The organism is Nitrospirota bacterium, from assembly GCA_004296885.1.
GTDB lineage: Bacteria > Nitrospirota > Nitrospiria > Nitrospirales > Nitrospiraceae > SYGV01.
In genome coordinates this window covers 279602-337272 of record SCVN01000016.1, presented here as the reverse complement: position 1 = coordinate 337272, position 57671 = coordinate 279602, and the positions used below count along the sequence as shown (strand labels likewise).

Annotated in this window: 50 protein-coding genes and 1 pseudogene (2 of these 51 running past the window's edge); 18 read left to right on the top strand and 33 right to left on the bottom strand. The window is 61.9% G+C overall.

From position 1 onward, the window contains the following. Together EPO61_10665 and EPO61_10660 are read left to right on the top strand one after the other, a co-directional pair. Positions 1 to 277, top strand: the 3' portion of a protein-coding gene (locus tag EPO61_10665; protein ID TAJ08542.1) for a hypothetical protein. It extends 491 nt beyond the left edge of the window; only the last 277 of its 768 coding nucleotides appear in the window; the start codon falls outside the window, past its left edge; the stop codon is at positions 275 to 277. A 98-nt stretch (positions 278 to 375) separates the two neighbouring features. Next, on the top strand, positions 376 to 1131 hold the full coding sequence (locus tag EPO61_10660) for a hypothetical protein (GenBank protein TAJ08541.1): 756 nt from the start codon (positions 376 to 378) through the stop codon (positions 1129 to 1131). A gap of 24 nt (positions 1132 to 1155) precedes the next feature. Here EPO61_10660 and EPO61_10655 read toward each other — a convergent pair whose 3' ends face one another. From EPO61_10655 to EPO61_10645, 3 genes are all read right to left on the bottom strand, one after another. Next, positions 1156 to 1941: a nucleotidyltransferase family protein gene (locus EPO61_10655; GenBank protein ID TAJ08540.1), complete on the bottom strand. Its 786-nt coding sequence runs from the start codon at positions 1939 to 1941 to the stop codon at positions 1156 to 1158. Positions 1942 to 1995: 54 nt separating this feature from the next. Beyond that, a complete protein-coding gene (locus EPO61_10650) occupies positions 1996 to 3096 on the bottom strand; it encodes an aminoglycoside phosphotransferase (GenBank protein ID TAJ08539.1) in 1101 nt (366 codons plus the stop codon). Positions 3097 to 3160: 64 nt separating this feature from the next. Next, positions 3161 to 3574 (bottom strand): hypothetical protein, encoded by a 414-nt coding sequence (locus EPO61_10645; GenBank protein TAJ08538.1) that lies wholly within the window; start codon positions 3572 to 3574, stop codon positions 3161 to 3163. Between the two features lie 114 nt (positions 3575 to 3688). Between EPO61_10645 and EPO61_10640 the strand changes: the two genes are divergently transcribed. The 11 genes from EPO61_10640 (at position 3689) to ilvD (ending at position 14038) form a co-directional block, all read left to right on the top strand. Further along, positions 3689 to 5875 (top strand): glycoside hydrolase, encoded by a 2187-nt coding sequence (locus EPO61_10640; GenBank protein ID TAJ08537.1) that lies wholly within the window; start codon positions 3689 to 3691, stop codon positions 5873 to 5875. Between the two features lie 102 nt (positions 5876 to 5977). Next, a complete protein-coding gene (gene galT, locus EPO61_10635; protein TAJ08536.1) occupies positions 5978 to 6982 on the top strand; it encodes a galactose-1-phosphate uridylyltransferase in 1005 nt (334 codons plus the stop codon). Positions 6983 to 7080: 98 nt separating this feature from the next. Further along, positions 7081 to 7278 (top strand): thiamine biosynthesis protein ThiS, encoded by a 198-nt coding sequence (locus EPO61_10630; GenBank protein ID TAJ08535.1) that lies wholly within the window; start codon positions 7081 to 7083, stop codon positions 7276 to 7278. 75 nt (positions 7279 to 7353) lie between these two features. After that, on the top strand, positions 7354 to 8316 hold the full coding sequence (locus tag EPO61_10625) for an adenine nucleotide alpha hydrolase family protein (protein ID TAJ08534.1): 963 nt from the start codon (positions 7354 to 7356) through the stop codon (positions 8314 to 8316). Between the two features lie 109 nt (positions 8317 to 8425). Beyond that, a complete protein-coding gene (locus tag EPO61_10620; protein ID TAJ08533.1) occupies positions 8426 to 9463 on the top strand; it encodes a J domain-containing protein in 1038 nt (345 codons plus the stop codon). A 34-nt stretch (positions 9464 to 9497) separates the two neighbouring features. After that, positions 9498 to 10133, top strand: a complete 636-nt coding sequence (locus EPO61_10615) for an NAAT family transporter (GenBank protein TAJ08594.1) — start codon at positions 9498 to 9500, stop codon at positions 10131 to 10133. A 33-nt stretch (positions 10134 to 10166) separates the two neighbouring features. After that, complete coding sequence (locus tag EPO61_10610; protein ID TAJ08593.1) at positions 10167 to 10388, top strand: DUF2892 domain-containing protein; 222 nt, start codon at positions 10167 to 10169, stop codon at positions 10386 to 10388. A gap of 25 nt (positions 10389 to 10413) precedes the next feature. Further along, positions 10414 to 11025 carry a hypothetical protein gene (locus tag EPO61_10605; protein ID TAJ08532.1) on the top strand — a complete coding sequence of 204 codons (612 nt, stop codon included), beginning with the start codon at positions 10414 to 10416 and terminating at the stop codon, positions 11023 to 11025. Beyond that, entirely contained in the window at positions 10970 to 11461 is a 492-nt protein-coding gene (locus tag EPO61_10600) for a hypothetical protein (protein ID TAJ08531.1), read from the top strand. Before EPO61_10605 ends, EPO61_10600 begins: the two co-directional genes overlap by 56 nt. 28 nt (positions 11462 to 11489) lie before the next feature. Further along, entirely contained in the window at positions 11490 to 12260 is a 771-nt protein-coding gene (locus tag EPO61_10595; protein ID TAJ08530.1) for a hypothetical protein, read from the top strand. Positions 12261 to 12367: 107 nt separating this feature from the next. Then, complete coding sequence (gene ilvD, locus EPO61_10590) at positions 12368 to 14038, top strand: dihydroxy-acid dehydratase (protein TAJ08529.1); 1671 nt, start codon at positions 12368 to 12370, stop codon at positions 14036 to 14038. A gap of 361 nt (positions 14039 to 14399) precedes the next feature. On the opposite strand, the gene EPO61_10585 is transcribed toward ilvD, so the two are convergent. Next, the gene (locus EPO61_10585; GenBank protein TAJ08528.1) at positions 14400 to 15320 is read right to left on the bottom strand and encodes a hypothetical protein; all 921 of its coding nucleotides are present in this window, start codon (positions 15318 to 15320) and stop codon (positions 14400 to 14402) included. A 697-nt stretch (positions 15321 to 16017) separates the two neighbouring features. On the opposite strand from EPO61_10585, the gene EPO61_10580 reads away from it, so the two are divergent. Further along, positions 16018 to 16443 (top strand): PIN domain-containing protein, encoded by a 426-nt coding sequence (locus EPO61_10580; GenBank protein TAJ08527.1) that lies wholly within the window; start codon positions 16018 to 16020, stop codon positions 16441 to 16443. A 271-nt stretch (positions 16444 to 16714) separates the two neighbouring features. Continuing rightward, positions 16715 to 17011 (top strand): hypothetical protein, encoded by a 297-nt coding sequence (locus EPO61_10575; protein ID TAJ08526.1) that lies wholly within the window; start codon positions 16715 to 16717, stop codon positions 17009 to 17011. A gap of 121 nt (positions 17012 to 17132) precedes the next feature. On the opposite strand, the gene EPO61_10570 is transcribed toward EPO61_10575, so the two are convergent. From EPO61_10570 to EPO61_10435, 28 genes and pseudogenes are all read right to left on the bottom strand, one after another. Then, positions 17133 to 17588: a DoxX family protein gene (locus EPO61_10570; protein TAJ08525.1), complete on the bottom strand. Its 456-nt coding sequence runs from the start codon at positions 17586 to 17588 to the stop codon at positions 17133 to 17135. Positions 17589 to 17743: 155 nt separating this feature from the next. Then, positions 17744 to 18862: a DegT/DnrJ/EryC1/StrS family aminotransferase gene (locus EPO61_10565; protein TAJ08524.1), complete on the bottom strand. Its 1119-nt coding sequence runs from the start codon at positions 18860 to 18862 to the stop codon at positions 17744 to 17746. A 110-nt stretch (positions 18863 to 18972) separates the two neighbouring features. Next, the gene (locus tag EPO61_10560; protein TAJ08523.1) at positions 18973 to 20178 is read right to left on the bottom strand and encodes a glycosyltransferase family 1 protein; all 1206 of its coding nucleotides are present in this window, start codon (positions 20176 to 20178) and stop codon (positions 18973 to 18975) included. Beyond that, the gene (locus EPO61_10555) at positions 20175 to 21530 is read right to left on the bottom strand and encodes a protoporphyrinogen oxidase (GenBank protein ID TAJ08522.1); all 1356 of its coding nucleotides are present in this window, start codon (positions 21528 to 21530) and stop codon (positions 20175 to 20177) included. The genes EPO61_10560 and EPO61_10555 overlap by 4 nt, the downstream gene beginning before the upstream one ends. Beyond that, positions 21527 to 22597, bottom strand: coding sequence for an undecaprenyl/decaprenyl-phosphate alpha-N-acetylglucosaminyl 1-phosphate transferase (locus EPO61_10550; GenBank protein TAJ08521.1), 1071 nt, complete (start codon positions 22595 to 22597; stop codon positions 21527 to 21529). The genes EPO61_10555 and EPO61_10550 overlap by 4 nt, the downstream gene beginning before the upstream one ends. A 4-nt stretch (positions 22598 to 22601) precedes the next feature. Further along, positions 22602 to 23843, bottom strand: coding sequence for a glycosyltransferase (locus EPO61_10545; protein TAJ08520.1), 1242 nt, complete (start codon positions 23841 to 23843; stop codon positions 22602 to 22604). Beyond that, on the bottom strand, positions 23819 to 25744 hold the full coding sequence (gene asnB, locus EPO61_10540) for an asparagine synthase (glutamine-hydrolyzing) (GenBank protein TAJ08519.1): 1926 nt from the start codon (positions 25742 to 25744) through the stop codon (positions 23819 to 23821). Before asnB (EPO61_10540) ends, EPO61_10545 begins: the two co-directional genes overlap by 25 nt. Next, positions 25714 to 26913, bottom strand: a complete 1200-nt coding sequence (locus tag EPO61_10535; protein ID TAJ08518.1) for a glycosyltransferase family 1 protein — start codon at positions 26911 to 26913, stop codon at positions 25714 to 25716. Before EPO61_10535 ends, asnB (EPO61_10540) begins: the two co-directional genes overlap by 31 nt. Further along, positions 26910 to 28163, bottom strand: a complete 1254-nt coding sequence (locus tag EPO61_10530) for a glycosyltransferase (protein ID TAJ08517.1) — start codon at positions 28161 to 28163, stop codon at positions 26910 to 26912. Before EPO61_10530 ends, EPO61_10535 begins: the two co-directional genes overlap by 4 nt. Beyond that, positions 28160 to 30043 carry an asparagine synthase (glutamine-hydrolyzing) gene (asnB, locus tag EPO61_10525; GenBank protein TAJ08516.1) on the bottom strand — a complete coding sequence of 628 codons (1884 nt, stop codon included), beginning with the start codon at positions 30041 to 30043 and terminating at the stop codon, positions 28160 to 28162. The genes EPO61_10530 and asnB (EPO61_10525) overlap by 4 nt, the downstream gene beginning before the upstream one ends. A gap of 34 nt (positions 30044 to 30077) precedes the next feature. Continuing rightward, on the bottom strand, positions 30078 to 30839 hold the full coding sequence (locus tag EPO61_10520) for a methyltransferase domain-containing protein (protein ID TAJ08515.1): 762 nt from the start codon (positions 30837 to 30839) through the stop codon (positions 30078 to 30080). Between the two features lie 14 nt (positions 30840 to 30853). Continuing rightward, on the bottom strand, positions 30854 to 31693 hold the full coding sequence (locus EPO61_10515; protein TAJ08514.1) for a class I SAM-dependent methyltransferase: 840 nt from the start codon (positions 31691 to 31693) through the stop codon (positions 30854 to 30856). After that, positions 31686 to 32999 (bottom strand): ATP-binding cassette domain-containing protein, encoded by a 1314-nt coding sequence (locus tag EPO61_10510; GenBank protein ID TAJ08513.1) that lies wholly within the window; start codon positions 32997 to 32999, stop codon positions 31686 to 31688. Before EPO61_10510 ends, EPO61_10515 begins: the two co-directional genes overlap by 8 nt. Before the next feature lie 5 nt (positions 33000 to 33004). Continuing rightward, positions 33005 to 33967 carry a hypothetical protein gene (locus EPO61_10505; GenBank protein TAJ08512.1) on the bottom strand — a complete coding sequence of 321 codons (963 nt, stop codon included), beginning with the start codon at positions 33965 to 33967 and terminating at the stop codon, positions 33005 to 33007. Next, the gene (locus EPO61_10500; GenBank protein ID TAJ08511.1) at positions 33922 to 35421 is read right to left on the bottom strand and encodes a glycosyltransferase; all 1500 of its coding nucleotides are present in this window, start codon (positions 35419 to 35421) and stop codon (positions 33922 to 33924) included. The genes EPO61_10505 and EPO61_10500 overlap by 46 nt, the downstream gene beginning before the upstream one ends. Then, a complete protein-coding gene (locus tag EPO61_10495; protein ID TAJ08510.1) occupies positions 35422 to 37515 on the bottom strand; it encodes a hypothetical protein in 2094 nt (697 codons plus the stop codon). It lies immediately after the preceding gene. Positions 37516 to 37609: 94 nt separating this feature from the next. Next, positions 37610 to 38911, bottom strand: a complete 1302-nt coding sequence (locus EPO61_10490) for a nucleotide sugar dehydrogenase (protein ID TAJ08509.1) — start codon at positions 38909 to 38911, stop codon at positions 37610 to 37612. A gap of 19 nt (positions 38912 to 38930) precedes the next feature. Beyond that, positions 38931 to 39695, bottom strand: a complete 765-nt coding sequence (locus tag EPO61_10485; GenBank protein TAJ08508.1) for an ABC transporter permease — start codon at positions 39693 to 39695, stop codon at positions 38931 to 38933. 2 nt (positions 39696 to 39697) lie between these two features. Then, on the bottom strand, positions 39698 to 40606 hold the full coding sequence (locus EPO61_10480; protein ID TAJ08592.1) for an ABC transporter ATP-binding protein: 909 nt from the start codon (positions 40604 to 40606) through the stop codon (positions 39698 to 39700). A 159-nt stretch (positions 40607 to 40765) separates the two neighbouring features. Next, positions 40766 to 41656: a hypothetical protein gene (locus tag EPO61_10475; protein TAJ08507.1), complete on the bottom strand. Its 891-nt coding sequence runs from the start codon at positions 41654 to 41656 to the stop codon at positions 40766 to 40768. Next, entirely contained in the window at positions 41653 to 43602 is a 1950-nt protein-coding gene (locus EPO61_10470) for a hypothetical protein (GenBank protein TAJ08506.1), read from the bottom strand. The genes EPO61_10475 and EPO61_10470 overlap by 4 nt, the downstream gene beginning before the upstream one ends. A 654-nt stretch (positions 43603 to 44256) precedes the next feature. After that, a pseudogene (locus EPO61_10465) lies at positions 44257 to 44391 on the bottom strand (prepilin-type N-terminal cleavage/methylation domain-containing protein). Positions 44392 to 44671: 280 nt separating this feature from the next. Further along, the gene (locus tag EPO61_10460) at positions 44672 to 45262 is read right to left on the bottom strand and encodes a prepilin-type N-terminal cleavage/methylation domain-containing protein (protein TAJ08505.1); all 591 of its coding nucleotides are present in this window, start codon (positions 45260 to 45262) and stop codon (positions 44672 to 44674) included. A gap of 44 nt (positions 45263 to 45306) precedes the next feature. Continuing rightward, entirely contained in the window at positions 45307 to 46986 is a 1680-nt protein-coding gene (locus EPO61_10455; protein ID TAJ08504.1) for a tetratricopeptide repeat protein, read from the bottom strand. Between the two features lie 286 nt (positions 46987 to 47272). Next, on the bottom strand, positions 47273 to 48622 hold the full coding sequence (gene dnaB, locus EPO61_10450; protein TAJ08503.1) for a replicative DNA helicase: 1350 nt from the start codon (positions 48620 to 48622) through the stop codon (positions 47273 to 47275). Positions 48623 to 48667: 45 nt separating this feature from the next. Further along, positions 48668 to 50047 carry an ATP phosphoribosyltransferase regulatory subunit gene (gene hisZ / locus EPO61_10445; GenBank protein ID TAJ08502.1) on the bottom strand — a complete coding sequence of 460 codons (1380 nt, stop codon included), beginning with the start codon at positions 50045 to 50047 and terminating at the stop codon, positions 48668 to 48670. A gap of 16 nt (positions 50048 to 50063) precedes the next feature. Beyond that, on the bottom strand, positions 50064 to 51656 hold the full coding sequence (locus EPO61_10440; GenBank protein ID TAJ08591.1) for a phosphoglycerate dehydrogenase: 1593 nt from the start codon (positions 51654 to 51656) through the stop codon (positions 50064 to 50066). A gap of 40 nt (positions 51657 to 51696) precedes the next feature. Next, entirely contained in the window at positions 51697 to 52839 is a 1143-nt protein-coding gene (locus tag EPO61_10435; GenBank protein ID TAJ08501.1) for an alanine--glyoxylate aminotransferase family protein, read from the bottom strand. Positions 52840 to 53159: 320 nt separating this feature from the next. Here EPO61_10435 and EPO61_10430 point away from each other — a divergent pair, with 320 nt between their 5' ends. Beyond that, positions 53160 to 54638 (top strand): LysM peptidoglycan-binding domain-containing protein, encoded by a 1479-nt coding sequence (locus EPO61_10430; GenBank protein TAJ08500.1) that lies wholly within the window; start codon positions 53160 to 53162, stop codon positions 54636 to 54638. A gap of 63 nt (positions 54639 to 54701) precedes the next feature. Here EPO61_10430 and EPO61_10425 read toward each other — a convergent pair whose 3' ends face one another. Further along, positions 54702 to 55478: a tetratricopeptide repeat protein gene (locus tag EPO61_10425; GenBank protein TAJ08499.1), complete on the bottom strand. Its 777-nt coding sequence runs from the start codon at positions 55476 to 55478 to the stop codon at positions 54702 to 54704. Between the two features lie 177 nt (positions 55479 to 55655). Here EPO61_10425 and bioF point away from each other — a divergent pair, with 177 nt between their 5' ends. Both bioF and EPO61_10415 read left to right on the top strand, forming a co-directional pair. Continuing rightward, positions 55656 to 56816, top strand: a complete 1161-nt coding sequence (bioF, locus tag EPO61_10420) for an 8-amino-7-oxononanoate synthase (GenBank protein ID TAJ08498.1) — start codon at positions 55656 to 55658, stop codon at positions 56814 to 56816. A 76-nt stretch (positions 56817 to 56892) separates the two neighbouring features. After that, a protein-coding gene (locus tag EPO61_10415) for a type IV pilus twitching motility protein PilT (protein ID TAJ08497.1) crosses the window boundary here: on the top strand, positions 56893 to 57671 show its 5' portion. Its footprint extends 286 nt past the window's final position; the window shows 779 of its 1065 coding nt (coding positions 1-779); the start codon lies at positions 56893 to 56895; its stop codon lies off the right edge, out of view.

Sequence of the window (57671 nt, the reverse complement as noted above, 5' to 3'; positions counted from 1 at the left end):
CGAAGAAAAGCCCCACCCCGACGTGGCCATTTTCAAATATCAGTATGTGATCGCCAACGCCAAGACGGACCGGGATCTCGCCTTCGTGATCCCCGCGTACCTGCGCCTGACGGACCTGCTCGAGCAACATGGCCGCTACAAGGATGCATTGGAGTGCATCGACCGGTTCGAGCAAGCCTATGCCCCAGGAAAACTGGCGGGGCACTTTTCCCCCACACCGGCCCAGCGTGGCGTCGTCGCCGACCGGAAAACCCGTCTACGGACCGTCGGCGCCTAGCTCCGCGCGCCGCCAAAATCCGCGTTTTGCTTTGTTTGCGCCGGACCCTGTGGTACAGGAAGGAACAGATTCGGACCACTGTACAAGGGGCGCTCCGCATGCCGCACGTCACGCTGCCGGATGTCTTTCCTTACCTGCTGGCCATCCTAGGGCTCCTGCTGCTCTGGCAACTGCACGATATCCAGGTCCGCGCGGGTCGCATCAAAGTCGCCAGCGCGATGGATCGCTCCGGCATCCGGTGGTTCTTACACGTCACCCCGATGGACACCCACGCCTGTGTGGCCTGCCGGACGGCCAACGGCATGGCGTTCCTCCCGAGCATCGTCGCGACGAAGAAATTTCGGCCCTCCGCTCAAACGTGCACGAACGCGGCCGGATGCCGATGTTTGTTGGTGGGACTCTCCGGAAGCTGGCCGGAGGCGGAACGGGTGCTGGCTCAACTGAAAGCGGGCGGGGGCAGAGTCCGGCTCTCACCGGAGCAGATACAGAAACTCCTCGCGGAAGCCCAGGCCAAAGGCGCCGGCATCGCCGCCGATCAGGTATCGGTCGGCATGCTGTTCGCGCTGCAGGCCGAAGGCCGTCAACCTCAAGCGGCGATCGACGCCTACCGCCAGGTCCTGGACCAGGCCAAAAAAGAACGGGACGTACCGCTACTCGTCCCCACCTACCTCCGCCTGGCGGATCTGTTGGAGCGGACGGGACAACAGGCCGACGCCCTCGAGGTCACGGACCGCTTTTTGAGCGCCTACAGCGGCAAGCCGGGCGTGCCCCAACCGGCTCACGCGCCGACGGAAGACCAGCGCACCTTCATGTCGCTCCGCAAGACCCGCCTGATGGCCGTCGCCAGGCGCTAGGCTGAGCGCCACGTCCCATCCCCCTCAGCCGGCCCCAGGTCCATACCGAGCCGCCAAGGAGATGGCGCCTGTTTCCACGTCCCGCTGGGCCTGCGCATACCGTTCCGGCGTGCCGACATCCGACCAATAGCCGGTCATGCGGTAGCCCAGGATGCGCTCGCCCCCAGCGATCGCCCGGACATAGGCCTCGATGATGGATGAGTCGCGGCCCACCGGCACCTCGCGCAACAGGCGGGGATGCATGACATGCACACCCGCAAACATCAGCCTCTGTGTCAGACCATGTCCCTTTCGGCCCCGCCCGTTGATCGACAGAACCTGCTGGGCCTGATCCACTTCCACTGGCCCCCACCGCTCCGCCTCCGGGTCTTCGCGCAGCACCATGGTCGCCAGAGCGCCCCGTTCGCGATGTGTCGCCATCAGCGCGCCCAGGTCCAGTTCCAACAACGTATCCCCGTTCAGCACCAGGAAGGATTGGCCTTCGAAGAAGGGCTCCGCCTGCTTGATGCCGCCGCCGGTGCCGAGGATGACCGGCTCACGCGAATAAGTCAGGCTGAGCCCGTATGCCGCCCCGCTTCCCAACGCCTGCTCGATGAGATGCCCCAAATGGTGCAGATTGATGAGCACCTCGGTCACGCCGTACCGGCGCAGCAGCAGCAAGTTCCAAACGATTAAAGGGGTGCCGGCGACCGGCAGGAGCGGCTTGGGCCGGGTATCGGTCAGCGGCCGCAGACGCGTCCCGAGCCCGGCCGCGAGGATCATCGCGCGCATTGTGAATCGTGAATGGTAAATGCTTGAAGCCCGGATCATGATGTCGGTTGTGTGGCCGCTACCTTTCACTGTTCGCGATTCACATTTCACAGGTCACTGTAATTCGGGGACATAGGCGGCTAGTCTCTTGCGGAGCGACGCCGTTTCCGGATACTTGGCCAAGTTGCGGCGCACGTAGCCGAGCGTGCGGGGAATGTCGGCGAGGAATTTCGGATTGCCTTTCACTTGATCGATGTAGACAAAACGACCGGCGGCTTTGAGGTTACGCTGGATGCTGGTCAGGTCGAACAGGCGCATGAACGTCAGCCGGTCCAGCGGGGCGCCGGCCTTGGCCCGTCCTTCCAAATACCGGATCACCAGTTCCGCGATCAGCTCCTCGTCCAAAGCCACGTAGGAGTCGCGTAACAGCGACGCCAAGTCGTAGGTGGCCGGCCCCATGAGCGCATCCTGGAAATCGATCACCCGGAGACGCCCCTCCCGCACCATCAAGTTCCGGCTGTGGTAATCCCGATGCGTGAAGACCTGCGGCAAGCCGGCCAATAGCCCGGCCACCTTCTGCATGTCGTTGCGGATCGCCTGGCGATCGGCTTCGGGAATGAGCCGCCCGTTCCGTTTTTCAATCCCATATTCGATGAAATGGTCGAACTCCCACATGAGCAAGGGCACATCGAAGGCGCGCCCGAACGCCACACAGGCAGGCTCCGGGGGAAAGGTCGCCTTGAGATGCAGGTTTACCAGCACGTCCACCGCATAACGGTAGAACCCCGGCGTCTGGTCGCCGGCTCCGTTCTCGCAGGCCTGCGCCAGGGTGACATCGCCCAAGTCCTCCAGGTACAGAAGCCCGGCTTCCTGATCGTAATGGTAGAGCTGGGGCACAGGCACCTGGGCCTGGATCAAATGCCGGTGCACGTTCACAAACGGCAGTTCGGTCGGGGGCGCAGCGCCGCCGCTCACGGCCTCCTCCGATTGCTTGAACGCCTCCGGCTCGGCCAGTTGCATCAGGACCAGAGAGGGAAAGGTCCCGGCGCCGAGCTGGATGCGGAAATACCGCCGGTTCGAGGCGTCGCCGGCCAGCGGTGCCAGCGCCTTGAACTGGGCGTGAAAGGGCAATCGGGTGCGAACGGTTTCGGCAACTACGGCTTCGTCCGGCGGAGCCTGCGGCGGCTTGGGTACGGAAGGATCAGCGGCGGTCATGGCGGCGCATTATACCGAGGCGGGGAAAGCTTGTCACGGAGGACCGTCGGGCGGAACAACGCGGCTACGGCTCGACGAATCGGCGCCACAGCGACGAGACGACCGATGCGCCGGCCCCGTCGGCCAGGACGTCCCAGGGGCTGGGCTCGCGGAGCGGCACGAAGGCCTGGTGGATTTCGTCCGTGATCCCATAACCGGTGGAGGCGAGGATCGCCAGGAACAGCGCGAACCGGGCCGCACGCGGGCCTGAACCGAAGCGGAAGGCGCGATAACAGAACAGACCCAAGAGGCCGAACTCGGCGGCATGGACCGCCTTGTCCCCCAAGAATTCCAGCCACCACATGGCCGGCCCGGGCGGGCTGGACTGGGCGGAGAGATAGAAAATGAGCCCCGCATAGGCCGCCACAGGAACCCAATACCGGGAGATCCAACCGGCGTGGTTCGCGGCTTCCGGGGAAACAGCCTCCTGATCTGCCATGCACACTCCTTGCGCCGGGTCACGCTTCTTATAGCCGATCCATGCCTATCCCGTCATCATGGTCCCTTAGTTGCAACCCCCTCCCCCCTGTGACATACTTTGCGGCTCATCACCATGAAAACCATCCAGCTCTGCTTTCTCTGGCACATGCACCAACCGTATTACACGGACCCGGTGGCGGGCTCCGCCTCCATGCCCTGGGTCCGGCTCCACGCGATCAAAGCCTATTTCGACATGGCCTACCTGATCGAGCAGTTCCCGAACCTCAGGGCCACGTTCAACTTCACCCCTTCGCTCCTGGCCCAATTGCAGGAGCTGACGTCGGGCACCGTCCGGGACCTGTTTCTGGACTATGCTCAGAAGCCGGCGGCGGACCTCACCCCGGCGGAACGGGCCTTTCTCGTGCGCCACTTCTTCGCCGCCAACTGGGCCACCATGGTCCGGCCCTTTCCCCGCTACCACGAATTGCTGGTCAAGCGCGGCACCCACATCCAGGGACAGGACCTCACCGGCCTGGCCCGGCAGTTCTCGATCCAAGAGCTGCGCGACCTGCAAGTCTGGCACAATCTGGCCTGGTTCGGATACGGCACGGTGCGGCGCCACCCACGCCTGGCGGCCTTGCGCAAAAAGGACCGTGGCTTCACCGAAGAGGAGAAGCAGGAGGTGCTGGGCCTCCAGTTGCAGACCGTCGCCGAGATCATCCCTCTGTATAGGAAGCTGGCCTTGTCCGGTCAGATCGAGCTCACCACGAGCCCCTTCTACCATCCCATCCTACCGTTGCTGATCGACACGGACCAGGCCAGGCGCGGGAGGCCCGACACGGCCCTGCCGCAGCGGCTCCAGGCCCCAGCCGACGCCGAAGCCCAGGTCCAGCAAGCCGTGGCGCTGCATCGGGACCTGTTCGGATCGGCTCCGGCCGGCCTCTGGCCGTCCGAAGGTTCGGTCTGCCCGGAACTGATTCCGATCCTGCGACGGGCCGGCTTGCAATGGACCGCGACGGACGAAGGCATCCTGGCCCGCTCGCTGGGCGACTGGGATCGGGGCCGGGACTTGTACCAGTCTTACCTGGCGGGAGAGCCGGGAAACGAACTGGCGCTCGTCTTCCGGGACCGGGAGATTTCGGATGCCTTCGGCTTCATCTACTCCAAGGCCGCGCCGGAGGCAGCCGTGGAAGACGTGGTGCGCCGGATCAGCAGCATCGCCGAACAGGCTCCCGGCAATCACCTGCTGCTGCCGATCATCCTGGACGGTGAAAATCCCTGGGAACATTATTACGACGGCGGGGAACAGTTCCTGTCCGGTCTCTACCGGGCGCTGGACAAGGGGACCATCGGCCAGGCACTCGTGACGACCGACACGATCAGCAACGCCCTCGCCAGACAGCGCCCGACCAGGCGGCTCGAGCATCTGCACTCCGGCTCCTGGATCAACGCCGACTTCGGCATCTGGCTGGGGCACCAGGAGGACAACCGGGGCTGGGACCTGATCAAGGAGACCCGCCAGCGACTGGTTGAGGTCGCCGACTCCCTCGCGCCGGACGCCGCGCGCGGCGCCTGGAGTGAGCTCTATGCCGCGGAAGGCAGCGATTGGTTCTGGTGGTACGGCGACGACTTCGAAACCGACTATAAGGCCGAGTTCGACCGGCTGTTTCGGACCCATCTGCGCAACGTGTTTCTCCGTGCCGGGCTCCCCGCGCCGGACTATTTAAACCACCCCCTCTTCGGACTGCCCGAACCCCATCCCTCGCATGATCCGGTGTGCCTCCTGGAGCCGACGATCGACGGGCTGGTCACGAATTTTTTTGAATGGCGCGGGGCCGGCTCCATCGACCCGGCGCCGCCGCTGGGCGCCATGTGGAAGTCCAGCCGGCTGTTTGCCTACCTTGGATTCGGCTTCAGCCTGGACCGGCTCTTCCTCCGGTTGGATCAGAACGACGAGGCCATGGACAAGCTACACGACGCGGCCATCGAGGCGCATGTCCTGACCAGACTCACCGCCTACAAGCTGGTCTTTCCCCTGGGCCTGCCTGCCGCCACGGCCTGCACGCTCTGGTCGTCAGGCCAGTCCGGCGGACCGGGGATGGGATTCTCGGATCAAGGCCCCTGCGGCACGGCCTGCCGGCGCACCATCATTGAGTTGGCCGTCCCGCTGAAAGCCCTGGAACTCCAGGCAGGCGACCAGTTTCGAATGAGCCTGGTCGTCACGCAAGGAGGGCTCGAAATAGACCGGTATCCCCGGCACCACCCCCTGACCCTGACCGTTCCGGACGCGGACTATGAGGCCCGCATGTGGAAGGTCTGACCCGCCATGGCAATTCGCTTCTAGCGCTTCGCCAAAGACAGAGGTACAATGAGCGTCCGGCTTCGGCCATCCGCTATCGGCCATATACTCTTGTGAGGAACCATGCCTGACCTACGCCGTGATTCCATCGTCGGGCGCTGGGTAATCATCTCGACCGACCGGGCCGGGCGGCCCCGCGACTTCGTCCACCACGAGCCGGTGCGGCCGGTCTCGACGGGCCTCTGTCCCTTCTGTCCAGGCCAGGAGCGACTCACGCCCAAGGAAATCCTCGCCTACCGGCCCCAGGGCGGCGAGCCCAACATGCCGGGCTGGACCGTGCGGGTTGTGCCGAACAAATTTCCCGCCCTGCAGGTGGAAGGCGAGATGGGCCGGGAAGGCGTCGGCATGTACGACCGCATGAACGGCATCGGCGCCCACGAAGTCATCATCGAGACCCCGGACCACAAGGACATGCTGGCGGACTTGGCGCCCAAGCGGATCGAGGACGTGCTCTGGGCCTATCGCGACCGGATCGTGGACCTCAAGCGGGATCAGCGGTTCCGGTACATCCTGGTGTTCAAAAACCACGGACCGGCGGCCGGGGCCACGCTGGAACATACCCATTCGCAACTGATCGCGCTGCCGGTCACCCCCACCAGCGTGTTGGCGGAGATCGACGGCTGCCGCACCCACTACCAGCAGAAAGAACGGTGTATCTACTGCGACATCATCCGGCAGGAACTCTCCGACGCGGAGCGGATCGTGGCGGACAACCAGGAATTCATCTGCATCACGCCCTTCGCGCCCCGGTTTCCCTTCGAAATGTGGATCCTGCCCAAACGGCACGCCGCCTATTTCGAAGAAAGCCAGAAGACCCAATTCGAGCTGCTCGCGCGCATCCTGTCGGAAGCCTTGCGGCGCATGGACAAGGTCCTCTCGCACCCGGCGTACAATTTCGTGCTGCACACCTCTCCGCTGCACGAGAAAACCGGCGAGTTCTATCACTGGCACATCGAGCTGATTCCCAAGCTGACCCAGGTGGCCGGTTTCGAATGGGGCACCGGCTTCTACATCAACCCGGTCACGCCGGAGGAAGCAGCCAAGTTCCTGCGGGAGGCAGAGATCTAGGGTGGTGAACCGTGAAAGGTGATACGTGAATGGTATAGAATGGCCATTGATCCGGATTGCGCCTTTCACTATTCACCATTCGCTATTTACCATTCACCATGATCGTGAAACTCAGCCATCCAGAGCGCCAGGTGGAGATCAAAGGCCCCAAGCGCGTCAAGGACTTGCTGCGCGACCTGAATCTGGTCGTGGAAGCCCATCTGGTGATCCGCGGGGACGATCTGGTCACGGAAGACGAATTACTGAAAGACGAGGATCAGGTGGAGATTCGCCCGGTGATTTCAGGAGGCAGTTAGAAAGTCGAAAAGTCATAAAGTCTTCTCCTCAAGCCGACTTTCGGACTTGCTGACTTTCAGACTTTGATACAGATCATGAACTGCAAAAAATGCAAAGTCAAAGCGGTGATCGGGCTGCCCCGCCACAATGCCGCCTTCTGCAAAGCCTGCTTCAACGAGTTCGTCCTGGAGCAAGTCATCCGCGCGATCAAAGGGGAGCGGATGTTCGGCCGCGACGATCGCATCCTGGTGGCCGTGTCCGGAGGCAAGGATAGTCTCGCCCTCTGGGACATCCTGCTCAAGCTGGGCTACAAGGCCGATGCCCTCTACGTGGACCTGGGCATTCCCGGCTACTCGACCACGTCGCGCGAGAAGGTGCAACAGTTCGCCGACGGCGTCGCCCGCACGCACGAGGCGAAACTGCTGATCCACAAGGTCGAGGAGGAGGAAGGGGCCGGCATCCGCGAACTGGCCGACCTGATCCACCGTCCCACCTGCTCGACCTGCGGCACGATCAAACGCTACCAGTTCAATCGGGCCGCGGTGGAGCAGGACTATGACGTCATGGCGACCGGCCACAACCTGGACGACGAGGCCTCCCGCCTGCTGGGCAACGTCCTGCACTGGCAGGAGGAATATCTGGACAAGCAAGGGCCCAGCCTCCCCGCCTCGGTCGAGGGGTTCGCCAAAAAGGTCAAGCCGCTGTACCGGCTCTCCGAACGGGAGGTCGCGGCTTACTCGGTCCTGAACCGGATCGACTACATCGTGGATGAATGTCCCATGGCCAAGGGCTCCAAGATGCTCCTGTACAAGGAAGTGCTGAATCGCCTGGAAACGGAATCGCCGGGCACCAAGCAGGCCTTCTACTGCGGTTTCCTCGAAAAACAGGCCAGAGCCCTTCAACAGGGCTCAGGACAGGCCCAGCCGGCCCCCGCGTCGATGGCCGAGAAAGATCGGGCGACCCTCCACCCCTGCGCGACCTGCAGCCAGCCCACCACCGCCGAGATCTGCTCCTATTGCAAGATGATGGCACGGGCCAAGGCCGGTTCGACCCGGTAGCATCCTGTTCGCTCCGGCCCCCTGCGCGCATTTCGCCGCCCACCCTTGAAAAGCCCCGCACAAGGACTTAAGCTGCAAGGCAGGTGCGACGGCATGAGAAAGGTCCTTCATGGCGACTACTGAACGTGATTATTATGAGATCCTGGGCGTCGCTCGAACCGCGACTCAGGACGACATCAAGAAAGCCTACCGCAAGCTGGCCCGCCAGTATCATCCGGACCTGCACGGGGGCGCGCGGAAGGCCGAGATGGAGAAAAAGTTCAAGGAGCTGAACGGGGCCCACGAGGTCCTGGGAGACCCGGAGACCAGAAAAAAATACGACCGGTACGGACATCGCTGGCAGGAAGCGGAGGCCTACGAGAAGGCCAGGCAACAGGCCGGCGCCGGCGCAGGAATGGGCGGCCGGCCCGGCTCGACGGAGGGCGGGCAGGACTTCGGCGACATTTTCGAGTCCCTCTTCGGCCGCCGGTCGCAGCCTCGCGGCGGGTCGGGTTTCCGCGGATTCGCGGTCCAGGGCGAGGACTTGGAAACGGATGTTCACCTGACCTTGCGCGAAGTGCTGACGGGCATGACCAGACGCCTGAATCTCACGGAGCCGATCCCCTGCGCCACATGCAGCGGCACGGGCCGGCAAAAAGGCCGCCCCTGCCAGACCTGCGGAGGAACCGGGAGCCGCACCGAGACCAAAACCATCGAGGTGCGCATCCCCGCCGGCGTCCAGGACGGCACCCGTGTCCGGGTCGCGGGCAAGGGACAGCAGGGCATGAACGGAGGCAAGCCCGGCGACCTCTATCTGCGCGTGATCGTCGAGTCGGACCGGGTCTTTCGCCGCCAGGGCAGCGACGTGCATGTGATCCTTCCCGTCTGGCCCTGGGAGGCGGCCCTGGGCGCTGAGGTCCTGGCTCCGACGCTCACGGACCCGGTGCGCGTCAAAGTCCCGGCCGGCAGCAAGGCGGAGGGCAAGCTCCGCCTCAAGGGCAAGGGGCTTCCGGCCGCATCGGGAGGGCATGGAGACTTGTTTTTCACGCTCCAGATCGTGATGCCCGGTTCGATTGCTGAGGAGGACCTCAAACTCTACGAGCAACTTGGACGCAGTCCCCACCAGGACCCGCGCGCCGATCTCCTGCGTCAGACAAACCGGGGGTGAGACGGAAGGCCGAGAGGATGGAATTCAAGCCGTGCTGAAGCTCATGGAATATGCCCTCTTCGCCTTCGGGTCGCTGTTCGTGATCGTCGACCCGATCGCCGCGGTACCGGCGTTCCTGGCCATGACCGCACGGGATTCGGTGTCCCAGCGGCTGCACATCGCGCAAGTGGCCTGCCTGGCCGCGGTGGGATTTCTGGGCACCTTCGCGCTGATCGGGCAGACCCTGTTCAAAGTCATGGGCATCACCCTGCCGGCCTTGCAGATCGCCGGCGCTCTGATCCTGCTGCTGATCGCGCTAGACATGTTGCGCGCCCAGCGGTCCGCCGTGCAGGAAACCGCCGAGGAGACCGCCGCCGGCGCCGACAAAGCCGACGTGGCCATCACGCCGCTGGCCATGCCGATGCTGGCCGGCCCGGGGGCCATTTCGACGATCATCCTGTTGGACGCCCAAACCCACGGCTTGGGCCAGCGGATGGTGTTGTTGGCTTGCCTCGTCGCCGTCGGGCTGGCAAGCTATATCACCTTCGCCCTGGCCAGCCACGGGGCCAGATGGCTCAGCCCCATCGCGGAAAAGATCATCACCCGCTTCATGGGCCTGTTGCTGGCGGCCTTGGCCGTGCAGTTCATGATCAACGCCCTCAAGGCGGACGGCGGACTCTTGGGCCGCTGACCTCGTTGGAACCCAACACAAGGAGGTGTCATGATGACATGCAATCTGGGCCTCACCGAGCGGACAATCCGGGTTATAGTGGGGGGGACCCTGGTGACCATCGGCTATCTGGCCGATATCTCCGCAGGCGCCGTGATTGCCATCTACCTGGTGGGCGCCATCGCCCTGGTAAGCGGGATCACCGGATTCTGTCCGGCTTGGAAACTGCTGGGCATCAACACTTGCGCGACCAAGGAAGCAGCGAACAATCCATGACCGATTGCAACCGAAGGAGGAGACGATGCTGATCAGAATACTGGGCAAGACGGTGCTTATCGCAGCTCTGCTGGGGCTCGGCCTGCAGCCGGCCTGGGCGGACGGCGGCTACGGCCACGGCAAGGAGAGCGGCGGAAAACATGGCTGCTGTGGAGAGCACGGGCACGGCTACGGTATGGGCGGACACCATGCCAGCACGGGACACCTGCTCCGTGGCCTCTTGCAGTCCCAGAAAGAGATGGGGCTGACGGACGAGCAAGTCGCCAAGCTGAAAGCCATTCAGCTCGACTTGGATAAGACCCGCATCAAGGCCGAAGCCGACATCATGGTCGCAGAACGGGAACTGCAAGCCTTGACCGAAGACGACAAGACGGAGCTGTCCGTCATCGAGGACAAGATGAAGCAGGCTGAGTTGCAGGAAGTGGCCCTCCGCATCGCGGCGATCAAAGCCCGGCGAGATGCGATGGCCCTGCTGACACCGGAACAGAGCCAGCGGGTCAAGGCGGTCCATGAGGCGATGATGAAGAAATACAAGGACGGACCCAAAGAAGGGCACAAGGACGGCGGCATGATGAAAGGGCATGGAGCCGCGCAGGGAGAGAAGAAGGACGCGGAAAAAACGGAGCCCAAACACTAAACACTGGACGAGGAGCAGAAGCCTGCTCCCGCCCGATGACGAAGGAGGCAGGATCATGACAGCAACGGGAAAATTGACGACCGGCTTGGCCCTGTTGGTCGGATCATTGTTGGTGTTCGGCGGACCGGCCTGGAGCGGCAGCAAGGACAAGAAAGAAAAGGACGAAACCAAGGAAGCGGTGGAGATGTCCAAGACCGCCAAGGTCACGGTCGAGCAGGCGATCAAGACGGCCCAGGAAAAAGTGGCCGGCAAGGTCATCGAAGCCGAGCTGGAGCGCAAGCACGACAAGACCGTCTGGGAAGTGGAGATCGCCGGCGCCGACGACACGGTGACGGAAGTCCACATCGACGCGGACAGCGGCGCGGTGATCGACACGGAGATGAAGGGCGCGGAGAAGAAAGAATCCAAAGGCAAGGGCAAAGCCAAGAAGGACTAGGCCGTGAGGCCGGCGCGGAGCGATCGACATGGCTCCGCGCCGGCCTCGTGCGCATAAACCGATGTCTCTGCAGCTCTACCACGCTCGCGTTGATCAGATCAGAAACCTCACGCACGACGTACGGGAGATCGGCCTCCGGCTGACCGATCCGGCGGAGATCCACTTCAAGGCGGGCCAATTCGTCTCGTTCGACGTGCCCCACCCCACGTTTCCCCGCCCCGCCACCCGCGCCTATTCCATCGCCTCCCCGCCCAGCCAGAAGGGCCGCATCACCCTGTTGCTCAACCTGATTCCAGGCGGCCCCGGTTCGACCTACCTGTTCGGCCTGAAAGAAGGGGACGAGACGCAGTTCAAGGGACCGGCCGGCTCGTTCTACTTGAAAGAGGACGGCCAGCGCGACTTGTTGTTCGTCGCCACCGGCACCGGCATCGCCCCCTTCCGCTCCATGCTCGACCACCTGCTGGAAAGCGGCTTTTCGCGCTCGGCGACCCTCTACTGGGGACTCCGCAGCCAGAAGGACCTCTATCACCAGAAAGAATTCGAGGCCCTGGCCACACAACGGCCCAATTTCCACTTCATCACGACCCTCTCCCGACCGGAGCCAGGCTGGATTGGGACGACCGGTCGCGTCACCAAACTGGTCGCGGAACGGGTCTCGTCGGTCACGAACCTGTCCGTCTACCTCTGCGGCAACAGCGGGATGATCGGCGAGGTCTCCTCGCTCGTCACCCAAAAGGGCCTCTGCCCGATCCGCAAAGAGAAGTGGTACGACGACGCAGGCAAGGCGGACCCTGACTGATCGCCACCCTCTGCCCTGAGCCACGATCCGGATATTGACCCTTCCCCCTCTCCTGTGCGACAGTTCTTCCGCGGGCCATTCATACGCCATAGGCAAGAGGAGCAAGAATGACGGACATCAGACACAAGAGCCATGACCTTTTGGACGGTCCCGGCCGGGCCCCCGCCCGCGCCATGCTCAAGGCCGTCGGCTTCACCGACGAAGACCTCACGAAACCGCTGGTGGGCGTCGCCAACACCTGGATCGAGGTCATGCCTTGCAACTACCACCTGCGCAGACTGTCGGAGCGGGTGAAAGCCGGCATCCGCGAGGCGGGCGGCACGCCGATCGAGTACAACACCATCGCCGTCTCCGACGGGATTTCCATGGGCACGGAAGGGATGAAGGCCTCGCTGATCAGCCGTGAGGTCATCGCCGATTCCATCGAGCTGGTCGCGCGCGGCCACTTGTTCGACGCGGTCGTGGCCCTCTCCGGCTGCGACAAGACGATTCCCGGCACGGTGATGGCCCTGGCCCGCTTGAACGTCCCCTCGCTCATGCTCTACGGCGGCTCCATCATGCCCGGCCAGTTTCAGGGTCACAACGTGACGATCCAGGACGTGTTCGAAGCGGTCGGGCGCCATGCCTCCGGCAAGATGAGCAATGCCGAATTGAAAGACTTGGAAGACCATGCCTGTCCCGGCCCCGGCGCCTGCGGCGGCCAGTTCACCGCCAACACCATGGCCATCGCCTTCGAGTTTCTGGGCATCTCCCCCATGGGCATGAACGGGGTCCCGGCCATGGACAGCCACAAAGACGACGTCGCCTTCCGCTGCGGCCAGATGGTCATGGACTTGCTGAAACAGGACCTGCGCCCGCGCAAGATCATCACGCGCAAGTCCATCGAGAACGCCATCGCATCGGTCGCCACGACCGGCGGCTCGACCAACGCCGTGCTGCACTTGTTGGCTGTCGCGCGGGAAGCGGGCGTGAAGCTCACGATCGACGACTTCGACAAGATCAACCGGAAGGTGCCGCTGCTCGCGGACCTGAAGCCGGGCGGTCGCTTCACGGCCTCGGACCTCTATGCGGCCGGCGGCACCACGCTCGTCGCCAAGCGGCTGTTGGATGCGGGCATCCTACACCCCAACCAGCCGACCGTGACCGGCAGGACCATCGGCGAAGAAGCCAAGAGCGCGGTTGAAACACCAGGCCAGCAAGTCCTTCGGCCCCTGTCCAATCCGCTCAAGGCGACCGGCGGTCAGGTCATTCTCAAAGGGAACTTGGCGCCGGAAGGCTGCGTAGTGAAAGTCGCCGGCCACTCGATGATGACGTTCCGGGGTCCGGCCAAGGTCTATGACCGGGAAGAAGACGCTTTCGCCGCCGTCAAAGCCGGGCGCATCAAAGCCGGCGATGTGGTCGTGATCCGCTATGAAGGGCCGGCGGGCGGGCCGGGCATGCGCGAGATGCTGGGCGTGACCGCGGCGATCGTGGGCGAAGGGTTAGGGGATTCGGTCACGCTCCTGACCGACGGACGGTTCTCCGGAGCGACACATGGCTTGATGGCCGGGCATGTGGCTCCAGAGGCAGCCAAGAAGGGGCCAATCGCCGCGCTCAAGAACGGCGACATGATCGTGTTCGATATTGCCAAACGCCGGCTGGACGTGGAGCTGACGGCCAAGGAGATCAAGGCGCGCCTCTCAAAATGGAAGGCGCCAGCGCCGCGCTACACGATGGGCGTTATGGCCAAGTACGCCCGGCATGTCTCGTCGGCATCCGAAGGGGCGGTCACAAGCTAGAAGCCAAGACCACGGCTGACGAACGGCTACTCGGAATTAGGAGTGGGTGACGAAGGGCGGCCGGATTCGGAAAGGTCTTAGAGGGGTACGGTGGCCGTTCGCTTCCGCACCTCTCGGAACGACCCTTCCGGCCTTTGCCAGGCGGAAGCCTTCGGAAATTCCCTCGCGGACTCGGTCAGTTTCCGCTTTCCTTCCTGGCAAAGTCTCGGTGGGTACCCCGCTCCTTCAGTGAAGTCGCTCACAACCACCGTGCCCCTCTACGCGCAGCCAAAAATAAAAAGAGAGTATACGGGGACAGGCCGCCGATGGGCCTGTCCCCGTTTTGGGAAGCAAATAACGGCTCCTTGCAACCTCTCAGACTCTACTTCTTAATAACTTCAACGATCTTTTCATCCTTACATAAGTATGTATCCACCAGCGAAGTGAAATTGCTGAATTTATCCTCGCTCGGAGCGTCGAGTATCAAAGCGATGACGCGCAATTGATGTTGCAGATGCCTTGCTAATTGGCCGAAGAGTCGATCGTACTCGCTTAACTGCGGGTCCTTTTTGATTTCAACGGCATGCCTCTTGTTGATCAGCAAATCAAAATTGCTTTCCCCAAACTCTTCATTCACCGTGTATCCAAGGGATTCCAAATGTCTCCTTAGCTCGATTTTATACTCGCCCTCACTATTTCTTCGCCTACCCGGCGACCACGATCTGATATTACTAATGAGCTTCTCAAACTCACGGTCTCGCTTTTCGGCTTTAACTTTCGATTTCGCAGATGATTCGTTGATATAACCTAATACCTTCTCGTAGCCTTTGACTTGATTATTTTGAATCCATTCTGTGAATTTCGAGGGGAATTCAGACCATTTTATAAAGTGCGGCCTTCGTTCTAAACCAGAAATGGAAGGCTTAAAGTGGCGTTCAATCCAATCTGAAGAGTTAGGCAGCTCTTCCAATTCGAGCGCCAAATCTCCATACTGCCTCATTATTTTTTCGGTCGGTGTTTTTTCAAGATTTAATTTATTGGCTTCGTCGCCGCATTCCTCTTGTAATTTCGTGTAGGCATCTCTGCCATACAGGCCAACTAATTGCCTCTCATGAATTCCAGCAAACTTGAAGAAGTCTTTCTTTTTTGGAATTACCTCGTGCTGTTTTTTGTATTCGTTATACTTCTGGATGCAATCGTCTTTGGATATCATTATGCCCACCGATGGAGTTCTGATGGCGCTAGCGTACGAGTATGCTGATCGACATACCTTGTCGATGCCGACCATCAATTGACGAGTCATTCTTATTTTGTTCTATGGACTTGTCAACGCTATCGATACACGGGGCTGAGAATTCAGCAAATCGGGGACAGGTCCATTGGCGACCTGTCCCCGACACCCTCTCTCTTCGGACGCGGATGGAAGAGATGGGCAGGAGGCTTTCGCCACGGCGAGAATCGGGACACAGGAAGACGGAGAGGACGCCGCTCGCCGTTCTTCTATTCCGATGAGGCGAGCAGCCAGTAGCATGGTGACGGCGGCACAATGGCACCATCGCATCGTGGCGAAGCCGACGCTGCCCGACCTTCCCAAGCCGCGGTATCTTTGCTCCGGAGGTGCGGAGGCAAGACGCCTCAGCACACCCGCCCTCTCCCTTCGCCAGCCAAGACTGGATTGGACTGTTCGGCAGGCGGAAATGCGACGCAACGGGCCAGTCTACTCCCGCCCTTTTCCAGCGAGGCATTGTCTGCAAGCTTCTTGACTCCTTCTCAACTGCCTACTACACTGAAGCCACGATGAAACGCACACGGGTACACAAACCAAACGGCGCGGCCGCTCAGTCACGGGGAAGGAAGCGCCTGGCCAAGCCCCGCGCACCGAAGCCGATCTGGGATGAGATTTTAGCTATCGCCCACCAAATTCCAGCGCCGGATTTCGCAAAACTTCCCACCGATCTCTCTGCCAAGCACGATCACTACCTCTACGGAAGCCATAGGCCTTGAAGCAGGTCTTTGCCGACACGGCATATTGGATCGCCCTCACTAACCCTTTCGATCAACACCACGCAGCCGCGGTCGAAGCCTCATCGTCGCTCGGCCAAGTCCGTCTGATTACCACCGACGCCGTTCTCACGGAATTTTTGAATGCCTTGGCCGACAGTGGAGTCAACATCCGCGCCCTCGCCATCAGAACAGTCGAGACCATCCTGAACAATCCGATGGTCAAAGTTCTTCCGCAAAGCCGAGCCTCCTTCAACAGCGCTTTTGCCTTATACAAAGCCAGACCCGACAAAGGCTACAGCCTGACAGACTGTCTCTCCATGACCGTCATGCGCAAACACCGCCTTTCGCTCGTCCTGACATCTGACCGGCACTTTGAGCAAGAAGGGTTTGTCGCGCTCATGCTTACACGCCCGAGGCGATAGCTCTCTCGGCTGGACTCCAGAACGAGCGCGCAAGCGGTCTAGCCCGCCCCGCTCTTTCATTTGGCTTGGACGGACGGGATATGCAGCCCGTTCGACCTCGCTTCTAAAAGGATGTGTTGTGGCGCGAACGGGCATGCCATCCCGCCTTATCAATTCTCGCTCGCCACTATTCGGTTGACCCGCGTCCCGCTTTCGGCGCAGGATGGTTCAAAATATGACGAGTCCTGCTGAATCACAACCAATCATGAGCACGACAAGGGAGGAACGAGTGATGGCAACCAAATTCATCGGACCGATGGTCATGGCCGCATGCCTGGCGCTGAGCGTCGGCTGTGCGGAAATGTCTTCTGAGGAAGTGGGACAATCTTCTGGGGGGGCAACGCCTTCCGTGGCCAGCGCCCGAACCGGGATCGGAGCTATGGCGGCCGGCGCCGTCGGGGACACGCTGCAAGCCTGTCAGGCAAGAATCCCATCGGATGCCAGCGCCGGACAGCGCATGATCGCCGAACAAAGCTGCGGACGGGATCAGGGCGATCGCAAATTGATCCAAGCCGTGCCCGGCCGCTAAACAGTCACTTCTGCAAACCAGCCGCAGAGCACAAAACAGAACGGGGCCGGCCTTCACACGCCTGGCCCCGTTTCATTGCGCCTTCTTGAAATCCTTTGCCGTTGACCGTTCCGCTTGCCGTTTAGCCCAGCTTCTTGGCCAGCGCTCCGTCCACCGACCAGCGGCCGGCACCTGTGATCATCAGCGCGGCGCAGATCGCGATCACCAGCAGATGGTACTCATAACCCTCGCCAGCTTGCTTTCCAAACCAGTTCATGAAGAACCCGTTCGGCAGGTGGGTCGTGACGATCGCCCCGAGCATGATGACCGTCAGACTGGCCGCCGTGAAGCGCGTCAGCAAGCCGACCAGCAAGGCCAGGCTCCCGAAGGATTCGCCGATGATCACGAGAAAGGCAACGATCCAGGGCAAGTGCATGGTCTCGGTGAAAAAGCTCATCGTGCCGGAAAAACCGAATCCCCCATACACACCCAGCAGCTTCTGCGCCCCGTGGGGAAATATGACCAGCCCCAGCATGACCCGCAAGACCAGACTCGCCCAACCTTCATCCGTCTTGAGCAGGCACTCTATTGCCTTCATCTCGCACCTCCCCAGTTTGTCCCGACCCCGGTCCCCTCTTAAAGTCTCTGTTAGTTTAATACTACCTAGTAGTTTATCAAGGCGCAATCATTCGTCCGGCGATCGGCGCCTCTATCCGGTTGAATTCTTGCGGGAAACTGGAATCGGCTGGACGGTCAGCGCTGGTCGTAGAACGCCTTGACCGACTCGACGACGTAGGCCAATTGCTCGTCGCTCAGCTCGGCGAAGATGGGCAGGGACAGGACGTCCGCCGCAGCCTGCTCGGAGACGGGGAAGTCTCCTTTCTTGTGGCCGAGGAACCGGTAGCAGTCCTGCACGTGCATGGGGATGGGATAATAGATTTCCGTCCCGACGCCCTGCTCCTTGAGGAAATCCTTCAACTCGTCCCGCCGTTGCGCGCGGATCGTGTACTGGTTGAAGACGTGGTAGTTGCCCGGCTGGGTCACGGGCAGGGTGACGCGATCCAGCAACCGGGCTTCGGTGAACAGCCGCTCATAGCGCGTCGCATTGCGCCGGCGCCCTTCGGTCCACCGATCCAGGTGATTCAGCTTCACCCGCAGGACGGCCGCCTGCAAGGCGTCCAGCCGGCTGTTGATCCCGATCTGCTCGTGCACGTAGCGGACCCGGCTCCCATGCACCCGCAGCATGGCCAGGGCATCGTGGAGCTTGGCGTCGTTCGTGGTGATGAGGCCCCCGTCTCCGAACCCGCCCAGGTTCTTGGAGGGGAAGAAGCTGAAGCAGCCCGTGTCTCCGAGCACGCCGGCCTTGATGCCGTTCTGCATGGCGCCGATGGCCTGACAGGCGTCTTCGATCACGGCGAGCTTCTTGCGCTTGGCGATCTCGTTGATCGCGCCCATCTCGGCACATTGTCCGAACAGGTGCACCGGAATGATGGCCTTGGTTTTGGCCGTGATCTTCCGCTCGATCTGCTGCGGGTCCATGTTGAAGGTGTCCGGACGGATGTCCACGAAGACCGGTGTGGCGCCGAGTCGGGACACGGCTCCGGCCGTGGCAAAGAAGGTGAACGGCACCGTGATGACTTCATCCCCCTGCCCGACACCCAGGGCCATCAAAGACAAGAGAAGCGCATCGCTGCCGGACGCGACCCCCACCGCATGGGACACGCCGACATACGAGGCCAGGGCCTGCTCCAACTCCACGACGCGGGAGCCCAGGACAAACGCCTGCTCCTCGCAGGTGGTTTCGACCACGTCCATGACCTCTTTTTTGATCCCGCGAAACTGCGCTTTTAGGTCCAACAGGGGAACGTTCACCGACGACTCCATTCATTCATTGTATGCTTGTCCGATATGATGAGGTGTTGATTACGGAGCCTGACATGCTTCGATCGTTTGATCGGCAAATCAACAGATCAATAGTTTACTCAATGTTTGGCAGATGTACCATAGGCCGCCGTCTGGCTCAAGGACTTCCCGTTTCTCATCGCGGCCAGGAAGCGATCATACTCCCGCTCCTGCTGCCGGACCATCTCATGGATATCGAACTCGGCCGGCAGCGACCGGCCCGCCTGTCCCATGCGGGCCGCTTCCTCCGGATGGTTCAGCAGCGCCAGGACCCGTTCGGCCAGGCTCCGCACGTCGCCGGGCTCCACCAAATACCCGTTCACACCCTCCTGAATCGCCTCTGTCGCCCCGTCCACCCGAGTCCCGACGACCGGCACGCCGCAAGCCAGGGCTTCCAGGTAGACTCGCGGCAACCCCTCCCAGCGCGAGGTCAGGGCCAAGACATCCAGACAGCGCATGACTTCCGGAATGTCCCGCCGCCAGCCGGCCAGATGGACGACCCCCGCCAGGCCGCGCTGTTTGATTTCCGCTTCAATGGCGCTGCGCAGTTCTCCATCCCCGATCAGCAGAAACTGCGCGTCCGACCTGGCCCCATGCACCAGCGCCGCCATGCGCACGAAATCCAGCGGCGCCTTTTGCGGTTTGAACGGAGCCACCATGCCGATCACCGGCCGCCCTGGGTCCAGGCCCAGTTCGCGCCGCTTGGCCGGTCGGTCTACGTGCGTCTGCTGAAACAACTCCCGGTCGATTCCGCTCCGGATCACGGTGCAACGATCCCCCGCAAAAATCCCGAGCGCCATGCCCTGCCGGCGGTTGGCTTCCGAGACGGCGATAAACCCGGTCGTCACCCTGGCCGCCAGACGCTCCAGCGCCACGAGGAACCGCTGCGCAACCGGTCGGTGGGCCGGCGTGAACCCGAAGCCGTGGATAGAATGGAGGATGATCGGCACCCCGGCCAGCTTGGCCGCCAGGCGGCCAAGAATCCCCGCCTTGGAGCTGTGGGTATGGACGATCGTGGGCTTGAGTCTGGCCAGGAGCCACGTCAGCTTGAGCAGCGCCAGCAGGTCCGTGAGCGGCTTGATGGGACGGACCAACGAGGGCACCCGATGGAAGGCGACGCCGGGCAACGACGATGCCTCGCGGTCCAGCAGCCCCGGCTCCCCGGCAATCAGAATCGGACGGAAGCGCGACCGGTCGAGGTGGGCGACGGTGAAGAGCGTGTTCTGCTGCGCCCCGCCCAACTCCAGCTTGGTGATGAGATGGGCGACGGCGACCGGCTCGTTCATGGATTGGCTCCGGCTTGGCCGGTGGCTGCAATCGCCGATCGAGGCTTGTTCTGCGCGTGCCCGTTGAGCTGCTCCGCCAGTTTCTTGCCCTGTCCGATCGCATCCTCCATGGACGTGTGTTCCCAGCGGCCGTACCGGCCGATGGAGTGGATGCCGCGGCGTTCCAATTCCTGAAGAATCGCCGGCAGGACCCTGGCCCTGTGCCGGTCGAAGAGCACATAGGCATACCGGATGTCGCGCACGTCGGCCGCGACGATTTCATCCTTCGCGGTGAAGATGCCGGCCTGCTCCAGCCCGCCCCGGACCAGCTTGAGCACGTCATCCGACGCCATCGCGTCCGTCGGCTGATGTGAGATCTCTACGTAGATCGAGCTGCAGCCGGACGGGCCCAAGCCGGGCGAGAAGTTCATCGGAAAACCGGCCCGGTAGAAGGGGTACTCGGGCTCCGGGAAGTAAATCCAATGCATGTCGGTGACCCGCTCGCGCGCCACCCCGAGGTTGACGCTGTAGACCGACACGCAGCGCAACCCCTCCGCCGCCTCCCGGATGTCGCTCGGCAAATCCGTGCACCGTCGCACCAGCTCCGGGATCGGGATCGTGGAGACCAGATGCTCATACTCCAGCACCTGCGAGCCGTTCCGCCCCGTCCGAACGGTCGCCCGACGGCGCTGCGTGTCGAGTTCCACCAGCTCGCTTCCATACTGAATGTCCGGCACGCGCGGCAGAAACGCCTTCGGCAAGGCGTCGATACCGCCCCGCTTGGGGTAGAGGAACGTGGGGTTGTAGCCGAAGGTCTTGTCCTTGATGCCCAGCGCCCCGTTGATCACATCCTTGACGTCCGGTTTGGGAATCAGCCAGGAGACCCAGTCGGAGGTCAGCTCGTCCAGCGGCACCTGCCAGAGCTTTTCATTGAACGGCACCATGAAATGCCTGGCGATTCCCTCCCCGAGATTGTCCAGTATCCAGGCCTTGAAGGACTGCTCCTGCGGCTGGCCGGCGGGAGGCTTGGCCAACGTGGCGATGAACCCCAGCAGGCAGTCCCGGACGACCTCGGGCGGCAGCCCGTAGGTATTCACCTGGAACGGATATTCCGTGTAGGTCCGGTGGGAATAGATGAACGACCGGCGGACGTGCCGCTCCAGCCGGCCCTCCAGCAGCCTTTCCACCAACGCCTTGATCTCCGCCTGGCGGAAATGCAGCAGATGGCCGGTCATGTCGAACGTGAACCCCTTCACCTCGTAGGAACGGCAGAGCCCGCCGGCTTCGCGGTCCCGCTCGCAGAGCCGGTAGGGCCTGTCCAGGTGATAAGCCGTGCTGAGGCCGGCCAGGCCGGCGCCGACGACCACGATCATGACGGCACCCGCCCCTCCCGGACGTCCCCGGGCACCGCGACGGCCGTCGTCCCTGCGGCGTCGGGCGGCCCCGGCACGGTCACATCCACGCGCTTCATCACAAGGATCGTGGCGATGAACCCCAGTCCCGTCAGGCCGACCAGTACCAGCGCCAATTGGACCTCGACGAACAGGAGCGCCAATCCGATGCCGCCCAGCAGGGCCGAGGCGGCGTACAGGACGCTCACCACCACCGGAACCGGAAACCCGTGGCGTCTCAGGCGCAGGGCCAAATGGTCGGGACTGCCCACGAAGACCGGCACCCCGCGCGCGAGCCTCATGTACACGACGAAGAGCGTGTCGAGGAGCGGGACGCCCAGGATAAAGGCCGGGCTCAACAGGGCCAGGGGATGGCTCCCCCGGTACTGGCCGATCATCGAGACCGCGCCCAACATCAAGCCGATGAACATGGCGCCGGCGTCGCCCATATAGATCATGGCGGGCCGGAAGTTGTAGCGCAGGAAGCCCAGTAGGCTCCCGGCCAGCGCCGTCAACATGAAGGCCAGGGTTTGGTCTCCGTTCAGCAACGCCACGGTGAGCAGGCAGGCTGAACAGACGAACCCGACCCCCGCCGCCAGGCCGTCCATGATGTCCAGGAGATTGAACGCATTGATGACCCCCAGCATCCAGATCACGGTCAGGGCCAGGTCCATCCATTCGGGCAATGCGGCGATCTCCACCCGGATGCCGCTTTTGATCAGCACGAAGACGGCCAGGAACTGCCCGATCAGTTTGACGCCCGGCGAGAGCACGCCGAAATCGTCGATCAAGCCCAGCAACAGGATCAGCGTCCCGGCCAGGATGATCCCCAACACGTCATGGCGGAATTCGAACGTGAAGGCCAGACTGATCAGGAAGGCCAGGTAGATCGCCAGCCCGCCCAAATAAGGCACCGGTTCGCGCTGCTGCTTGAGCCTCCCGTCCGGACTGTCCACGATGCCATACTTGAGCGCCGCCTGACGCGCCACCGGCACTCCGTAGAGGCTCAGTAAAAAAGCCAGCCCGAAAGTCAGGACTAGGAGCAGCATGGTTTCAGCGTTTCTCCTGTTGCATCACCCTGCACGGTCCGGCCGCCTCTACGAGGGATTCATAGAGGGCTCCGTGGCGCTCGACCATGGTCTCCACGGAAAAAGCCGCTTCCGCCGACTGTCGTCCCTGTCGTCCGAACCAAGCAGCCTTGTCAGGGTGACCGAGCACCTCCTGAATGGCTTCCGCCAAAGCGGCCGGATCGCCGGGCGGGACAAGAAGACCCGTGTCGCCGGACCGGACAATTTCCATGATCCCCCCCACCGAACTGGCGACGACCGGCAAGCCGGCCATCATCGCTTCCACAATCGCGATACCAAATCCTTCATAGAGCGAAGGACAGACAAACAAATCCATGAGCGGAAGGACCGCCGCCACGTCACGCCGCGGACCGGCAAAGACGACACGCTCGGCCAGGCCCAAGCTTGCGCTCAGTCGTTCGAGCCCCTCTCTGGCCGGCCCTTCTCCCACGATCAGCAATTGCCAGGCCGGCGCATCCCCCCGGTCGGCTGAGAGGCGCATGGCCCGCAGCAGAACCGCCAGGCCCTTCTTCGGTTCATCCAGGCGGCAGACGGTCCCGACCACCGGCAGATGATCCCGCAGGCCGAGTTGCGCCCGCCCCATCGGCGATGGCGCCCTGAACCGGGCCCGATCCACCCCGTTGTGAATGGTCGTGATGCGCTCCGGCGGCAGTCGCATGTGCTGCGAGACATAGCGGCGGACCGAATCCGAACAACAAGTCACGGCTGCGACCCGACGGACGGCCCAGCGGTCCAGCATCCAGTGCAAGCCCTTTCTCCAGACATCCAGGTCCCGATAGGACCAGACGACGATCGGCTCGGCGAGCAGTCGGCCGACCAGCGCCGCGCCGAGGTTGGCCTGGCCGAGAAAGGCGTGGACGATGTCCGGGCGCAGGGTCTGGATGAGCCGATACAACCGGAAGAGCACGCGCGCGTCGCCCTTCGCCTTCCCCTCCAGGAGCACCACAGGGACCCCCTGCGCGATCAACTCGTTTGCAATGACCCCCCGTCCTTTGAGCGCGCAGACCGTGACGTCGTACCGCCGCCGGTCCAGCCGCAAGGCGAGTTCCTTGATCTGCTCTTCCGTCCCCCCGATGCCGAGGCCGACGGTCAGCAGCAGCAGCCGGAGACGGGCTCGGCCCTGCGCCTCGTCGGGTGACCGGCGTCGATCGCCGACCCCGGCCGCAGGCGGCTCGTTCGCGGTTATGAGAGAAAGCGTTGATGCCATAGTTCCAGACACAGGCAGCGCCAGATGCTGTTGCCCAATTCCGTCCGCCCGGCACAATAGTCGCGATAGGCTTGCCGCAGCCGAACCGGGTCCCAGTAACCCCGCTGCGCAAAGGCCGGCGACTGGAACAGCGCCTCGACATCCGGGCGCCAGGTTTCCCGCAGCCACCGGTCTTGAGGGGTCACAAAACCCATCTTGTCCGTCCGCAGCCGGACGGATTCTGGCAGCACCCCCTCCATCGCCGCCCGCAGAATGACCTTGCTCATCCCCTCCCGCAATTTGAGCCTGGCCGGCCACCGGAGGAGCTGGTCCGCGAGACGCACGTCAAGAAACGGCAGGCGCGCCTCGACTGAAAAAGCCATGGAACTCCGGTCTTCGTGGTGCAGCAACGCCGGGAGGCTGTACGTTTCGAGATAGGCGCCGACGTGGTTCGCCAGTGCCGTCCCGCCTCGCTCCTCGTAGTCGGTCGCCAGACTGTAGCGTGCGGCGAATTCCCGGTTGACCCATGTCCCATGGCCTTTCATCCGGGAGCGGGCCGAGGCCACCAACCGGGACGGAAGGAGTGCCCGCGCGATGTTGGCCGCCACGGTCGGAGCCGGCCCCCCCTGGGAAGCCCGATAAGCCCGTAGCTCATGCCAGGCCTTGCCCAGCGCCCCTTGCCGCACCAAATCTCCGAAGTACGACCCCCAGTAACCCGGATAGCCGCAGAGCAGTTCATCGCCGCCCTGCCCGTCCAGCAACACCTTGATCCCCTGTTCTCCCGCTGCTTGCATGACCGCCCACTGGGCCAGAAAGCTGGTGCTCCCGAACGGTTCCTCCTGGTGCCAGAGCACCAGGGGTAGGTCCCGGTACAGACGGCGTCCGTCGGGAAAGACTTCCAGGGACTCGACTCCGGTCTGCGCCACCACCGCGTGCAGATAGGGCCGCTCGTCGCAAGCGGGCTCGTCGAAGCAGGCGGAAAAAGTTCTGGCCGGCTTCGTGGCAAGCCGGCGCTGCATCGTGCAGACGATGGACGAGGAATCGAGGCCGCCGCTCAGACAGCTGCCCACCGGCACATCGCTCCGCAGATGGAGGCGGACGGCATCGGCAAACAGGTCCTGGAAGGTCCGGACCGCGGCCGCATCGTCAACCGCCTCCGCGGCGGACATAGTATCCAGGGTCCACCACTTCCGGACTCGCAGCCGCCCCCGCTCCACGGTCAAGACATGGCCGGGCCTGAGTTGGTGGACGCCTTCGAACATCGTCCCGTCCGTATGGTCTTGCAACCCCAGCAGCAAATAGGCGTGGACCAGCCGTTGGTTCGCAGCCGGCGCCGCCTGCGACTCCTGGAGCAAGGCCTTGATCTCGGAGCCGAACGTCAACCGGTCCGCCGTGACGCGATAATAGAACGGCTTCATGCCCCATCGGTCTCGCGCGCAGAACAGCTTCTGTGCACGCGCATCCCACAGGGCGAAGGCGAACATGCCGTTGAAGCGGTGCAGGCAATCCTCGCCCCATTCCCGATAGGCGTAGAGAAGCACCTCGGCGTCGCTCATGGACCGGAAGGTCCAGCCCCGTTGCTGCAACGTCTGCCTGATCTCCAGATAGTTGTAGATCTCTCCGTTGTAGGTGAGCCACAGGTCTCCCCGCTCGCAGGACATGGGCTGATGGCCGAGCGGCGAGCGATCCAGGATGGCCAGGCGCCGGTGGCCGAACCCGACGGAATATTCGCGCGGGACGGACCGGAGGGAGTCCGAGAGCCGGCCCGTGACCGCGATCGGCTTGCCTGGCCCCTCCTGGGCCAGGAGCACATAGCCTTCACCGTCCGGCCCCCGGTGGGCCAGCGAGCGGGTCATGCTTTCCAGCAAGCCGCTGTCCAGCGGCTGCCGGTTTAGCTGGACGATTCCGGCGATCCCGCACATGGTATTCGAGGGTCCTTCTCCCTGCCGTTCGTGGGCGTCACTGGTCCTGCGACCCGCCCCGCGGCCAGCGTTGCGTACCAATGCTCCATCTTCTCCATCTCGCGATCCTGATTGCCCGACTCCAGCACGATCTCTCGGTTGTGCCGAGCGATCCGCTGCCGCTCCGCAGGATCGGCCAGAGCCCGCACCAACGTATCGGCCAGCGGCTCCGGATCCGAACTGGTGAGAAACCCGTTCTCGCCGTCTCGAATCAGCTCGGCATATTGAGGCAGGCGGTTCAATACCGGAATCGTCCCGCAGGCCATCGCCTCCCAGAGGGAATTGGGCATCCCGTCCGACCGAGGGACCATGACGGACACCTCGGCCAGATTCAGCCAGAGCGGCATGTCCCGGTACGGGATGGCTCCCGCAAAGCGGACCTGCTCGCCGCCCCCTACGTCGGCCGCAAGCCGGCGGAGCCGGTCCACATAGGCCCGGTCCGGCAACAACTCGGCCAGGACCAGCAAGGCTTGGGGCACTCGTTCACGCACCAGCGCAAAGGCCCGGATGATCCGGTCCAGATTATAGAAGGGCTGCGCAATTCTCGGGCTGAAGATGACCAGCCGGTCCGTCGGAATCTGCCACCGATCCCGGATGGCGCTCGTATCCAGTCCTGGTCTGAACCGGGTCACGTCCACGCCCCAGCCGATTCGAGCCGTCACCGAGCCCTGCGTCAGCAGAGGCTGGACGCGGGAGGCCATGTAGGCCGAGTGGACGGTCACCAGATCGGCCTTCCTGAGCAGCGCGCCGGTCAGGAACCGGCCGTACCATTCCTTGAATGCCCCCTGCTCTTCCAGCACATCGCTGCCCCATACCGTCACGACGAAGGGAGCGCCCCCGGCGATCAGCCGCCCCCAAGCCAGCCCCCTGGCGTAATGGATATGGACCACATCCGGCCGCAGCCGTCGCAGATGGAGGGCCAGCTTTGCGACGGAGAGGAGCCGGCCCAGCTTACGCGGGCCGCAAGCCGAGCTGAGATCGATCTGCCGAAACCCATCGGGCAGCGCTTCGTCCGTCGGTTCGACCGTCAGGATCGTGACCTCGTGGCCACGCCGCACGAACCACTCGGCCCAGCGTCGGGTGGTCACGGAATGGGCGGGACCGATATAGGCCAGGCGCAACGGCCTCATGATGTCACCTCCTGGCGCCCGACCACCTGCAGGAGGAGCTCGGCAAGGGCCTCGGCCGCGCGCGCGACGTCATGATGCGCCTCAGCATACCGGCGGGCGCGAGTCCCGGTCTCACGGCGCAACTCGTCATCGCCGGCAAAACGTCCCGTCTCCGCGACCAGCCGCTCGAAGGAACTGTCCGCGCAGGCGCCGATGCGGTGGGTCGTCAACACGGAATCCGGATTGACTCTCCAGGAGAGAATCGGGACGCGATGCATCGCCGCCTGGACGAAGGTATTGGGAAACCCTTCGTAGGTGGAGGTGTTGACGAAGAGCTTGGCTTGCGAGAACAAGCCATCGATTTCTCCCCAGGGAACCCCTTCGTAGAACGTCACCTGCGGCAGTGTGGCGGCCCGTCGACGCAACGTATGGAGCAAGTCGGGATGAGCCGGATCCTGCATCGCGACCATGACGAAACGCTCGCCCGGCAACCGCTCGGCCAGGTCCAGGAACAGGTCCGGCTGCTTGAGCGGATGCGCACGGCCCACCCATAAAATCGAACCGGACCCGGCCGGATCGGGAGGAGTCTCAGGGATCGAATGGCCGGTGCGGATCAGCACGGCGCTTCGCCCGTACCGTTCGCGCAATCGCGCTCGTTGCTCATCGGTCCGGCACACGATGGCGTCGGCCAGGCGGAGGCCGACAGGATAGAGCCATCGCAGCGGGCCCTGGACCTTGCCATAGGGCTCGTCCAGGTCGGCCGAAGAGGCCACCACATACACGAACCGCTTGCGCAGGAGGCGACAGATCACCGCATAGGCGCCGACCTCCACGCCGGAGCCGGAATGGAGATACACGTCCGCCCCCATGGCCCGTAATTGCCGGTACATGTCCCGAAAGGCTTCGACATAGCCCCGGTATCGCCGGACAGGCCCGAGCGACGATTCCAGCCGACGCAAGCCCTGCCGCCGGATCACCGTGACCGGCCCCTGTTCTTCCGCGCCAGGCGCGTGGGCCACCGTCGTCAGCACCTGCACCTGTCGCCGATCGCCCTTGGCCATCTCCTTCGCCAGCAGGAAGAATTGGACCTCGGCTCCGCCGAACGGCACTCCGCTCTCCGGCCGGTACAGGCCATAGCCGAGAGGGGAAATGAACCCGACGCGCAGCAGCGGCTCCGTCACCACCTGCGCCGCCAGGGCGAGGCCTTGAGTCTGGAATGGGTCTGGGGAAGCCGGTGCGCCGACCGTCCGACCTGCGGCGTGGGCATTCATGCCGCCCTCCGATCCGCATACTCCTGGTGCCAGAGCTCCAGCATCAACAGCGCATAGATCCGTGAACCGTAACTGCACGCGCCGCTCTGCCGTTGTTCGATCATCTCTCGCAGCGCCTCGGGCTTGAAATACCCCCGCTGCAACGAGCGCGTGGACAGGAGGGTGTCGTGTACGAAATCGGAACAGGCGCCGCGAAACCACTGGTCGGTCGGCACGCCAAACCCCATCTTGTCGCGATCCAAGACTTGGTCGGGCAACGTCCCGCGCATCGCCGCTTTCAGCAGATACTTGCTCTGGCCGGCCCGGACCTTCAGATGTGGCGGGAGTGACGCGCAGAATTCCACCAGCCGATGGTCCAGAAACGGCGAGCGGGCCTCGAGTCCCTGCGCCATGGTGGCGCGGTCCACTTTAACGAGGAGGTCATCGGGCAGATACGACCGCGTGTCCACGGCCAACAATCGGTCGAGCAACTCCGAGGCCTGCGCCTGTTCAAACCACTCGGCCAAGAGGGCGAAGGAGTCCGCCCCTTTGACGGTGTCGTTGAAATCGGAGGCATAGAGCCGCTCCTTTTCCTTGGGCGAAAAGTAGCAGATTCGGTTGAGATAGGTCCGGCTGAACGGCACGAGCAACCGTTCCAAGCGATTGTGGGCTCTTCTCAATCCTGGGACGTCGGCGGGAACCAGCGCGAGCAGACGGCCGATCCGGTCCCTGGCAGGGCCCGACAACCATCTGGCGCCGAGGCGGTCGTACGGCGTGACATGGTACCGGGGATAGCCGGCCAACAGTTCGTCGCCGCCGTCTCCATTCAGCACCACGGTCACGAACTGCCGGCTCAGTTGCGAGACATAGTAGGTCGGGATCGCCGAGGCGTCCGCGAAGGGCTCATCGTAGACGCGCACGAGCGTGGGCAGCAGGTCAACGGCCGACGGCTCGACGATGAACTCGTGGTGCTCGGTGCCGAAGCGCACGGCCACGTCCCGCGCATAGGACAGTTCATTGAACTCTTTTTCTTTGAACCCGATGGAAAAGGTCTTGACCGGCCGATCCATCAGCCGGCTCATGATCGCCACCACGCTGCTGGAATCCACGCCGCCGCTCAGGAAGGCCCCCAGGGGCACATCGCTGGCCAGTCGCAGCTTCACCGACTCGGTCAGCAGCGAGAGAAACTCTTCCTTGTATTCGGATTCGGATCGCCCGACCCGCTTCTCGTCATAGGACAACGACCAGTAGGCGCTCTCGGAGACCTTCCCCTGCTCGTACACCAACATATGACCCGGCGGGAGCTTCCGAATGCCTTGAAAGATCGTGAGCGGAGTCGGGATGTACTGGAAGGTCAGATAATGATGGACGGCGATCGGATCGACGGCGGGCATGGGCCCCTCCGCCACCAGGGCTTTTAACTCCGAGGCAAACCGAAGCCCCCGCTGATCCACCGTGTAGAAGAGCGGCTTCTTCCCCAGCCGGTCCCGCGCCAGCACGAGCCGTTGCCGCGGCTCGTCCCAAATGGCGAACGCGAACATCCCGCGCAGAAGCGGGAGCGCCTCGATCCCATAATCCTCATAGAGGGCCAGCAGGACCTCCGTATCGGTCCGGGACCGGAAGGCGCGAGGAGACCGGAGTCTGCCGCGCAACTCCTCGTAGTTGTAGATCTCCCCGTTGAACGCAATCCACATCGTCCCCGCATCATTGGACATCGGTTGGCGGCCGGCCGGACTGAGGTCCAGGATGCTCAATCGTCGGTGCGCCAGCCCCACATGGCCGTTGACATACAGGCCCTGGTCGTCCGGCCCACGATGCCGGAGACTGGCCCCCATCGCCGCGATCTCACGCGGGTCCACCGGCTGACGGGCTGCGGCGATCTGTCCAGCTATTCCACACATAGACGAGAGTTTCCGGAGCTGCCGGCATCAGCCCCTACGCCACCGGCCGAACCCTGTAGAGCACACAGGCGCTTCCCAGAAACGACGCCGTGCGCTCACGCGACGCCATCCGCCAGCGCGGCCCGAGCACCATTTGCCCGGTATAGAACAATCCCATGGGCTCGACGCAGGTCAGCGCAAAGTGCGCGCGCCGAAAATGATTCTCCCAATGGCGCCGGCGGAAGGTCCACAGCTCCGTCATGACCGTGCCGGTCTCTCCATGCCGAGGAGGAATCGCATACCCTTTGACCAGCCTCCACATTCGAGCAAGCACGCTCAGAGTATCCGTGAGGCCGGACCTGTTCAAATGTTTCGGCACAAGCCCGGGGCACAGCGCCGTCCACTCTTGAACCAATTCAACATAATGGGTCACGCTCGACCAAAACCGCCACATGGCGGTCGGCATCACATGCACGCAATAGCCGCCCGGCTTCAACACGCGCCGACTTTCGCGATGGATCTGTTCCAAGTCAGGAATATGCTCGAGCGCATTCGAAGAAAACACGACGTCGAAGGTGCGATCCTCGAAGGGAAATGTTTGTCCATCATAGACGGTGACGGGGAACACCCGGCTCTCCTTGTAATTGGAGTCTGCGACATCGATGGATGCCACCTGAAACCCGTGCTCGGCGAGTAGTTTGGCTTGAAATCCCGTGCCGCCGCCGATCTCGAGAACGTGGGCGCCCGGCGAAATATGGCGAACGATCTTCCGAATCTCGTACTGCCGAATCGCGTGCAAAAATTCGATGGAAAACATGTGTGGCCACAACCCTACATCGGCCGTCCGATATAAAGAAGGTGCGTCGGCGCACCGGCAAGCGACGATCGCAAGGGGATCGGCGGTTCCAGCTTCGACCGAAACACGCGACGTTTGATGCGCGTGAGCCAGGACCGCTCCCGATTGGTCCGGATTTTCTCCAACTCCCCGTGTAAGTATCGCAAGTCTTCGACCATAAGCCGGTTACATGAAAAGTCTTCGCGCCGCAGATCGATGCATTCGAATCCGAAACGATGCATGAACGTCTGCAGGCTCTCGGACGTAAAAGCCCGTTGGTGTTGCCATCGGTGGAAGAGGCTCTCGCACTGGGGGCACAGCGCCTGCGCCAACTCGAGATCCTCCAAAAACGGCACGGTAACGATCACGCGACCATGCCTAGCTAACAACGACTTGACTCGTGTAAACACGCCTGAGAGATCCGCCTCCAGAATGTGCTCTACCACTTCGACCATGAACACCACGTCACACTGCGCCGTATCGTCGTCACCAATCGCACCTAAATAACCGGCGTGAGCTGCCATGTCCTCAACCATCCGGGACGCGCGGGCCGGAACCGGTTCATAGGCCGCTGTCGGGTACCCTCGTTGAATCAGGGCCTTGACAAGATCTCCCCCGCCCGCGCCGAAATCGAGATGTCGTCCTTGCGGCTTCAAATAGGGCGCGACCACCTCGATCAGATACTCCGCATTGTGCCGCGAGAAGTTCAGTTCGGACAGTCTCGTTTGAGCAATGCCCGTCCAAAATCGCTGTACCAACTCGGGCGACCACTGGATGCGGTGTACCATTACACGCTCATGGCCAGACATAGGTTCCATTGCAAGCGTGTCATGCATCACACGTGATCGGCGGCGTCGGCCGTCTCACGCTGACGCTTTCCACGGGCATTTCAGCAACGCTATTGGCACCTTTGAGATACGCGTTGCCGTACACGGTGGCAAGACACCCGACGTGCCGCCAAAAACGCCCTTGCGAGACATCCGGAGAGTCGGATTCGCAGGGCGGTCCGACATACGCATCCCAAAAATACCGTCCTTCGCCGTAGATCCAATGGGGAAGCGTCCAGGCGACGACGGTCTTGCCCGCCCCGATGTCGACACAGTAGCAGTACCGGTCTTGTGAACGTTCGCGCAACACTTCCCAGCGACTCGGCATCAGGTAGGCGCAGAATTGCCGCCCCTCTCTGTTGTTCAGGCGGAGAAAGACAAATGATTCACCGAGTTCATGCGGCGAGGCAATCGTCATTTCGACCACGACGCGTTGACCGATCTCCACCACATCAAGCGCACGGCCGCCTGCGTCCTTGACGGCCACCGATACGGACACATGAGCCAAGCCTTCACCCTCCGTTGACATCCCCTCGACGTCAGCCCACGATTTGGCAAGCGAGTGCTCGTAACACTTGAGTCCTTCCACGACATCGCCGTCGAATGTCACGCCGCCCTTCTCCAACACGATCACGCGCGAGCTGAGGCGCGCCACCTCGCCCAAATTATGCGACACGAACAGAATCGTCTTCCCGGACGCATGCATCCGCTTGAGGTAGCCGTGGCACTTCGAAACAAACCTGGCATCGCCGGCGGCCAATGTCTCGTCGAGAATGACAATGTCGGCAGGCATGCGGGACGCCAAGGAAAACGCCAGGCGAGCCTGCATGCCGGACGAATAGGTAAAATAGGGCTGGTCCAGGGCGTCATTCAGTTCCGAGAATTCGCCGATTTCAGGGACCAGCGCTTCAATTTCGCGCTTCTCCAGGCCCCAGAGCAGCCCGCTATAGATCAAATTCTCTCGTCCCGTAAGCATCGGCCTGAATCCCGCCCCCATGGCCAGCAACGCCATAACCCGCCCCCCCACGCGCACCGTGCCAGCCGACGGTCCGACCACTCCGGACACGACTCGCAACAGGGAGGTCTTCCCCGCCCCGTTGCCCCCGACGATGCTCACGATCTCGCCCGGCTTGACGGCAAACGATACCTCATTCAAGACCCGACGGACGTTGGGTTGCAGGCGGGGCACTGCCAATCCAATCACCGCGCGAAGCCGATCGATGGCAAAATTCTGGTACAGCGGGTACTCGAAGACCAGATTGCGGACTTCCAGGGCCCCAGCCGGGAGTGCCGGAGCCTGATCCGTTCTCGCCATAGCCACTAGATCACCCTGGCAACGTTTCGATAAAAGACGTCCACCAGAACACGCGCACAGATCACCGCGATCAATGAGCTCACCAAAAGCATAATGGGGGCGCTCGGACCTGCGGGCGAGACGCCGATCGTCGCATAAAAGACCGATACCCAGATCGAGAACGGATTGACGTCATTGATGCGCTGAATCATCCACGGCAAGGCCTCAAGGTCGGACTGGAACACCGGCGACAGAGCCAGAAGCACCACGAGCATCGGCGGAATGATAGCGGACACTTCCGGGACGGCCGCACCGACCAGTGAGGCCAGCCACGCCATCACCACAAGGGCGCAATAAAAGGCGACGAGGTACAGCGGCAGATAGACCAGCGCCAGATACCACTGGTCGTTGGGTACCACTGCCAGCCAGATCCCCAACGCGACAAACAGTTGCACGAGGAACAAGACATACTTCACGGTCACATCCACGATCGACAGAATGGTGATGGGGAACCGGATGTGCATGATCAAGTCTCGATTCGTGTTCAGGATGCGCAGATTGCTCATCAGCACTGTCACCGCCGTACTCCAAACCAAGACGCCGAGATACGTCGCAAGAATCGCCGCCGAATCCGTATGGCGATCTCCCCCCCGCACGAAGTGGAACACCAACAGGAAGCCGCCAACTTGTAAAAGCGGCCACAGCACCACCCATATTAAGCCCGATACCGTTTCCTTCCGTTGAGAGTCGAGCTCGATGCGCGCCAAGTTCCACGTCAGGCGGGCGAGACGAATAATTTCCTTGGCGATCACGATATCCACCCTACACAATTGCTCCGAGGTCCGCACAACCCAGCTGGAGCGTGGCGGACGCCCGCTCTTGGGAACTCGCGCCGCTCCACGGACTCGGTCCAACGATCGACGCGCTGGGCCGTCTTCGCCACCTATGGAGCCATGATTGAACGGCGATCTCCATGAACAGGGCGGCAGACCTGTCCGTCGCCCGCCTCATGCCCACGGGAAAGCACCCGGCACATTTCCGCAAATTGCCCGGCCACTACGGCCGGATCGTGATGTTCACGCACATACCGCCGGCCTTGTTCCCCCAGGACTGTGCGTAACGCATCATCCGCGCACAACAGACGGACAAGCTGTTCAAATCGAGCCGTATCGCCATTCGCACACAGCCCGAATTGATGGCGGTCCAACACCCCATCCGGGTTGACCGACCAGGACACAATAGGCGTTCCGCACGCCGCGGCCTGCAAGAATGTATTTGGAAATCCCTCCCACTTCGATGTGTTCACGAAGACCTTGGCTTCTTCGAACAACGTAGCGGTCGCTTCAAACGGAACCCGTTCGAGGAAACGCAGATTCGCCAGCAGCTTGACCCGGTCCTTAATCCTGCGCAGGATATCAGGCTCAATTTGGCTGGGCGGCGCCACCATCACAAACGACTCCGTCGGCAGGCGGGCGACCAAATCCAGAAAGAGCTCCGGCTGTTTCCACGAGTCCGTCCTCGCAATCCAGAGGATTGTTTTCTTCGACTCGACGGCGCTCGACCGGATCGGCGATGGACACACCGATCGCACCACATACGCATCGCGAGCGTATCGCGTCCGAACCAGATCGGCCTGCCCCCCATGCTGGCACACAATGGCATCGGCGCGCCGCAACCCTCGTTCAAACAGCCTCCCCGCGCTTGGATTGGCCCGGACATATTCCCCTGACACATCCATCTCATGGGCGACCATGTACACAAACGGGCGGCGCAGGAGCGAGCACACGGTCTGCATGTACCCCACTTGCGCCGACGCGCAGCGCGTGACGTAGACGTCGGCCCGGATCGATCGGAATAGCCACAGCCATTGCAGCGTTCGCTGTCCCTCGCGAATCTTCCCGGCAAACCAATGGAGAGCGGGAATGGACAGCAGCCATCTCTTGCACGTATATCCTCCGCGCACGACCGAACGAATGACGAAGGCAAGCCACCCTGGACATTGTCCCACATACCGGTGCCCTTTCTCTTTGATGCTTCCCCAGCCGATCGGGAGGTCATCTGCCGCGGATGGCGCGGCTCCGGAGCTTTCCAGATACGCCGGCGAAACCGCATACAGAGGGCTCAAAACAATCGCGATATCCCCCTCACGTTCTCTGTCCGTGCGTGCGCCGTCCCCGGTTAAGATCACGACCTCACACTTCGGATGATGCGCCAACTCCTTCGCCAGAGAGGCAATCTGGACTTCAGCGCCGCCGATAGGCAGCCCGGAGCTCGGACGAAACAGCCCATAGACCTGCGACGAGACAAAGCATATCCGCAGCGGTCGCGGGGCCGTAGCGGCGTCGCCTTCATTCTGCAATGCTCTTCCGTGCATAACCGACCGTCCCAGTGCCTGCCCGGCAACAAACGCTCCGTGGGCTTGCCGAAACATTGACTCAGGCACTCAATCTGCTTTTGGGGCTCTCCGCTCCACTGCCATCATATCCAGTTTCCCGGAGACGTCCCGCCGATCGCAGGCCTCGGCAAGCACCGTTCCCAGACGCAAGACCTGCCCGCACGTCCACCATATCCCATAGGCCAACAGAAAGGTCGTGAACGGTACGAGGTAGGCCCCTACCCGCACCTCGATATTGTTCGTCACCAGGAAGGGAAGAAAACTGGCCGTGCACACGATGAGCAGGACGATTTCGCGATAGCGGCTGGCCAGGACAAGCCCCAGGCCAAGCACGTACAGCGTATATCCGCTGAGAGATCTCGTGCCTATTTGGACCTCCAACCAATCGGATGGGGTCAAGAACATCTTCCAATAACCTTCCAGCATGATGCTCAGGATCTCCCGGAAATTATGCAGGCCGAAGATATACTGGAACCCACTAATGGGCGGACCGGCATACGGCGTCATAAAATATTGATCGCGAGTCGGGCAACCCTCGCAGAACAGTCCCTTCTTGACGACGAATTCGTAGTTCCGAAACCATGTAAAGTGGAAATTGATGCTATACAAAGGATCTCCATACACCTTGTAGTTATGGATCACGTGAGGAAGCGAGACCGCAAGAATGAACAGCACCGGCACGGCCACGTATCCCCATCGGCCATTCGCCTTCTTCCACACCCACACCAACAGCAGCAGGAGGAGAAACACGTAACTATTGAAACGCAGCAACTGTACCGCCGCCCCGGCCAGAGCCAACCCGATGGCCTGGGACCACAGAGACATCTTCGGCGTCGGCACAAGGGCAAAATAGACGACGGCCAGGAGGGCCGCTGTGTAGACTTCCTCCCTGAACCCACGCACACTCAGACGGATCAGATAGGGATTCATGAAGAGAAGGATCGCCACCAGCCCTCCGATGATTGGGCGTCCGGTATAATCGCGAAACACTTTGTAGGCGAGGCCGATCACCACCAAAGAGAAGAAAAGGGACAGGGCACGGATCTGCGGCGCCTCCCAGCCGACGACGGTGAGCCATCCTTTGGTGATCCAGATCCAGAGCGGCTCCCGGAAAGCGGTTTCGTACGGAGCCGTCAGCGTCCTGGCCATGTCTTGGTACGCCACCACGTCCGTTTCCAGCTTCTGATCAAGTACATGAGCGAAGGCGACGATCCGACGGCCCAGACCCCAGACGAACAAGCCGGCCAGGGCGAACCGGCCCCATGACACAGAGGCTTCCACGGGCCGAGCGCCCGCCCATTGTTGCCAACCAAGCAGTCCCAATAAAACCAGGTATGGAATGAAGAGGTAGAGATCCCGCTCTTCCCCGTCGGTGATCAATTCCCACCAGCGAATCGGGTTGTCCGCCTGCGTCCACGTCTTGGTGATCGCCTCAACCAATACGGCCAATCCACAGAGGATGGCCAACGCATACGCCAGCGCCCACTTCCCTTCGGTGCCGATTCGAAGATAATACGCCAATATCGGCGTCAGAATGAGCAGTGCCGCTATCGCCAGATTTGGCAGCGCGAGGGGCGCCTTCGCCGCCATGAATTGGATGCGCGACAGGATGACCGGCGACGTCGCGGCCGATAGCCCCTCGCCAGGAATGTCGAGCTTCACCCACAGCGTGTCTTCGCGATCTTTGAGTGAGGTGAGATAGACTTTTTTCCCGTCGACCGCGAGGGTATTGGCCAGGGGGGTAAACGTATGCCCATCAGAAGAAACCGCGACCCGAATGCGCAGACGAGGGTCTGCCGTTCCAAACGCCAAGACGGAAAACCGAGCGTTTCTATCCGCCCGGCCTCCGGCCAAGAAACGGGTCAGTCTCGACTCTGGGTCGAGTTCCACCTTGGCGAGAATATGGCCCTGCCCTCCGGCGTCGATTGCCCATCCACTCTGACGATCGTCCCACTTTCCGTCACGCTGACACTGAAGTCCATTTGCCCAAAGCCGCGGGCCACAACTTCCGTCGAAAAACACCACCGGTCGTGTGGAGAGGGTGAAATCGAAGCAGCCTCCGGCGACCAGCGCAACCATCGTGAAGAGAGAGAGGCCCACGATGAGCGCAAGCTCTCGCTTCTGTGTCCCGGTTAATGCCACCGGCTCCCTCCCATCATCGTCGAGCCATCAATCGGAATGAAACGGGTGGACCGAAGCTTCAGCCGCGCGCGGATCGCGCGGATTAGGTGGCAGCCTAGAGCAACACCACGTTGTCCTTCTTGCCCGTGACGTGCTTCGTGCCGTTTCTGGTGTCGAACACCACCGGGGCCAGTTTCACGATGCGCTCGTAATCAAAGGCCGAATGGGCCGTCAGGATGACGGCGCAGGCGCAACGGCGAAGCTGTGCATCCGTGACCTCCACGGCCGAATATGACCGTCCTTCAATCTCCACCGACGGGGTAAAGGGATCCGCATAGACCAGTTTCGCCTTCTCCCGTTGCAAGAGTTCCATGACCTTGATGGCCGGAGTTTCACGCCAGTCGGCCACATCCGCCTTGTACGTCACGCCCAGGATCAAGACCTCCGATCCGTTGATGCAATGGCCGTGCTGATTGAGCAGCCGCTGGATCTTGGCCAGCACGTAGTAGGGCATCCCCTCGTTGATTTCGCCGGCCAGCTCGATGAACCGGGCATGGACGTCGTATTCCTTGGATTTCCAGGCGAGATAATAGGGATCCAGGGGAATGCAGTGGCCGCCTACGCCAGGCCCCGGGTAGAAGGGCATAAACCCGAAGTTCTTGGTGGCGGCCGCGTCGATCACTTCGTACACGTTGAGGCCCATGCGGTCGCAGAGGATGGCGAGCTCATTGACCAGGGCGATATTGACGGACCGGAAGACGTTCTCGAACACCTTCGTCATCTCGGCCACCCGGGGGGACGAGACGGGGAAAATCTTGACGATGGACTGTTCGTAGAAGGCCCGCGCGGCGGTCAGGCAGGCCGGCGTCACCCCTCCGACCAGCTTGAAGGTGTTGTGCGTCTTGAACGACCGGTTGCCCGGGTCCACGCGCTCGGGCGAGAAGGCAACGAAGATGTCCTGGCCGACTTTCAACCCGCCCGCGGTCAAGATCGGCAACATGACCTCTTCGGTCGTCCCCGGATAGGTCGTGCTCTCCAGCACCACGAGCATGTCGGGATGCACGTGCTTGGCCAGTTGCTTGGTGACCGACACGACGGCGCTGATATCCGGCTCCTTGTTCTTGGTCAACGGGGTCGGGACGCAGATCATGACGATATCGCAGCCGCGCAAGGCCGAAAAGTCGCTGGTAGCCGAAAGCTTCCCGGTCTTCACCGCCTCTTTCAGCTCGGCGCTGTCCACGTCCGAGATATAGTTTTCACCGCGGGACACCCGGTCCACCTTCTCAGCGACTTCATCCACCCCGATGACGCGATAGCCGGTCTTGGCCTGCAACACCGCCAGGGGCAATCCGACATACCCCAGCCCCACAACGCCGATCACGGCCGAGCGATTCTTGATCTTGTCCAGCAAACTCATCAGACGCCCCCCTAAGTTACTAAAAATCCCGATTGCGAAAGACCGCGCAGGCGGCCGTCAGCAGCAGCGCGGCGTACAGCAGCCCATACATCGATGCCACCGCCACATACGACATGTCAACGATCCCATTGGTGGAGGCCTGTCCCTTCACGTTCAGCACGTCTAGATTAGGGCACAGGTAATACAGCCACGCGACCACGACCTGCACGGCGGCGTTCTGGCTGTTCTCCGCCAGTCCCTTGAGGTCGGTGGTCAGATGCCCGATGACATAGACCCCCAAGGTCATGATGGCGCTCAACGTGGTTGTGCTGAACGTCGAGAAAAACAGGGCGAGCGCGGTCACCAGCAGCAACTCGACGAAGATCAGCCCCACGGCCTGGAACAGCGCCGCATGGAGGGGGGTCTTATACATCCAGAGCGTCATGAGGAAGACGGCCAGCATCACCGTCACATTGACGAGCAGGGTCAGCACCAACCCAAGGTACTTGCCGATGATGAATTGCGTCCGGCTGATCGGCCTGGCCAAAATCGTGTAGACGGTCCGCCGCTCGATCTCTTTGCCGACCAGGCCGATTCCCACGAAGGCGGCAATGATCACCCCCGCGAGATTCATGGTGGCCAGCCCCATATCCGTCACGATCCGCCGATGCTCCATGATCGTGAGATCCGCCAATAAGACGGAACCGCCCATCAGCAGCAAGGCAAAGAAGAGAAGATTGTAGAGAATCTTGTCCCTGAGATTCTCCCGGAACGTGTTCAAGGCAATGACGGCAATGCGCCGCATGGTTACTCCGACGACCCGCCGACGGCCGCCGGTCGTGCCGCGCCGGTGGGCGTCGCGCCCGTTTGCTTCATGAACAGTTCCTCCAGTGACCCCTTCTGCGGCGTGACCGAGACCAGTTTTCCACCCTGGGTCCTGATCGCCGAGAGCACCGGCTCCACTTGCTCCGGACCGGGCAAAACCACCAGCGAATGATCCCCCCGTTGCAGGACACGGGTGGCGGCCGCCGCGATGGCCGCCACCTCACCGGCCTTGATGCCCTCACAGACGACTTCAACGGATTGCGCATGGCCGGGATTGACCAACTCGTCCACACGGCCTTCCGCCAGCAATTTCCCTTTGACCACGATCGCGACCCGATCGCAGATCATCTCCACATCGGGAATGATATGCGTGCTGAAGAAGACCGTCTTGCCCTGGTCCCTCAGGCTCAAGATCAGGTCGCGCACCTGTTTGCGCCCGACCGGGTCCAACCCGGACATCGGCTCATCCAAGACGATCAACTCCGGATCGTGGATCAACGCCTGGGCCAGGCCGATACGCTGCAGCATGCCTTTGGAAAATTTCCGGAGCTGCCGGGTCCTCGCTTCCGCCAACCCCACCAAATCCAGCAACTGGGCAATCTTCCGGCCAAGTACAGACCGGTCGAGCCCGGCCAAGTGGCCGTAGAAAGCCAAAAACTCTTCCGCGGTCAAATATTCATAAAAATACGGGGATTCCGGGAGAAACCCGATCCGGTGTCGGACCTGCACATCACCGAGCGGTTTACCCAGGATCTCGGCCCCCCCGCTCGTGGCCTGCATCAGCCCCATCAGAATTTTCAGCGTCGTGGTTTTTCCGGAGCCATTTGGGCCAAGAAAGCCATAGATTTCACCCTGTTGGACGGAAAGCGACAGGCCGTCCAAGGCCGGCATCGGAGCCCGACCGAACCAGGTGGATCGGTACACTTTCGTCAGACGGTCAATGACGATGGCGTTCACCCGGCGCGGCCCCTCCTGAAGCCTTGCGGCAATTCCCGAATGATGAAGCGGAACCAGCGAGAATGCAAGCTCCTCCTGAGAACGAACCGTTCATCAACGGGAGGGCCGATGCACCAGCAACCGCTCGGACAGGCTGGTGCTGCTGACGGTGCCGTCAGCTTGGTTCAGCCGATACGAACCGCCGAACGGCTCCGGGGGGATATGATTGACGATCCCGCCAGCCGCCAAGTCCTCGAGAGCCCTCGGCGATGCGCCGTAACGCGCCCGGTAGCGGCGCACCCCCTCCTCCAAAAACCGAAGGTCCCGCTCGACCACGACCTCCTTCATGCGCTTCAGCAAGCCCGCCCGAATGCGCTCGTCCTGCGTCTGCATGGACAGCCGTTGCAGAAACTCCAGCGCCGCCTCCGGATCGCCCGCTTCGACGGTCATCCTGGCGGCCAGCTTCCCCAGATACTCGGGCGCACCGGGCAACACCGCCGCCATGCGAAAATAGCGGGCCGCGGCGCGGACATCATGGAGTTCGTAAAAATAGTCGTAGCCGACCACCAGCGGCAGCTGCCAGATATCCGGGTGAACGCGCATCCCCTTGGTCAAGATCGCGATGCTCTCGTGCGGCAACCCGGCCCACACCCCCAGAATCGTCCCGGCGGCCTGGTACGCGAAGACGAAGGCCGGGTCCACGTCGGTCACCACATCCACCGCATGGTAGGCCCAGCGATAGCCGGGTCCGGTCTGCTGCAACTCGCCGAGGTGCTGCACGGCCTTGAGCCAGATCAGGTCCGCGGCTATCTGGTGATAGCCCAGCGCCGCGACTCTGATGTACTCGCCCTTCGGCAAATACGACAGCTCCGCCGCCCTGACTTCCGGAGGACGTTGCCGCTCCAGCGCAATCAGCGCGCCGACGGCCGCGACGCCCAGAAGCACCATCAGGCCGCCGACGCGCAGGCGCTCTCTCAATAGCCCTGTACCAGCAGATATGGTCATTCCCGCGACCTGAGACGATCGAGTGCGACCGTCAACCCTTGGACATCGGCCGTGAGATACCGCTGTTCGAGTTCGTCCTTGGGAACTCCGGCATACCGCTCTCGCCGATCGACGATCTCCCGATATTCACGCTCTGCCTCGTCCCGACGCTCCGATTCCATCGCACGCCGCGCCAGCCACTCGCGTCCGGGAAGAAAATTCGGCTCCAGCTCCACGGCCTTGCGGACCCAAACCTCGGCTCGTTCGCGTTCGCCCAGCGCCAGATACAGCTGCCCGAGCTCCAAGTTATGGAAAGGCACGAACGGTTCCAATTCTGCCGCATGCTCATAGGCTGCCACAGCCGCGCGCATCCAGGCGATCCGCTGTGCCGGGGATGCCTGCAGCGTGGCCGGAGACCTGGCCAACGAGGCATAGACATGGCCAAGCAGCCCTTGCAGCCGGCCGTCCAACGGATTCAGGGCAATGGCGACTTGCAGCTCGTTTACGGCGGCCTGCGCCGCCATGGCATCGCCGGTCCGCTCGAACGCTTGAAAGTGCACGGCAGCCTTCGAACTATGGTACAGAGTCTTTCCCGCATCCAAGCTCGTCGCGGTCCGGAAATCGGCCATCGCCTGGGCAAGTTTCCGTTGCGCCAGTGCTTGCGAACCGGATTCGTAGAATGTCCAGGCCGCTCCGAGCCGGACCACATGGACCGTCAGGCCTCCCACCAGCAGGATGGCGATGCCGCTCCAGAGCCACCGAGGCGCGACGGGGAGCACGCGCATCGGCCCCGACCGACGCATGGCGAGCAGCCGCGCGGCCAGGACTATTCCCACGCAGAGCGTCAAGAGAATCGCGATAGCCGGTTCGTGCAGATTGGAATCCACTCCGGCATGGACAAGCATCCCCGCGATCGCCCCCATCACCCCCACAAGCGCCCCGCGCTGCCACCGTTTGAGCCGTTGCTTCAACACGCCCCCGGCTTCCCTCGCCACGACCGCCACGCCACAGAGAAAAACGAAGAGCCCGGCCCCTCCCAGTTCAACCCCCATTTGCAGATATTCGCTGTGCGGCGTCTGGGCGACCTTGCCATACCGAGCAATCTGTCCTTCCAGCGGAAAGGCGTACCGCGGATAGAGGTACTGGTACAGCCCCAGCCCGATCCCGAATGGATGCTCGATCATCTCGCGCCCCGCGCTTTGCCACATCTGCCAGCGGGCATAGCTGATGGAAGAGTCCTCCGCATGCTGCGCCTGGAGACGCTCACGCAGAGGGTTCGGCGTGACCAAGCAAAGCACCGCCCCCGCCAACAGCATCGCGATACCCTTTCGACCAAACCGCAAGCCAGTCACTACCGCCGCTCCAGCCACCAGGGCCAACATCCCACCTCGTGACCCGGTCCAGATAATAGCAAGCAATAAGAAGGCCAGGCCTGCCGCCATGGCACCAGGAACGATTGGATGTTGCCCATTCCCTTCTCGACGCCCTCCGGATCTATACCGACCATAACAAAGACAGCCCAGCGCAATGGTCCAGATTGCCGCCAAATAACCGGCCAAGAAATTCGGATTAAAAAAGGTTCCGCTCGGCCTTGGTGCACCGAACCACCAGGCCTGAATCAGCCCCCCCCCGGCTTCGAGCAGTCCCATGCCGGAGAGCACCACCAGCAACATCGCAACATGGGACCAAGCCGTGATAAAACACAGGAGCAAATAGAGCAGCCCCGCGTAGCCGGCCAATACCGACAGCCACTGCAGGCTCTGGTTGGCATAGGACGAGGCCGCCGTCGAGACGGCGGCCAGTCCCAGGTATGCCAGCACAATCGGACCGATGCGGAACGTCGGGCAGGCCAGGCCTCCGGTCCATATCCCTCGTGCCGCATAGACACCCAACAAAAGAAGCAACATGAGCCGGATGATCATCGTCGCCAGGTGGGTCGTGCCGCCATCAAGGAGTGGCGAGAACACGAGCAACCCGATGAGCGTGACTATTCCGGTTATCGACGAAAAGGAGAGACGAGCGAGTGGAGGATCAGAGGTCCTAAAAGGAGCTATTGCCTGATGGGTCCATGCACAAGAAAAAAGATTTCTGATGCTCACATCCGTCAATGGGCCATTCGGTAAGAAGGAGCAAGGTCAGGCAGCACAGCAAACGCTTTGGGGCGGAGAGGACATGCATCCCCTCCGCCCCAAAGCAACGTCCGCTAAACGTTAGACATCGTTCGCGTCCGGAACTTGCAGATTCTGCTTGATATCGTTCACGTGCCAATTGTCGGTCTGAGCATCCCCGTCGATATTCCCCACCGCACTGGCCGTAAACATGGCCGCTACGCCAGAGCCCGGCGTGGTGCCTGCCGCTGCGGTATACGTTCCAGTTGGTGCCAAGCAATTGGTGTTACCGGTGGTGCTCCCCGAGCCGGTGCAATACATATCCGTCCCCGCCGTCGTACCTTCTCCCACCGCCGTACCCGCAGTCGCACTCGCCGTCAATGGGCTTCGGTACGTGTACCGGTTGGTCATACCGGCCAACTGGAATCCAACTTCGGCGAAGGTGCCGTACTTGGAGTTTTCGCCGAGGTACGAAGTCTCCGAGACGAACACACCGCCCAAATTTGTTTTGGCCTCGGACTGACGGGCCTTGGCTTGGTACTGCAGGAAGTTGGGGATCGCGATGGCGGCCAGGATGCCGATGATAGCCACCACGATCATCAACTCGATGAGCGTGAAACCCTTTTGATCTCGGATTGTCTTTAGCATGCGAAACCCTCCTTGTTGTCCACGGTTACCGAATTGTGTGTTTGGCAGCCGACTTAAATCCTCGATAATTCGATCCTAATCACCAAAAGATTCCGAGTGCTTGATGCAAATATGCACCTTCCATGCCGACACATTCCCTCTACAAGACCACCCTTAACTCTAATGCTTCCAATGCGTTGCATACCAATCACATGCAATATATTGGGTGGTCGCCTAAAAATTGTCCGTTTTTCGGCTCTGGGCGCAAAAAATTGTTCCCGAGGGCGGCCGCGCTAGAGGGCTAAGAGGTGACGTCGTTTTTGTCCGGCGTGGTCAGCCCCCGCTTCAGATCGTCAACATGCCACTGGTCGATCGTGGTGTCCTCGTCGAGATTGGCAGTGGCGGTGGCGGAAAACTCGAGCAGGTTGGAACGGGCCGGAACGATCGTATTTTCAGGCGTTACGGGACCGATGGCGGCGCTGATCATCTGAACAGTCCCGGTGGCCAAACCAGCCGAGTCCGTCTGTTCGGCGCGATACGTGAACCGATTGCTTGCAGCCGCGAGACTGAAACCTGCTTCGGTAAAATTGCTATAGCGGGAGGACTCTCCGAAGAAGGCCGTTTCGGTCACGAAAATGGCCCCAAGGTTTGTCGCTGCCTCGGCCTGTCGCGCTTTGGCCTGGTAGCGCATATATGTGGGGATGGCAATACCGGCCAGCACACCGAGGATTGCCATTGCGACCATGAGTTCAATGAGGGTGTATCCCTGCTGCTTTTCTAGGTTCTTCAAAAGAACCCCGCTTTTCGATGAGGATGGGATGACCGCCCGGTGCTGGCTGCCCCTGCCGAATATATTTCCGTGTTTACAGGCAGATTTCATGCCACAAGGCATGAGTCTTGACAGAAGGGACCTACGAACGTCTCGGGGCCTGGTTTTTAGGGCATCGCCTTGGGCGTTTCCATGCGTTCCGCCGACACGCGCCGCTTAGCCTGCCGAACGCGTTCTTCGGTCGTGGCATCGCCCATCCCCTGCGCACGGAACCGCTCGATCAGCTTAAGATTGGCAGGATCCAACTCGAGCGAATGCAGCCAGGCCTCGCGGGCCTCCGCGATCAGATTCTGCTTGAGGTATATCTCTCCCAGGTGTTCGTAAATGACCGGATCGTCGTGTACGAGCGACACCGCCCGCTTCATCTCCGCCAACGCATGGTCGAACTGGCCAAGCTTGAAAAACGCCCAGCCGAGGCTGTCCACGTAGTAGCCGTTATTGGGCTTCAGCGACACCGCCCGCTTGATGAGCGACAGGGCCTCTTCGATCTTCATGCCGCGCTCCGTGTAGCTGTACCCCAAATAGTTCAGCGCATCGGCATGGTGCGGATCGAGACGCAGCGTCGACTCCATCGCTTTCACGACCTCGTCGAAGCGATCCAATTTGTCGTAGGCCGTGCCCAGGTTAAAGTGCAGGTCCGGATTGCCAGGGTTATAGCGGATACCTTCCTCGAAGACCTGTGAGGCTTTCACGTATTGCTCGGTCTGCAGGTACGTCAACCCCAGAAGGAGGTGCACATCCGGCTGCCGGGGATTGAGCTTCACGGCTTCCGAGAAATGGGCGACGGCTTCCGGATAGCGCTTGAGCCGGTACTGTAAGAAGCCCATGTGCATGTGGCCATCGATATAGGCTGGCTGCAAGGTCAGGTTGTGCTCATAGGCCGCAAGGGCCCGCGGGTAGTCCTTGGTCTCTTCGTACATCAACCCCAGATAGTCCCGTACCCGAAGTTCGCCTGGACGCACCGCCAGAATCTTGTTCAGCTGGGCGATCGCCCTGGGATAATCCTTGAGTTCCCCATAGATCAAACCGACCCGCAACTGGGCATCCAGGTCGTCCGGGTCTTGGGCGAGCGCGACATCCAATTCCGCCAGGGCCTCCGCATAGGCCTTGTCCGTGATATAGAGTCGGATCAAATGCTGCCGCACATCTCGGTTGTTCGGGCTCACGACGCTGAGGTACTTGCGATAGACCCCAACGGCCTTGCCGTGCTGCTGCTGCACTTCATACACTGCCGCCAACGCAATGTAAGCCGGCTCGAACGACTGGCTGATCGCTATGGCCCGCTCGAAGCTGCTGATCGCCTGTTCGTAATGCTTGGCTTCGACCGCCACGCGACCCAAATAATAGTAGCCCAGCGGAGAGTCCTTGGCTTGCTCGATGCCCTTCTGGAACGACGCTTCCGCTTCGTCCAGCCGCTTGAGGTTCACCAGAAGCAAGCCCTTCGAGAAATAAGCGTCGGTGCCTGTCGGTTGCTGGTCGATGGCCCGGTCATACAACAAGAGAGCCTTGTCGGTCTGCCCGGCCCCCGCATAGATCCCGGCCATTTGCACCAACGTGGCCGCATCCTGTACCTCGGATTCGGCAACCCGATCGGCAAATCTGACGGCCTTCACCACTTCGCCGATTGAAAAATAGAGGGAGGCCAGCCGCGCTTTGAGCACGGTTGAGCCCGGATCTCCGCGCAAGGCTGTCGAATATTCTTGGATAGCCCGCTCCGCATCCTTCTCGAGCTCAGCCTGGTAGCCCAGGATGAAATGGTAATAGGCCCTCGGGTCAGTGACATGCACAAGATGCGCCGGGGTGGAAGGAAGCCCGGGGGACCTATCCGGCAAGGCAACGATGCCGGGCCTTCCCTGGGGAACGGCGCTGCAAGAGGCGACGAACAGTAGCAATCCAGACAAGCGTAGAGCCGTCCGGGCAGACAGGCCAAAACCGGGTCGCGCAGGCGCGGAGGCCGACTCGTGGATGCACTGCGTCACGATCGAGTCCTCGCTTGGAGATGGGGGCGGTACACGAGGCAGCGGATAAGCCGACACACCTTCGGCAGATTATACGGAGTCGATCGAGAGGGTGTCAAACGCTCTCCCGGCTCTCCAGGCTCTCGAATTTGGCAAATTTGTCGTGAAAAAACAGTTTCACGTCTCCGATCGGTCCATTGCGGTGCTTCCGAACCAGAATTTCCGCAATCCCTTTTTTTTCGGACGCCTGGTCGTAGACATCCTCCCGGTAGATGAAGATCACCACGTCCGCATCCTGCTCAATCGCCCCGCTCTCACGCAAGTCCGCCAGCATCGGGATGGGAGGCTTCCTGGCTTCCACGGCCCGGCTCAGCTGGGACAGGGCCAGCACCGGCACATTCAACTCCTTGGCCAAGGCTTTGAGCGACCGCGAGATGTCGGAAATCTCCTGCTGGCGGGATTCGGAGTCGCGACCTTGCATGAGCTGCAGATAGTCCACGATCAGCAAATCCAGTTTGTTCTTGTTCTCCATTTTCAACCGGCGGGCCTTGCCGCGCATCTGCTGCACGGTCAGTGCCCCCGTGTCATCGATGAAGATCGGCGCCTGCTCGAGCCGGCCCGTCGCCTCGGCCAACCGCCACCAATCTTCTTTTTGCAACCGGCCGGTCCGCAGCGCATGCGAATCCACGTGGGCCTCGGAACTCAGCATGCGCAGGACCAGCTGCGCCTTGGACATTTCCAGGCTGAAGACCCCGACTACCTTGCCGTGGTGGACGGCGGCATGCTGCGCCATCCCCAACGCCAAGCTGGTTTTCCCCATGCTGGGCCGCCCCGCGATCACGATGAGGTCGGAAGCTTGCAGTCCGGCCAGCAGATCGTCCAGATCATAGAAGCCGGTCGGGACGCCCGTGACTTTTTCCTTGCGCTTGGAGAGTTGCTCGACGAGGTCCAGGCTCTCCTTGATGACATGCTTGATCTCGGTGAAGGACCGGCCCAGCTTCCCTTCCGACAGGCGGAAGACGGATTCTTCCGCATAGTCCAGCAGCTTGTCCACCGGAGTCATCCCGTCATAACCACGGGCAATGACTTCGGTGGCGGCGCCGATCAGCCCTCTAGCAAGGGCTTTCTCCTGCACGATCTTGCAATGATATTTGATGTTGGCCGCGGTGGGAACCACCTGGACCAGCTCGGCCAGGTACGCCGACCCGCCGACGGACTCCAGCTCGCCCTTGGTCTTCAGGTGTTCGGAAAGCGTGATCTGGTCGATCTCCTCGCCCCGCTCCGAGAGCTCCAACATCGCGCGATAGATTTTCTGATGGGCCGTGCGGTAGAACGCTTCCTCGGCGATCAGCTCCTCGGCCTTTGCCATCGCCGCTTTCTCAAGCAGGACCGCCCCCAACACACATTGCTCGGCTTCGAGGTTCTGCGGGGGGAGCCTGGGCTCAGAGAGATCGGAAGGAGTCATGGTTGATCAACTCGTGGCACGGCTGGGATGTTTCATGACGGACCGCTAGCGAACAGTCTTGGCAAGAAGCCCGGCCAACTCTTTGAGCGCGACTCGCCGACGTTGGGCTGCACGAGCGCCGGTGAGGCCAGTCAGTACCAGGGCTTCATCCGGCGGCCGGCCAGGCAGTCCGATGAGGACCGCCGCCGCAACTCCGAGTCGGCGTCCTTCCGCCAGCACCGACCGTGGGTGGTTCTGGGAGCTCGCGCGGAAGGGGCCTTGCACGACGATCAGGCCCGCATCTCTCAGCCGGCCGGAGACCTGGAATAAACGGCGCGCCTGGTTGGTCGGCGCCGACACCAGCACCGTCCCACGGGTACGCGGAGAACCGTTGCCCCGCCGCTCCAGCGCCTGAAAGAGGCGATCCACATCAAAGGCGAACCCGGTGGAAGGGAGATCCCGGCCGAATCGCCCGATCAAATTATTGTAACGCCCCCCGCCCCCCAGTTCGCACCCCACCCCTTCGGCAAAGACATCGAACACCACCCCGTCATAATAGTCAAACCCCCGGAACTCTCCCAAATCCAGCACGAGTCGATCCTTGAGGCCGGCATCGGCCAGGAGTCGGTAGGCCTGCGTCAAGCGATCCAGGGCCGCACGCGATTGTGGATCCCGGCCGGCCAATGCGCGACCCCGATCGAGCACCTCTTCCCGCCCATACAGGCGCGGCGCCTCCAGGATACCTCGTGCCGCCTTGGCCGAAATCCGTTCGCGGGCGAGGATTTCTTCGAGCCGCGGCAGATCCTTCTTGGCCGCCGCCTGCTCGGCCCGTTTCCGGCCTTCCTGGGACAGCCCGGCTCTGGCGACCAACGCCTTGAAAAATCCTACATGGCCCAGCGAGATGGTAAAGTCCGAGAGCCCCAGCTTCCCGAGGCAATCCCCCATCAACGCCACGATCTCCCCGTCCATCGCCACGTCGTCGACCCCGATCAACTCGGCGCCCACCTGAAAAATTTCCCGGTCGCGCCCCGCATGTTCCGGCTCATACCGGAACACCGTCGTGCGGTACGACAGCCGGAGCGGCAGCCGCGCTTCCACCATCCCCATGGCGACAATGCGGGCGATCTGCGCGGTCACATCCGGCCTCAGCAGCAGAATGCGCCCGGTCGTCCGATCGGCGAATTTGTAGCAGGCTTCGATGACCTCCGGCTCAAGACCCGGCGCCAGCACATCGAGATATTCGAAGGTGGGCGGAATGATCTCCTGGTATCCCCACCCGCCGAGAGTCGTCAGCAGGACCTCTTCCAGGTGGCGCACCTGCGTCACGGCTTCCGGCAGGATCGTGGACATCCCGACCGGGATCAACGAACGGTCGTGCCGGTTCGGCACAACAGCCTGCGCCAGGGCAGGGCCGAGGATGCGTGGAGATGGTCGACGGCGGGACATACCTGCGCCGGGACTGCTAGAGCCCCTTTGAAAGGTCGACGAGCTTGACGGACAGGATATTCGGACCTTGCTTGATGGTCTGCAACATACCGCTCGGCAGCGGCGCGTCCAATCCGATGATCAACAGGGCGTTGCCGCCGCGCGCCTCGCGAGAGCACTGCATACGGGCGATGTTCACATTGTGCTGGCCGAGGGTCGAGGTAACCGTGCCGATGACACCGGGCCGATCAATGTTCTGAAGCAACAGCATGTGTCCCTCGGGCACGACCTCGACCTGGAAGTTGTCAATCTCGACGATGCGCGGATCTTTACGGCTATAGAGCGTCCCCGCCATCCGGTGCGTCTTTTTCCCCGCCTCCACGCGGACCCGGATCATGCTGGCGAAGTCGCCCGTGTCGCCCCCCTTCACTTCTTTGACCTCGATGCCCCGATCCTTGGCGATCACCGGCGCATTCACATAGTTGACCGCATCTTCCAGAATCGGCGTCAACAGACCTTTCAAAACCGCAATCGTCAGCGGCGCCACCAACAGCGACGCCACCTCGCCATTGTACTCCACGGTCACCCGTTCAATGCCGCCCTCGCAGAGCTGCGATTGGAGCGACCCGATTTTCTCCGCCAGCGTGAGGTAGGGCTGGAGCTGCGGCAGCAACTCCGGCGGCACCGACGGCACATTCACCGCCCCGCGCGCCACCCCCTTCGTGAAGTAATCCACGATCTGCTCGGCGATCCCGATCGCCACGTTTTCCTGGGCCTCAGCCGTCGATGCGCCGATGTGTGGGGTGCAGATGAAATTATCCAACGCCAGCAGGGCATTGTCGGGCTTGACCGGTTCCTCTTCGAACACATCGAAGGCCGCTGCAGCCACCCGCTTGGCCTTGAGGGCCTCGACGAGATCCGGTTCGTTGATGATCCCGCCGCGGGCGCAATTCACCAGCATGACACCGGGTTTCATCTGCGCGATGGTGGCGGCGTTGATCAGGGACTTGGTCTCGGCCGTGAGCGGCGTGTGCACGCTGATGAGGTCCGCGCGCCGGAAGATGTCGGTGAGCGCCACGACTTCGATCCCCATCTTCTGCGCCTTTTCAGGCGCCAGATACGGATCGTAAGCGATGACGGTCATCGAGAAGCCCTGAGCCAGCTTGGACAAGTACCCGCCGATCTGGCCGAAACCCACGATGCCCAGCGTCTTTCCATACAGCTCCACGCCCATGAACTTTTCTTTTTCCCATTTGCCGGCTTTCATGGACCCGGTGGCCTGCGGAATGCGGCGAGACATGGAACAGATCATGGACATGGTGTGCTCGGCGGTCGTGACGGTGTTCCCGCCGGGCGTGTTCATCACGACGATGCCGCGCTTGGTGGCGGCGGCCTGATCCACGTTGTCGAGCCCTGACCCGGCTCGCCCCACCACCTTCAGCCGGTCGGCCGCCGCGACCACTTCGGCGGTCACTTTTGTCGCAGATCGGATGATCAGGCCGTCATACTGCTTGATCTCTTTGAGCAGCTCCTCTTTCGAGAGCTTGGTCTTGACGTCCACCTGAAAGCCGGCCTTTTGGAGTATCTCCACGCCGTGCTTCGACAGGCTGTCGCTGACGAGAATCTTGATCGGGTCTCCCATGGATCGTGTTATCCCCTCATCTCCGGCCTTACTTGGCCATCAACAATTCCTGCGCCTTTGCCACACCCTTGCCGAGCGTAACCGGATGCCCCAGCCCCTTGAGCACCATCTCCGTCGCAGCCAAGGCGAGGATCACGTCGAACCGATCCAAATACCCCATGTGGGAGATTCGAAAGATCTTGCCTTTGAGGTGGTCCTGTCCTCCCGCAGCGGTAATGCCATATTGCACGCGAAGGTTCTTATAGATGGCCTGGCCATCCACCCCCGCCGGCGCATTGATGGCGGTCACCGCGTCACTGGGCGTGCCTTTGGCGAAGATTTCCATCCCCGCGGCCTTGACGCCCTCGCGCAGCGCATGGGCCATCTGAGACTGCCGGGCAAACACGCTTTCCAGGCCCTCAGCCTTTAACATCTTCAGCACTTCCTGTAACCCCAGAATCATGGAGACCGCCGGAGTAAAAGCCGTCTGGTTCTTTTGCTGATTGTCCTTCTCACGCTTGAAATTGAAATAGAAGGAAGTGTTTTTGGCCTTCTCTGCAAGCTGCCAGGCTTTCTCGCTGACGCTCACAAAAGCCAGCCCCGGCGGCAGCATGAGGGCCTTTTGCGAACCGGTGATCACAACGTCCAATCCCCACTCATCGGTCTTGAGGTCGAACACACCGAGCGCGGTGATGGCGTCCACGACAAGGATGGTCTCCGGACAGCCCTTCACGATCTGCCCAAGCGCCTTGACGTCATGGGTCACAGCGGTGGAAGTCTCACTCGCCTGGACGTAGACCGCCTTGATCGCCGGATCCTTCTTCAGCGCATCCGCCACCTGCTTGGGGTCCACGGAATGGCCCCATTCCACCTTGATTTCCGTGACCTGGGCGCCGAACGTCTTGCAGAGCTTGCCCCAACGCTCGCCGAACTTTCCGCCGTTGATCACCAACGCCTTGTCGCCGGGCGACAGGAAGTTGGACACGGCCCCTTCCATCCCACCCGTGCCGGAAGACGCCAGGATCAGCACGTCGTTCCTGGTCTGGAACAGCCATTTCAGACCTTCCCGAACTTCCTGAAAAATCGGATCGAACTCCGGGGCACGGTGGTGAATCATGGGTCTGGCCATGGCCAACAAGACCTCGGGCGGAACCGGCGTCGGCCCTGGAGCCAGCAAATACCGTTTCAGCATGGTGCCATTCTCCTCACAAAACGATGAGTCATTTTCTTGGGCAAGAAGGGGGGTACGCTATCACTCCAACCCCCAAACTGTCAAGGTAAGGAACCGGTGTCAGAGAGCCGATTTTCAGCCTGAAATCAAAGGTTCAAACGGCCGCAACGATGCCGCCCGCATGAGAAAATATCAGATCGCACACCAGAACCCAACCAACAAGCAGCACGGAACTTCCAGTCTCATAATGGGCATCAGCCTTGACATCGTCCCCTATTCACCGCTACCCTATACCGGTTGTGATCGGCTCGCTAGGAACGGAACCCATTGGAATCGTTAGGATGGTGCGCTTGCATCCACAGGGCTTGACCAGAACCCTTTTCGTAACCCTTCTGTTGGGTAGCCTGTCCGTTTCAGCTTCCCATGTTGTTTGGGCAGGTGTCGCTACCTCAATTGGCACCCCCTTGGAAGGCTCCGTTTTCCCATCGACTGAAACTGCAACCCAGGACTCGTCCGTTGCGGACCAGGCGAGCCAGGCGCCACAGCCCACATCTGAATTGCCCCCGGCGATCAACCGGACAGCCCTCCCTCTAAATCCGTCGGCGACGGAGCCGCCACTGCCGAGCCCGGTTGCGGAATCCCCGCCGTTGCTTGCACCATCTGGCTTAGGCCAAACGGCGGTGCCCCAGCCGAATCAGGAAACAGCCATGCCGACCGCCCAAGCTCAAGAGGCCCCCACGATCGTTGCGGAACCTGCCGCATCCCAGGCCCCATCCGGCCTGGCAACCGCGACGAGTGAGACCCCGCGCCCGGTTCCGACGCTTCGCGAAGAATCACTCGACAACATTGCGATCGTGCGCAACGAGAAAGTGGAAGGCCACATGCGCTTCTTCCACACGGCGATCCGCGACCGGTTCGAGCATTGGTTGAGCAGGTTGAGCCACTACAGGCCTCTGGTCGAACGGATCTTCTCGGAATTCGACCTGCCCAGCGACCTGGTGTTCCTCTCGCTGGTGGAAAGCGGCTTCAATCCCCACGCCTATTCCCGCGCCAAAGCAACGGGGCCCTGGCAATTCATGAAGGGGACGGCCCAGGTCTATGGACTGCGGGTGGACCAATACGTGGACGAGCGGAGAGACCCCATCAAATCAACGGTCGCCGCCGCCCGCTATCTGCGCGACCTCTATGACCTCTTCGGAACGTGGCCCCTGGCGATGGCCGCCTACAATGCCGGAGAAGGGAAGGTGATGCGTGCCTTGCACAAGGCCCAAGCAGATACCTTCTGGGACATTGCCGCAACCAAGCATATCCGGCGGGAGACGAAAGAGTATGTCCCCCGTTTCATGGCGGCCACGATCATCGCGAGAAACCCGGACCAGTTCGGGTTTGCTCCCGTGCAAACGGAGTTGCATGCGTTCGAGGAAGTCGTGGTCCCGCATGCCGTCCACTTCCGCGACCTCGAAAAGGCCGTGAGCATCCCCTTCAGCGAACTGCAACGCCTCAATCCGGAATTGCGCCGGGACGTCACGCCCCCGGACGACACGCACTACCATCTGAAGGTTCCGGTGGGCACGAAGGAACGGGTAGAGCAGGCCCTGGATCAGCTTCCGACGTGGAAGCCGCCTGTACGGCTGCCCAAATTCGTCAAACATCACGTCGAGCCGACCGGCGAGTCCCGTGGCTGGTACCGCGTGCGGGTCGGCGACAGTCTCTGGACGATCGCCAAGCGTTTTCACCTCTCCGTGCAGGATCTCAAGGCCAGAAACAACCTGGCCAGCCGCCGCCTCAGACCCGGCGAACTGCTCGCCGTCAGCCGCTAGGAACAGCCATCCTCAAGCCGGAGCGCCGGCTCCATACCTGAATCTATTTCTTCGGAGACGAGGCTACTTCGCTGGTTCCGTTTGGGGAGGCACTGGCAGAGGCACGCTTCCTTGGGCGCCGGCGTCGGGAGCCTTCTTCACTTCCAGGGCTTTGATCCGCACGGCCGCTTCGCTGGCGAACGGAGATGTGGGATAGCTCTTGGCCAAGTCTTGATACCGGGCCAAGGCTCCTTCGGGACGGGACTGGCTTTCCTCCAACTTGCCCAACTCAAAAATCGCCTGATCCTTGTTGAGCGCCCCCGGCACGTCCAAGATGGCTGAAAAAGCTTTGACCGCCTGCTCCCGGTCCCCGTTCAACAAATGGACAAAACCCAACCGCTGATAGACGAGGCCCAGCAGGACTTTGTTCGAGCCATGGTCGGCGATGTATTGTTTATAAGCCTCAATCGCACCGGCTAAGTTATTGGCTTGTACGAGCGCATTGCCCAAATGATACAAGGCCATGGGCGTCACCGGGGATCGGGGGTGCTGCTCGACCACCTGCTGGAACAGACTGATGGCTTTCTTGAGATTCTCATCCGCCTGCGCCTGCTTGTCCGCAGGTCGATCGATATAGAGCTGCATGGCCTGCCGGTTGATTTCGAACGCTTCATCCGCCTGGCGGTGGCTGTACCAGACCGCGCCGCCGATGGCCACCGCCACCGCCAGCAGGGCCACCAGCCCAGCCAGCACCTTCGCACGATGCTCCTGAACCATGAACAGAAATCGATCCATTCCGCTCAGGAGTTGTGCTTCGCCGGGGGGACCGCTCTTCTGGTCCAGCTTGATGCGATACGACATGTGTCTAGACGAAGGCCATGTGAGGGTTGATCGATCTGTGTAAACCGTGCGCCGTTATACAAGGTTCGAGAAACGCTTGTCAATTCTCGTCCCTTCCTTTGAGGCAGTGGGTTCGTTGACAGCGCCCGTCAGCACGGTATAGCGTACCGCCGCCACCTGTCCTGCGAGCCACAGCCCATGTTTGAAGAGAACCTCGCCCAACTCGACGCCCGGCACTTGCTCCGCCGACTCAGACTGGCGGAATCGGCGCCAGGGCCAGTGGTCACCTTTGCAGGCCGCCCCCTCATCCTCATGGCTGCCAACGACTACCTGGGATTGGCCACCCATCCGACCCTCAAACAAGCGGCCCTCGACGCCGTCGGTCGATTCGGCGTCGGGTCGGGAGCCTCACGCCTGATTTCCGGGACGTTGCCCCCTCATGCAGACTTGGAAACCGCGCTGGCCCGCTTCAAGGGCACAGAGGCTTCGTTGCTCTTCGGTTCCGGCTACCTGGCCAACATCGGACTGATCCCCGCCCTGGCTGAAACCGGCGACCTTATCCTGGCCGATCGTCTCTGCCATGCCAGCCTCATCGACGGATGCCGCCTCAGCGGGGCGAGCTTCCGCGTCTTTCGACACCGGGACCTCGCCCATCTCGAGCAGCTCCTCGCTAAATGCAAGGTCCGCCGAACCACGCTGATCGTCACCGACGGAGTCTTCAGCATGGACGGGGATCTCGCCCCGCTTCCCGATTTGATCGCCTTGGCGGAGCGCTACGACGCCCGACTGCTGGTGGACGACGCGCACGGGACCGGCGTCATGGGCAAGACCGGCCGCGGCACGCTGGAACATTTCGGCGTGGAGGCCCGCCTCCCGTTCCATATGGGGACGCTCAGCAAGGCACTCGGCGGCAGCGGCGCCTATGTGGCCGGCCCCACCACCCTGATCCAATACCTCGTCAATCATGCCCGGTCCTTCATCTATACCACCGCCCCGCCGCCGGCCGCCGCCGCCGCCGCGCTTGCGGCGCTGGACGTCATCCGCAACGAACCGGAACGTCGTACGCGTCTCTGGGCAAACCGGCAACGGTGGGTCGAAGGGCTGGTCGGCCTGGGCTACCGAATTGCCGACACGGCCAGCCCGATCGTGCCGGTGCTGATCGGGCAGGCCGACCAAGCCCTCCAATTGGCCGAACGCCTCCTGCAATTAGGCGTCTTTGCCCCCGCGATCCGCCCTCCCACCGTGCCCGAAGGCACAAGCCGGATCAGAACGACGCTGTCCTCGGAACACCGGCCCGAACACCTGGACCATGCGCTCGCGGCATTTCGCCAGGCCGGGCAGGAATTGCGACTGATTTAGCCCCTTCATCTGGCCCATCCGAGCGGATTTGGGTATACTCAAGAACCGGGCTCGATCAACGCGAGGAGGCATCCCGATGGACATTACCCAGTTGCTGACGTTTGGCGTGGAGCAGGGCGCCTCGGACTTCCACCTGAGCGCAGGCGAACCTCCCATGCTGCGCATCCACGGGGAGTTGAAGAAACTGGACTCACCGGCCCTCTCCAAGGAGGAAGTCCACGACCTCGTCTTTGACATGATGAACGACTCACAGCGCAAGGTGTTCCAGGAGAAGCATGAGTGCGACTTCTCCTTTGAAATGGGCGAAGTGGCCCGCTTCCGGGTCAACGTATTCGTACAGCGGCGGGGTGAAGGCGCGGTCTTCCGGACCATCCCGACCAAAATCCTGGCGCTGGAGCAGTTGGGCATGCCGCCCATCCTCCGGCAGCTGTGCGAAAAGGAAAAAGGGCTCGTGCTCGTCACCGGCCCGACCGGCTCGGGCAAGTCCACCACGCTGGCCGCCATGATCGACTTTCTCAACGACACCTTTGAAGGCCACATCCTGACCATCGAGGACCCGATCGAGTTCGTCCACAAGTCCAAAAAATGCCTGGTAAACCAGCGCGAGTTGGGCCCCCACACGCATTCGTTTGCCAACGCCCTCAAGTCCGCCCTGCGCGAAGACCCGGACATCATTCTGGTGGGCGAAATGCGGGACCTGGAAACCATCCAGCTCGCTCTGTCGGCCGCGGAGACAGGGCACCTGGTCTTCGGCACCTTGCACACCTCCAGCGCGCCGAAGACCGTGGACCGCATCATCGACGTCTTCCCGCCGAACCAGCAGGCCCAGATCCGCGCCCAGTTTGCGGAGTCCAT

What these genes read in the sequence shown, in the direction of transcription:
- EPO61_10660 (TAJ08541.1), top strand. Translation starts at nt 376, where the DNA reads ATGCCGCACGTCACGCTGCCGGATGTCTTTCCTTACCTGCTGGCCATC.
- EPO61_10655 (TAJ08540.1), bottom strand. Translation starts at nt 1,941, where the DNA reads ATGATCCGGGCTTCAAGCATTTACCATTCACGATTCACAATGCGCGCG.
- EPO61_10650 (TAJ08539.1), bottom strand. Translation starts at nt 3,096, where the DNA reads ATGACCGCCGCTGATCCTTCCGTACCCAAGCCGCCGCAGGCTCCGCCG.
- EPO61_10645 (TAJ08538.1), bottom strand. Translation starts at nt 3,574, where the DNA reads ATGGCAGATCAGGAGGCTGTTTCCCCGGAAGCCGCGAACCACGCCGGT.
- EPO61_10640 (TAJ08537.1), top strand. Translation starts at nt 3,689, where the DNA reads ATGAAAACCATCCAGCTCTGCTTTCTCTGGCACATGCACCAACCGTAT.
- galT (TAJ08536.1), top strand. Translation starts at nt 5,978, where the DNA reads ATGCCTGACCTACGCCGTGATTCCATCGTCGGGCGCTGGGTAATCATC.
- EPO61_10630 (TAJ08535.1), top strand. Translation starts at nt 7,081, where the DNA reads ATGATCGTGAAACTCAGCCATCCAGAGCGCCAGGTGGAGATCAAAGGC.
- EPO61_10625 (TAJ08534.1), top strand. Translation starts at nt 7,354, where the DNA reads ATGAACTGCAAAAAATGCAAAGTCAAAGCGGTGATCGGGCTGCCCCGC.
- EPO61_10620 (TAJ08533.1), top strand. Translation starts at nt 8,426, where the DNA reads ATGGCGACTACTGAACGTGATTATTATGAGATCCTGGGCGTCGCTCGA.
- EPO61_10610 (TAJ08593.1), top strand. Translation starts at nt 10,167, where the DNA reads ATGACATGCAATCTGGGCCTCACCGAGCGGACAATCCGGGTTATAGTG.
- EPO61_10605 (TAJ08532.1), top strand. Translation starts at nt 10,414, where the DNA reads ATGCTGATCAGAATACTGGGCAAGACGGTGCTTATCGCAGCTCTGCTG.
- EPO61_10600 (TAJ08531.1), top strand. Translation starts at nt 10,970, where the DNA reads ATGGAGCCGCGCAGGGAGAGAAGAAGGACGCGGAAAAAACGGAGCCCA.
- EPO61_10595 (TAJ08530.1), top strand. Translation starts at nt 11,490, where the DNA reads ATGGCTCCGCGCCGGCCTCGTGCGCATAAACCGATGTCTCTGCAGCTC.
- ilvD (TAJ08529.1), top strand. Translation starts at nt 12,368, where the DNA reads ATGACGGACATCAGACACAAGAGCCATGACCTTTTGGACGGTCCCGGC.
- EPO61_10585 (TAJ08528.1), bottom strand. Translation starts at nt 15,320, where the DNA reads ATGACTCGTCAATTGATGGTCGGCATCGACAAGGTATGTCGATCAGCA.
- EPO61_10575 (TAJ08526.1), top strand. Translation starts at nt 16,715, where the DNA reads ATGGCAACCAAATTCATCGGACCGATGGTCATGGCCGCATGCCTGGCG.
- EPO61_10570 (TAJ08525.1), bottom strand. Translation starts at nt 17,588, where the DNA reads ATGAAGGCAATAGAGTGCCTGCTCAAGACGGATGAAGGTTGGGCGAGT.
- EPO61_10560 (TAJ08523.1), bottom strand. Translation starts at nt 20,178, where the DNA reads ATGAACGAGCCGGTCGCCGTCGCCCATCTCATCACCAAGCTGGAGTTG.
- EPO61_10555 (TAJ08522.1), bottom strand. Translation starts at nt 21,530, where the DNA reads ATGATCGTGGTCGTCGGCGCCGGCCTGGCCGGCCTCAGCACGGCTTAT.
- EPO61_10550 (TAJ08521.1), bottom strand. Translation starts at nt 22,597, where the DNA reads ATGCTGCTCCTAGTCCTGACTTTCGGGCTGGCTTTTTTACTGAGCCTC.
- EPO61_10545 (TAJ08520.1), bottom strand. Translation starts at nt 23,843, where the DNA reads ATGGCATCAACGCTTTCTCTCATAACCGCGAACGAGCCGCCTGCGGCC.
- asnB (TAJ08519.1), bottom strand. Translation starts at nt 25,744, where the DNA reads ATGTGCGGGATCGCCGGAATCGTCCAGCTAAACCGGCAGCCGCTGGAC.
- EPO61_10535 (TAJ08518.1), bottom strand. Translation starts at nt 26,913, where the DNA reads ATGAGGCCGTTGCGCCTGGCCTATATCGGTCCCGCCCATTCCGTGACC.
- EPO61_10530 (TAJ08517.1), bottom strand. Translation starts at nt 28,163, where the DNA reads ATGAATGCCCACGCCGCAGGTCGGACGGTCGGCGCACCGGCTTCCCCA.
- asnB (TAJ08516.1), bottom strand. Translation starts at nt 30,043, where the DNA reads ATGTGTGGAATAGCTGGACAGATCGCCGCAGCCCGTCAGCCGGTGGAC.
- EPO61_10520 (TAJ08515.1), bottom strand. Translation starts at nt 30,839, where the DNA reads ATGTTTTCCATCGAATTTTTGCACGCGATTCGGCAGTACGAGATTCGG.
- EPO61_10515 (TAJ08514.1), bottom strand. Translation starts at nt 31,693, where the DNA reads ATGCATGACACGCTTGCAATGGAACCTATGTCTGGCCATGAGCGTGTA.
- EPO61_10510 (TAJ08513.1), bottom strand. Translation starts at nt 32,999, where the DNA reads ATGGCGAGAACGGATCAGGCTCCGGCACTCCCGGCTGGGGCCCTGGAA.
- EPO61_10490 (TAJ08509.1), bottom strand. Translation starts at nt 38,911, where the DNA reads ATGAGTTTGCTGGACAAGATCAAGAATCGCTCGGCCGTGATCGGCGTT.
- EPO61_10485 (TAJ08508.1), bottom strand. Translation starts at nt 39,695, where the DNA reads ATGCGGCGCATTGCCGTCATTGCCTTGAACACGTTCCGGGAGAATCTC.
- EPO61_10480 (TAJ08592.1), bottom strand. Translation starts at nt 40,606, where the DNA reads ATGCCGGCCTTGGACGGCCTGTCGCTTTCCGTCCAACAGGGTGAAATC.
- EPO61_10475 (TAJ08507.1), bottom strand. Translation starts at nt 41,656, where the DNA reads ATGACCATATCTGCTGGTACAGGGCTATTGAGAGAGCGCCTGCGCGTC.
- EPO61_10460 (TAJ08505.1), bottom strand. Translation starts at nt 45,262, where the DNA reads ATGCCTTGTGGCATGAAATCTGCCTGTAAACACGGAAATATATTCGGC.
- dnaB (TAJ08503.1), bottom strand. Translation starts at nt 48,622, where the DNA reads ATGACTCCTTCCGATCTCTCTGAGCCCAGGCTCCCCCCGCAGAACCTC.
- hisZ (TAJ08502.1), bottom strand. Translation starts at nt 50,047, where the DNA reads ATGTCCCGCCGTCGACCATCTCCACGCATCCTCGGCCCTGCCCTGGCG.
- EPO61_10435 (TAJ08501.1), bottom strand. Translation starts at nt 52,839, where the DNA reads ATGCTGAAACGGTATTTGCTGGCTCCAGGGCCGACGCCGGTTCCGCCC.
- EPO61_10430 (TAJ08500.1), top strand. Translation starts at nt 53,160, where the DNA reads ATGGTGCGCTTGCATCCACAGGGCTTGACCAGAACCCTTTTCGTAACC.
- EPO61_10425 (TAJ08499.1), bottom strand. Translation starts at nt 55,478, where the DNA reads ATGTCGTATCGCATCAAGCTGGACCAGAAGAGCGGTCCCCCCGGCGAA.
- bioF (TAJ08498.1), top strand. Translation starts at nt 55,656, where the DNA reads ATGTTTGAAGAGAACCTCGCCCAACTCGACGCCCGGCACTTGCTCCGC.